The sequence below is a fragment of the Campylobacter concisus genome (assembly GCF_003048405.1).
Lineage (GTDB): Bacteria > Campylobacterota > Campylobacteria > Campylobacterales > Campylobacteraceae > Campylobacter_A > Campylobacter_A concisus_Q.
In genome coordinates, this window is sequence record NZ_PIQS01000002.1 from 230,245 (window position 1) to 287,915 (window position 57,671).

Consider the following 57,671-nt stretch of genomic DNA (forward strand, 5'->3'; position numbering starts at 1 on the left):
TTGTCGGCCGAGTCCATGACGCTAATGGTAAAATACTTCACAAAAATCGTCACGCTAATATCGTAGCCGTAGTGTCTAGCTATGCGGTCTACACACTTTTCTACGCGTGCGGTGTAGGTGCCAGCACTCACCATCGCCGCCGTGTATTCGGCTAGAAAATTTGTTAAAACTTGAATATCAGGCTTTGCATTCATTTTGGCTAATCTTAAATTTCACAAAAAATAAAATGATTTGCAAAACAAGCATGATTTTCATCACATATTCACTCGCACTATGCATTTTGGCAAATTCAGCCGTCTGTGTCGCATCGACCCCCAAATTTTGAGCGTAAACTATAAAAGGCGTAAAGAAAAATACAAAGCTCAAAGCTAAAGCCAAATTTAAAAAAGCAAGCATTAACATGCTAAATTTTAGTGAAAAAATAAGCTTTTTTCTAAGATCAAATAGCTCGCTAATCATTATAACTATGCTTATAAAAAGCAAAATATAATTAAATTTCAAAAATATCTTTGTCATCATTTGACCACTCATAAAATGCGTAAGTACGCCATCTCCTATGATGCTTTGTGGGAAAAATATGACTGGCGCCACCAAGATACCAAGCGTTAGCTCAGCTCCTATAAGTACTGCCAAAAGCAAAAAATAAACTCCTCTCAAACTCTCTCCTTTATATTTTTAACTTCGCGCAAAAGCCTCTATCAAAGCCAGCCAAATCTTTGTAAAAACTATACTCAAAACCATTGGCCTCTAAGAATTTTTGCATACTTGCTTTTTGATCGTACCCCATCTCACAAGCAACGTTTTTGATATTACGATCTTTGGTTATGAGAATAATATCTTTTAAAATTTCATCTCCTACTTCGCCTCCAAAGAGCGCACTTTCTGGCTCATTTAGTACAAATTTACTAAGTTTATAGCTTCTTGCAATATATGGCGGATTTGAAACCAAAATATCAATATCTTCTAAAATTTCATCCACATAAGAGCAGTTTAAAAATTTGATCCTCCCGCCTACATCAAATTTATCTGCATTTTTTTTAGCAAGCATCAAAGCTTTTTCATTGATGTCTGTCGCTACGATATTTGCATTTGTTTTTAGAGCTAGCATGATACTAATAATTCCACTTCCTGTGCCTATTTCTGCGATCTTTGGTTCATTATATTCGCGTGAGATTTCTATTACTTTATCCACTAAAATTTCTGTTTCAGGTCTTGGGATAAGCACTCCGCTTTCCACGTAAAAATCAAGCCCATAAAAGCTAGCTTTACCAGTTATATATTCAAGAGGCTCGTAGTTTTCATACCTTTTAACTAGAGCAAAATAGCCGCTTTCATCAAATTCATTTTTTTGATTTAAAAATATCCATTCAATGCTTACATCAAGATAGTTCATAAGCAAAATTTTAGCTACTCTGCTTGGATTTTGGCAAAGTGAGCTTAGTCTTAAACTAGCCTCTTTAAGAGCCTCTTCAATTTTCATTTTCCAGCTCGTTTATACGCTCAAAGAGGCTTGGGTGCGAGTGATAGACGAACGCGTAGAGCGGATGGGCCTTTGGGAAGGCCTTGTTTTCGGAGCCTAGTTTTTTTAGCGCGCTTATCATGTCGGCTTTGTTTGAGACGTCGCCTGCGAATTTATCGGCGCCGAATTCATTCGCGCGGCTAAAATACGAGCTCACCGGCGAAAATAAAAACCCGAAAATCGGCGAAAAAAGTAGCAAAAACACGATCGTTCCGCCGCCTCCGCTATGAAGCCCAAGCGCTTGATACGCCGCGTCTGGGATATTGCCGAATATCAAAAACATCGCAAAAAGCATAACCGCGCTTAGAGCGATCATTTTTAGGATATCTTTGTGCTTAAAGTGCCCCAGCTCATGCCCTAAAACGGCGATTATCTCATCTAAACTTAGTTTTTTAACGAGCGTGTCGAAAAGCACCACGCGTTTAGTCGCGCCAAGGCCACCGAAATAGGCGTTTAAGCGGTTATCGCGCTTGCTAGCGTCTATCGTAAAAACGCCGCTACTTTTAAACCCGCACTGCGCCAAAAGCCCTTCTATACGGCTTTTTAGCTCGCCATCTTCTAGCGGCTGCATTTTGTTAAAAATTGGTGCGATGAGCGTCGGATAGATGAGATTTATAACAAGCGCGACCGCGAAGCTAAGCAAAAACGCCCAAAACCACCAAAAATCGCCCAAAAATCTAATGCAAAGCAGTACCAGCCACACAAATAGCGTGCCAAAAACTAGCGTTAGCGCGAGCGTTTTAAGCAGGTCAAGCGCAAAAATTTTAGGCGTTACGTTTGAAAAGCCGAGCCTTTTATCTTTGACGAAGGTTTCGTAGATATTTAGCGGTAGTTCTAGTAGCGACGAAACGAGCAAAAATACCATAACCATAAAGACGTTATCGCCTATATCTCCCGTTTTATAAGCATGCCCCGATATCGCGCCAAGCCCCCAGTACGCCCACATCACAAATATCGCGGCGTGATAGAGAAGGCTTACTATCTCAAATTTTTGATTGCTTATCGCTGCAGCGGCGGCGGTTTCGTATTCATTCTGCTCTAACACGACGGCGGGCTTTTTAGCCTCTGCGCGTATAAAATTTATCTGCAAAATCGCCAAAATCGCCTTTGCGGCGACGTAAAAAAAGTAAATACCGAGTAAAAAATAAAACATATTTTTACGCCCTATTTTAAAAAATTATCGTAAAACGAGCTGATAAAAAGTACCAAAATGATAAACGGTACGACAAATTTTATATACCAAAACCAGATATTTATTAGTTTTGCATGTTTTTCACTACCTTGCAAAATTTCTTTTTTTGCATCATCTTTTAGCACCCAACCTACGAATATTGCACAACCAAATGATGTAAATACAAAAAATATCGTTGCGCTTATTGCATCATATGCATCAAAAATATTCTTACCAAAAATGCTTACGTGACTTAGTATGTTTGTAGCCATCAGCGAAGGTAAATTTCCTAAAATAAATATACCTCCAAGGACTAAAAATATTGCTTTCTTGCGTTTTATCTTAAATTTTTCTTGAAGTGTCGTGATTATTACTTCATATATTGGTAGCGATGTCGTAAGTGCAGCGATCATTAATAGTGTAAAAAATGCCACTGCAAAAAATCCGCCAAAAGGCATATGCGAAAAAACAATTGGTAGTGATTTAAACACCAAACTTGGGCCACTATCTGGCGATACGCCATAGCTAAAAAGAGAAGGAAAAATCATAAATCCTGCAAGCACGGCAATTACCGTATTTAAAATGCCTGTAATGATAGAAATTTTAACCAAACCCTCATCCTTTTTCACAAAGCTAGAAAGAGTGATCATCACACCAAATCCAAGCGAAAGAGCAAAAAATACCTGCCCCAAAACATCAACGAAAAGCTTTAAGTTTATCTTTGAAAAGTTAGGTGTCAAGTAAAATTTTACGCCCTCTATTGCACCATCAAGCGTGATATTTTTAGCGATCATAATAAGCATTAAGATAAAAAGTAGAGGCATTAAAAATTTCGCTGATCGCTCGATACCGCCGACCGCACCTTGTACCAAAATAGCGTAATTAACTAGCACAAAAACAAGCGTTGCAAAGCTGATAGCAAGTGGATTGCTTACAATATTTTGCTCATAAAACGCACTTGTCTCCTCAAAGCTAACTACATGTGAGAGATCAAGCAAGCCAAATGAAATTTGGGCGATATAGTTTAGCACCCAGCCGCCAATAACCATATAGTAAGCCATAATACCAAATGCACCAACAAGCCCCATCCAGCCAACGATCTGCCACTTTTTGCTGATCTTTTTGCCATTTATCGATCCACCAAAAGCATCCACAGCGTTGCATTTTAGGCGTCTGCCGATCGCGTTTTCGGCTAAAATCATAGGAATCCCTATAACAATCATTGCTATGCAAAATATCAAAACATAAGCACCACCGCCGTTTTGCCCGACCAAATACGGAAAACGCCACGTCGCACCAAAGCCGACCGTAGCTCCTGCAACAGCTAAAATGTATGTGAGCCTTGAACTCCAAGATTTTCTATCCATCTTTTTGCCTTTGTGAAAAATAGAGATTATATAAAAAAATTGATTAAATTTTGCTAGCAACAAGCGGTGTTAGGATGCAAGCCCGGTTTTTTGTTAATTTTAAGAATTTTTACGAATAATTTTTCTTTCACGTTTTGTTTTTATGGACAATTTTAGACAACTGCTTAAAAATAAATTTATTAGTGTAAAACACCAAATTCCACATATCCCTCCATCGCAATGAATAATATCCAGCCCTCCTTAGAACAGCAAAAATAGTGATGTTCTGGGATATTTTCAACTACAAATTTTAAAAAATCATAAAAATACTCAGGCGCAAATTTAACTTCTATATTTGTTAAGTTGTCGCCGATGTAGCTTATATCACCACTTAAAATTTTACTTTTGATACTTGGATTTGAGCTGAGAAATTTTTTAATGTCGGTAAATTTTTTATATTCAGCCGTTTTGTAATCTTTTAAATTTTGCAAAACTGGTTTTGAGCCGATAAAGGTCAAATTTTGTTCTATAAACTCCGCTCCATCATTACTCACGCACCAATTTTCACCAAATTTTGACAAAAAAGCGAGCATCTCATCGTCAGCTGAGATTAAATTTGAAACTAAATTTTTCTGGCTCATTTGCCTCCTTTTTTATAAAATTTAGCGAAAATGCCCATAATCCTTTAAAAACAAAGATCGCATAGAAATTAATGATTAAATTTAGGATTGTGAATAATTTTTTATTGCTAATTCGCACATAAAACCGGTTCAGGTTTTAGCTTCACACTTGGAGCTGTTTTGCTAAAGCTTATGAGATCCTCTGTCGTTTGGATACTAAAAGGCAGGCGTGTGAGGCAGACTTTAAAAATTTCAGCTGCTGCTATTGCGTCATTTAACGCTCTGTGGTGGGTATTGTTTATGCCAAGAAGCTCTTTTAGCGAGCCAAGTCCGTATTTTTGCGAAGCGATAGTGCGACGACTAAGATCGATGGTACAAAGCTTTCTATTTAGCAACATGCCAAGGCCGATCTCATTTAGGCTATGAGAGATAAATCCGTAGTCAAAATTTACGTTGTGCGCGATAAATACGCTAGTCCCTAGAAAAATTTTAAACCGCTCAAGCACATTTAGTAAATTTGGAGCGCCAACTAGATCGCTCGCCTTTATGCCAGTTAGCTCGGTGATATTTTCAGGCACCACAGGAGCTGCCACAAAGCTTTCAAAGCGCCCTATTTCGGTGCCATTTTTCATTTTTATTGCACCGATTTCAATGATCTGTCCGCTTGTAGTGCCACCAGTTGTTTCGATATCAACCACGCAAAATTCCTGCTCACTAATATCTCTAAATCTTGTGCCAAGCTCGATCTCATTCTCTTCATTTCTGGTGATATCAAGCCCAAGGGTTCGCCACATATCAAGATCGCGCACGTCAATGAGTGATGAAATTTCTTCTATATCGCCAAATCTTAAAATAAACTCATGATAGCTTAAATTTTGCCTAGCTAAAATTTCTATGCTATTTTCTAAACGCTGTTTTTTTGGTTTCAAAACTCAAGCTTTATGGCGCGGATGGCTTGTTCGTAAGAATTTGATGAGAAGATGTAGTTGCCTGCCACCAAGATGTCAGCTCCAGCCTCTTCAAGATCAGGCGCATTTAGTCCGTTTACGCCGCCGTCTACTTCGATGAGGCACTTGGCGTTTTTACGATCTATGAGCTCTCTTAGTGTCCTTGTTTTTTCAAGCACGACTGGCATAAATTTCTGACCGCCAAAGCCAGGATTTACACTCATTAAAAGCACCATATCGACTTCATCAATGATATGCTCGATCGCACTAACTGGCGTATGCGGATTTAGCACGATGCCAGGGCCAACGTCATTTTTCCTGATGTGATCAATGAGTCTCATTGGGTGCTTCTCTTCTTCGATGTGAAAGGTTAGAAATTTTGGCTTTAGCGGCAAGAAAAGGTCGGCAAAAAACGAGTTATTTTCAACCATCAAATGTATATCAAGTGGCTTTGTAGCTGCCTTTGCAACGGCATTTACCACAACTGGTCCGATGGTTAAATTTGGCACAAAATGCCCATCCATAACATCAACATGCACCAGATCGCACCCAGCCTCGCAAATGGCTCTTATCTCAGCTGCCAAATTTCCAAAATCAGCCGATAAAATACTAGGTGCAACGTACATTTTTTCTCCTTATTTAGTTACAAATATAAAGCCAATTTCGTCATCTTTTGCATCTAGCCTATTCATAATACCTATACTATTGTGATCAAAAAAAACATCATCAGATAAAATTTTAGGCAAGCTAACTTTTGCTTTTATGCCTTTTTGCCAAAGATGAGTCAAAAATTTATCTGTAATGATACTAAAAATTTGAGAATATCCACTTAAATAATCATTTGAATCATCGCCTTCAGGCATAAAAATAGAGCAAATTTTGTCTAATTTATCTTTTTTTACTCCAAATAGCACTCTTGCGTAAATATCACCATAATACTGAACACAAATGCGCAAGTAATCGCACTCATCCTCTATGTCAAGCGCACTAACCTTGGTATCAACACACAAAATTTCTTCTTCTGCTAACTGTGAGATAATTTTGCTCGCAATTTGCGTCACATAAGATGAAATTTGAGCAACGCTCTTGTTGATATCTACTGGCTCTGCATCAAAGTCTCTTTTTTTAAGATAAAAAATAGTGTCGTCTTTGTAAAAGTCATTTAAATTTTTATAGATAAATATATTTGCATCTTTAAGGTACGTTACTAATTCAATAGATAAATTTGCTTCGTTTATGCCACAAAGCGAAATAAATGCACCTGATCTTTTGCTAATGCTAGCAAGTTTGATTAGAAATTTTGCGCCTCTTATATTTAAAGCACCAGAAATATTTACCCATAAAAGAAAAAATTTATATCCGATTTTTAGCATAATATCATGAGCTGGCATATCAAAATCTTCAATAAAATCTGAGTCCATAAAACTTTTTATGGCATAAACAACGACACCATCTTTTATAAAAGTATCTATCTGATTTTGTCTTAATCTCACATGATTTAGCTGTGACACTGCATAACTATATAAATTCTTTTTTTTATTAAACTCGATCGCATCTCTAGCCTCAACCACATCAAATGAGCGATTTTTTAGGTAATTAGCTAAATAGTGCTTGTACTGCTCAGTCGAGTTGTAAATAAATACTTTGCCATTTGCATTGTTTAGAAATTTGTTTAAAAACAAGCTTGCGATATTTTCACTTTCAAACATTGAAATATTTAAAATATTCTTAACTGTTCTCATCATCAATTCATAAAAAATTTCATTGTAATCGCAAATCGCAAATACCACGCCAAACTTTTGCGCTTCTTCACTTAAATTTTCAATTACTCTACCAAGCCAAATAGGGCTAAAAAATGTAACATTTTTTAGTGAAAGCAATATAGCACTGATATCACGCGATGAAATTTGGTTTATATATTTTTCACTTAATTTTAATGGAACATTCTCTGCTTCCAAAAAACCAAAAGGCCTTATAATTGCCATAGAACCATTAAAAGTTAATTTCATTTTTGCAGAGCTTTTTTAATAAATATAATGGTTTGCATCTCTGGATAAACATTGATATCTAAAATTTTATCAACTCCAAAATCATAAAATTCAGGCCTGCTGGACTCATAAGAGAGCAAAATCTCAAAAAAGCAAAGCATCTCTTTATCAATCTTGCTTAATGATTGCTTACTCATATTCATTGCTTTTAAAAAAATATCCCAAAGACTAAAGCCATATTTTTTTTGCAAAATTTTATTATAGCTTACGTCAGAATACGAAATAACATCTGACATGCAAGATGGATATTTTGAAAATAAATTCTCACACACTATAATACAGGCCATAGAATACGGAGCAAGTGATAAATAGTTATAGTGCTTTTCTTTAAAAGAATTTAATATCTTTAGCCAATCTGATAAAATTTTAGCATTAAGCTCGATTAAATCAACGATTTTAAAATTAAATACCTTATAAATTTTTGGGGATTTTAAAAATATAAAATAAGAAAGCACTATCGCTCTAAAAGTATCAATGCCAAGCATATTTGCTATTACTACCAAATCGTTGCCATCATAAGGAATATCAAATTTTGCACGTTTAAAAATGGAGTTAAAGTAAGTTTTAAAAGATGCTATATTTTGTAAAGTAGTAACTGCCTCAGTTAGATTACCAGCTAATAAAAAACGCTCGACCTTTTCAAAAAGAGTTGGCATCTGCAAAACAAAATCAACATTTTTTTCGATCAACTCTTTACTAAGCATTTTGTATCACTCAAGATTTCTAAATATTTTTGCTATTTATAATTATAGGCAAAGGTGTTATTTTATCTAGATTATTAATAAAAATCAATTCTTTTAAAAAAGAATCTATTTAAGCATTACTTTTGTTTGTTTTAGATAAAATAAGCAGAAATTTTTGTTTATAAGGAAAAAAAATGTCAAAAAGATGTGCGATAACAGGCAAAGGACCGATGATAGGCAACAATGTGAGCCACGCTAACAATAAAACTAAAAGAAGATTCTTGCCAAATCTTAGAACGATTCGCGTTACGCTAGAAGATGGTACTACAAGAAAGATAAAAGTTGCTGCTTCTACTCTAAGAACGATGAAGAAACAATCAAACTAAGAATATAAAATGAAGAGGAATTTATGTCTTTTCTCTCAAGACTTTTAAAATTCCTCAACTGGTCAAACTCTACAAAACCAGAAATAAGCCTAGATACTGAGCTTTATGAACAATTAAAACCTTTTAGATTTCCACTAATTTCAGTCGTATTACTGTTACTTTTTGGAACATTAGGTTATATCTTAATAGATAATTTCTCGCTAATAGATGCCTTTTACCAAGCTGGCATGACTTTTACAACAGTTGGTTTTACCGAAGTTGCTCCAATAACTCCAAAGGGCAGAATTTTTACTATCACGTTTATACTTATTGGTTTTATTATATTTACACTATCGATCGGTATTGTGGTTGAGGTTTTAAAAAGAGGTACATTAATTAGCATTTTAAAGGAACGACGCATGCTTTATAGGATCGCAAGACTAAAGAATCACTTCGTTATTTGTTATCACAATCTATACACAATCGAACTTAGTGCTCAATTTCGCGAAAATCATATACCTTTTGTAGTGGTCGATGATAGAGAAGATATCGCAGAGCTAGCCCAAATTTACAAATATCCATATTTTATAAAAGCTCAGCCACACACACAAATTGCCTTTTTAAAAACACATCTATCAAGCGCAAAAGGTCTTATAACTCTTAGCTCAAATATTGCTGATAACATCGCCCTTATAGCATCTGTAAGACTTTATGAAAAAGAGATAGGTCGCAGAAAGCCTTATCATATCATCACAAATGCAGAGACAGAAGACGATACACAAAGATTAAAAAAATTAGGCGCTGACAATGTAGTGAGCCCATCTCGTCTGGTTGCACAACGCCTAAGCGCCATGAGCGTAAGGCCGGACATGGAAAATTTATTAGAGCAGTTTTTGTATACAAAAAATTCACCTATCGATATAGAAGAAATTCTTGTGCCTGATTACTCTTGGATAAGATTTAAAAGATTAAAAGAAACTCATCTACGAAACATAACAAATGCAGACATAGTGGGCATTAGAGATATAAATAATAATTTTGTACCAATGCCAAATGGTGACACATTAGTAGGAACAGGATCAAAGCTTTTAGTCATCGGTACCGTTGATGGAATACGTCTAACCAAGCGTGTTGTAAAAAGCAAACACAAACCTGAAGAATTTAAATACGTATAAAATAAATTTTCTACTTGCTCTTTTTAAAAATTTAAGCAATGTCTTGGCACCTTTTTTATATCCAAGCATTTACAAAGCCTTGATAAAATTTCTCAAATTTTTATAGGAGCCGATATGTTACATGAATATACAGACCTTATAAATGAGCTAAAGAAAACCGATGCTCGTTTTGCTGCTCTTTGCAAAAAACATGATGAGCTAAATAAAAAAATAGACGACAATCTGGCGAAACCATCTGAAATTGATAATTTAAAGAAAGAGAAGTTAAAACTAAAAGACGAAATTTATGCTCAAATTTTAAAGCATAAAAAGTAAGAATAAATTTATCTAGTCTTTGAGATTAGATAATAAACTCTGGTTCAAATTTTGTCCCATTTACTCGAACTATTCTCGCTGGTATACCAACGACTGTCGCGTTTGCTGGGACATTTTTTAACACGACCGAGTTTGCGCCGATCTTAGCATTTTCACCGATAGTTATGGCACCTAGTATCTTTGAGCCAGCTGCGATAGTCACGCCATTTTTTACAGTCGGATGCCTTTTGCCACACTCTTTTCCAGTGCCTCCAAGTGTTACTTGATGATACATCATTACATCATCGCCTATCTCAGCTGTCTCACCGATAACCACACCCATGCCGTGATCTATGAAAAATCTCTTGCCGATCTTTGCGCCTGGGTGGATCTCGATGCCTGTTAAAAATCTTGCAATTTGCGAGATGAGCCTAGCTAGAAAAAAATGCTCTTTTTTATATAGAAAATGAGAAATTTTATGAAACAAAACTGCATGAATACCAGGAGTATTTATAAGTATTGCCAAAAAGCAACACTTATGTACCGATGGGTCTTTTTCACGAACAGTTTGAACTAGCTCCTTTAGACTCTCCCACATATTTTTATGCTCCGTAAAGCTCTGTGCTTAAGTATCTTTCGCCATTATCTGGAGCTATGAAAAGTACTTTTTTGCCAGCGCCAAGTCTTTTAGCCACTCTTTTTGCAGCCACGTAAGCAGCACCACCGCTTATACCTATCATGAGTCCATCACTTTTAGCGATTGCTCTAGCTGCGTTTAGTGCGTCATCGTTGCTTACTTTTTCTACCTCGCTAACTAGGCTCATATTCATAGTATTTGGTAAAAATCCTGCTCCAATGCCTTGAATTTTATGCGGCCCTGGGTTGCCACCACTTAAAACCGGCGATGCTTCAGGCTCAACTGCGATGATCTCAGTATCATAGCCCTTTTCTTTTAGAACTTTTGCCACGCCGCTTATCGTGCCACCTGTACCAACGCCAGCTACAAATGCATCAAGCTTACTAAAATCAGCCACAATCTCAGCTGCTGTTGTTAGTTCGTGAGCTTGTGGGTTATACTTGTTTTCAAACTGGCTTAGCATTATGTGATTTGGCTGAGCTGCTAGCTCTGTAGCTCTTGCGATCGCTGCTTTCATACCACCAGATGCTGGAGTAAGCTCAAGTTGTGCGCCATAAGCAGCCACTATTTTACGTCTTTCGATGCTCATGCTCTCTGGCATGCAAAGTATCACTTTAAAACCAAGTGCAGCACCACACATCGCTACGCCAATACCAGTATTTCCGCTCGTTGGCTCAACGATCGTATCGCCATGTTTTAGCGTACCGTCAGCTAGCATTTTGGTTATCATATTAAATGCGATCCTATCTTTTACAGAGCCACCTGGATTAAAAAACTCTAATTTTACGTAAATTTCAGCCTCGTCAGCACTTGTTTTAACCTTTACGATAGGTGTATTACCGATCGTTTTTACGATGTTATCGTAGATCATCACTCCTCCTAAAATAAATAAGATAAATTTTGTGTAAATTTAGCACAGAATTTTAAAATAGATTATAAAAAGCCCCAATCTTTGGCAAATTTATAAAGAGTTGTTACATATTAGTAGTTTAATTTTTAATGCTGCTTAATATTTTTTGACCATTTTGGCTTAAAATTTTACCTTTGAAATTCTCTTTACAAAACTCCAAAATAAGAGCGTGGTAGAGTTTTAAAATTTCAACCTCATCAAATTTCTCGCTATCAAGAAATTTATAAATTTCATCATAATCAAGCGAACTAAACCACTCAGCCGCCTCATCGTAGCTCTCAAAAGTATAGTCAAAATACGCCATTATCCTAAGCGCGTAAGCATCAACGACCATATATGGCTTACCGCAAGCATATGCCAGTATCGCATCGCAAGTCTCGGCTCCAACACCTTTTACGCTTATGAGCCACTCACGGCTGGCATTTTCTTTAAAATTTTCAAAGCTCTCGAATTCATTTTTTATAGCTAGGCAGAGCATTTTTAGCCGTTTTGCCTTTGTGTTGTAAAAGCCACTTGGCTTTATGAGCGTAGCAAGCTCGCTGTTTTCAAGCTCGCAAATGCCTTGTAGGCTATCTTTGTTTGCTTTTTTTAGATTATCTAGCGCTTTTTCTACGTTTTTCCAGTTGGTATTTTGCACTAAAATAGCGCCCAAAACAACCTCAAAAGTACCCTCGCCTGGCCACTTTAGCTCATCAAAATTTTTGCTTTTGTGATTAAATAAGGTTAAAAATAGATCAGTTGAAGTCATTTTAAATTTTCTTTAAAAGTTAGATAAAACTGCTTTGCCGTCCTACCACTTCTGCTGGCTCTTAGCGTGGCGAAATTTTTAGCAAGCGTATGAAGCTCCTCTTTATCACCTGCGTAGTCTTTGAAGTAAAAATCAACCATTTTTAGATACTCGTCGTAGTTGCCCTGATAAAAACTAATCCAAAGACCAAAGCGATCTGAAAGAGAAATTTTCTCCTGAGCTGCGTCACTGTAATGTATCTCGCCGTCCATTAACTGTGAATTTTCATTTTCGCTTTTAAACTCGCTTATTAGATGTCTGCGGTTTGATGTGGCGTATAAAAGCACGTTTTTTGGAGGCTTTTGGATAGAGCCGTCCATTATAGGTTTTAGAAATTTATACTCATTGCTACCATTTTCAAAGCTTAGATCGTCGCAGAAAATGATAAATTTAAACTCACTTTTTCTAATATCGTCGATGATATCGCCAAGGTATTTTAGATCTTCGCATCCAAGCTCGATTATGCGAAGTCCAGCTTTATAAAATTTAGTAAAAACAGCCCTTACGAGACTTGACTTGCCACATCCTCTCTCACCCCAAAGAAGCACGTGGTTCGCATCCTTGCCTTCTATAAAATTTAGAGTATTTTTTAGTAAAATTTCTTTTTGTTTTTCCAGCCCATAAAGTGAGTCGATATCAACAAAATCAATATCATCAACTGGTTTTAGCATGCCTTTTGTGCTTCTGTAAATCGCTGCATACTTCACGCCCCAATCTATCACTTCTTATCCTTTCTTAGATAGACCAAAATTTCAGCCAATACATCGTCATCATCCTTGCTACGTGACTTTAGCCTGATCTTTTCATCATCATTTTTTATTATTAGTATGTTTTGCTCGCTGTTTGAGATCGTTTTTATGCCAGCTTTTAGAGCTAAAATTTTGATGATGATAAGGTCTAAAAACTGCTTTGTAAATGTATCTATCTTGCCAAATCTATCCTCAAGCTCGCTTTGTATCTCATAGACTTCAGCGACCTCTTTACACTTGCTAAGGCGCCTGTAAATTTCAAGCCTTAGCCTATCTTCTCTTATAAATTCTTGATTTAAAAAGGCGCTCACACTAAGCTTTAGATCGATCTTGTCAAGCTTTGCGGAGTCTTGATTTAGCAGTTTATTGATCTCGTCTTCTAGCATCTTTAGATATAGCGAGTAGCCGATAGCCTCGATGTGGCCGCTTTGCGCCTCGCCGATGATGTTGCCACCACCCCTTATCTCAAGGTCGTGATAGGCTAGCACTGAGCCAGCGCCCAAAAATGAGTTGCCCTCAAGTGCGACAAGGCGTTTTAGAGCGTCTTTGCTAATGGCATCTTTATCTTCAACTAAAAAGTAGCAGTAGGCCTGCTTATCGCTTCTGCCCACACGACCGCGCAGCTGGTGCAGGTCAGCCATGCCAAATTTATTAGCATTTTCTACGATTATGGTGTTTGCATTTGGCAAGTGGATGCCGCTTTCAACGATGCTGGTGCAAAGTAGCAAGTCATACTCGCCCCGCTCAAATTTCATCATCTCATCTTCAGCGACTTTTGCATTTATCTTTGAGTGAAGTATCAAAATTCTAAGCTTTGGCAAAATTTTTTTTAGCTCATTTGCCGTCTGCTCGATGTCTGCGATGTGGTTATGGATGTAAAAGGTCTGCCCGCCGCGTCTTAACTCACGCATGATCGCCTCTTTGACAACCTTTTCGTCCCACTCTCTCACGCTTGTTCTCACATCCAGCCTCGAGCTTGGCGGAGTGGCTAAAATGCTATATGTTTTTATCTTGCTAAGCGCCATATTTAGGCTTCTTGGTATCGGCGTGGCACTCATACTTAAGATGTGTGAGTGCTGAGAAATTTCTTTTAGCTGCTCTTTTTGTTTAACGCCAAATTTATGCTCTTCATCAACAACGATAAGCCCTAAATTTTCAGCCTTTACGCCAAGAAGCGCATGCGTACCCACGCAAACTATGGGCTCATTTTCTTTTAACGCTTTTTGCAGGCTTGATTTTTCTTTGGCGCTTGAGAAGCGGTCTAGCCTAAAGACCTTTATGCCAAATTTGCTAAATCTCTGGCTTAGCGTCTTGTAGTGCTGCGAGCTAAGTAGCGTCGTTGGCACGAAAAAAAATGCGCTAAAGCCTGATTTTATGCAGGTAAATATAGCATTCATCGCAACTTCAGTCTTACCAAAGCCAACGTCTCCGCTAAGCAGCCTATCCATGACCTTGCCGCTTTTTAGCTCATCCCTTATATCATTTACCGCTTTTTGCTGATCACTCGTATATGAAAAGCCAGCGTCTTGGACAAAATTTAGATAAGAGATGTCTTCTTTTTGCAAAATTTTACCAGCCACGAGCTCTCTTTTTGCCGCCATTGCTACGATCTTTGAAGCGATTGCGAAGAGTTTTTCTCTAACCTTTTCTTTTATCTTGGCAAAATTTGCCTTGCCCAAACGATCAAGCACCGCCATAGAGCCATTTTGAGCGATGTAGCGGTCTATCAAATTTAGATGTTCAACCGGCAAAAGAAGCTTGTCGTCATTTTGATAAGCGATAACCACAAATTCTTTCGTCGCGCCCAAAACTTTGATCTTTTCAAGCCCTAAAAACCTGCCTATACCATAATCTTCATGCACGACATAGTCATTTACTTTTAACTCGTCCACCACGAGACTTGAGCGCTTAACTCGCCTTTTTTTCTCAAATTTATTAAGTGAGACTACGATCTTGTCGTTTGAAGTTAAATTTACTACAAGAGGCGAAATTTCAAGCTTTACGTTAGCAAAGCCATCAAGCTCATAGCCCTTAAAAAGCCCTTCATTTCTTGAAAGAACGGTTATACTTTTGCTCTTATTTAGCTCAAAAAAGTCAAAATTTAAAGTAACTTCTAAGTCTTTATAGATCTTTGGTTCAGGCAAAATTTCAATGCCCTTGAATTTCTCCTTGGGCACATCATAAATTTCAAAATCTATCTTCTTAACAAGCTTTGAGTCAAATTCTTTCAAATAGTCACTAAAGCTATCGATCGCCCAAAATCCAAGCGAATTTAGGTCGCTCACCAAGGCGTCGCTTTGCATATCCTCGATCTTTTGGCTGACCTTTTCAAACTCGTCTTTGCTCAAATTTGCGATAAATGGCACGATCTCGGCCTCGCTTAGCTCGGCTTTATTGCTAATTTGCGTGGCGGTGTTGTAGTTCCTTATACTCTCAACCTCATCGCCAAAAAGCAAAATCCTAACAGGATCATCCATATTTACGCCGTAAATGTCGATCACTTCGCCGCGTATGCTAAACTCGCCAACGCTCTCAACGATATCGACGCACTCGTAGCCAAAGCGTATGAGTAAGTCGGTAAATTCGCTTAAATTTAGATTATCTTTTAGCTTGATCGTTGAGCTTTCTAGGTTTTTTTGCGTTGGAAGTGGGTTTAAAAGCGTGCTAAATGGGCTTATGATAATCTTTTTGCCATCAAATTTATAGTATTTGCTAAGAACGGATGAAATTTCAAAAAGCTCTTCGTTAAAGCTTCTTAGATCATCGCCCTTTTTAGCTCTAAAATCAGGTAACCTAAATGCACTAAAACCAGCAAAACTGGCCGCATCAGCGCAAAGTTCCGCCTCTTTGTCATCTTCACAGATGAGAATTTGTGGGGCGTGTGTTAAAAGATACTCATAGACCTTTGCTTGCATAGTACTCTTTTAAAAAGGCTTCGGCTAGATGAAATGAGCCAAAGGCTAGATAAATTTTGCCGTTTTTTGCCTCTTTTATATCGTTCATATCGCTTGGCTCAAACTCTCTATGTGAAATTTCAAGCTCGTTTAACGCTTTATTTATGAGCTCTCCGCCAAGCTCCCTGCCCTCGCAGTAGTAGTGATAAAGCAGCACGTCCTCAACGACTGGCTTTAAAGCTGCCAAAACCGCCTTGAAATCTTTATCTAAAAACGAGTTATAAACTAGAGTTAGCTTCTTGTCACTAAACTCTTTAGAGCTAAATTTCTTAGCCACAGCCTTTGCGCCAAGCTCGTTGTGACCAACATCCACATATAAATTTGAAGCGATCTTTTCGCATCTGCCTCGAAGCGTAAGAGTACCAAGCTTTTTGATATCTATGCTATTATCTAAAATTTTAGCTGCGGCGTAGGCTAGAGTTAAATTTGATCGTAAAAACTCTGGTAGATTAAATTTATCTGCATAGTTTGCGATCTCGTTTAAATTTTCTTTGGTTAAAATTTCTCTTGGAAAGCTCAAAATTGCGCCCCTCTCGCTTGCGATCTCTTTTGCGATAGCAACGCTTATCTCGTTCATCTCATCATTTAAAATAGCTCTTTTACCCATAGCTTCAAATTTCGTGCGAGAAATTTCTTCTAAGCTATCTCCAAGAACTGCCGTATGATCGAGTCCAATAGGCGTAAAAATACTTAACTCTTTTTCAAAAACATTTGTCGCATCAAGCACACCACCCATGCCAGCTTCGCAGACAAAATAGTCGCAACCCTCAAAAAGCACGGCAGAAAGCAGCGTCATATACTCAAAATAGCTCGTTTTTATCTTGTATTCATCACTTAAAAGAGCCTGCAAACGCTCATGAGCAGCCTCCAAAATTTCATCACTAGCAACCTCACCATTTAGCCAAAATCGCTCATTAAATTTAAATATATGAGGGCTTGTGTAGTGCCCGACTTTTGCACCGTTTTGGCTTAAAATTTGCGCTAAAAAGCGGCCAGTGCTACCTTTGCCATTTGTGCCGATGATGTGAATAATCTTAAATGGCTTTATATGCTCTTTTATAGTCGCATACGCTCTAATAATCCTGCCATAGTCAATCTCTTTATAGTAAAGTGGTTTGCCATCAAGAAATTTAGCTAGGCTCATTTTTCCTCGATTATCTTTGGCATTACTTGATTTCTACCATTTTCTTTTGAGAGATAAAGCATCTTATCAGCAGCCTCAAGCGTCATTGTCTCACTTAAATTTGCACTTCTTGTCGCTATACCAGAGCTGATAGTAACTTTGATGCGCTCATTTTTATAGATAAATTTGAAATTTTCTATCATACTTCTTAGCTTATCTCCAAATTTAACACTATCTTTTAAGCCAGTGCTTGGAAGCAAGATTACAAATTCTTCGCCACCATATCTACCAACAAAATCAACCTTTCTAGCATTTTTCTTAAGTACTTGAGCTACCGCTGAAAGAATAACATCTCCAGCCTCATGCCCATAAGTATCGTTTATGCTTTTGAAAAAGTCAATATCAACAAAGCAGATAGAATAGTCAGTCCCATAGCGTTTATATGCCTCTTCAATGCGTTGAATCTCGTTCATCAAAGCACGCTTAGTAGATACCTTTGTCAAAAAGTCTTCTTTGCTCTCCAGTTTAGCTTCCTCAAGCTCTTTTTCAAGGCTGTTTACTCTATTTTGAAGCTCTAAGATAGTAGCTTGTCTATTGTGCATCTCGATACCAAGCTCTTTGCTCTCGATCTCCAAAGCACCAGCGATCTCAATAAGCATGCTTCTTACTTGATCAATGCTATTTGTATTTAAATTTACATTTTTTAGATCATTTTTAATGCTTTTAACTTTATCAGAACTACTTTGCGAACTAACCGCAATATCAGAAATTTTCTCGCTTATATTTTGCAAGACATTATTTAGCGAACCAACTTTTTCTATGATCTCCGTTCTATCTTCTTCTATCCTGCGATCAACAAATGCCTTTACCTTTTCTTGAAATTCTTTGCTATTTAAGGTTTTAGGATTTTGCTTCAAAGTACTTCTTATCGTGCTAAGCTCTTCATCAAGATCCTTTGTAATAGAAGGCTCAAGAGTAAGGCTTAAAAGCTGAATCAAAACATCCTCTTCGCCATCTTCATCTTTTTGTGTAAGAAATTTCTCAAGTTCAGAACTCATTGTCTTTAAATCATCAAAATTTCTAACACCATAATATTTCAAAAATTCTAAAAACTCAGTGTCGTAAGAGCTAACAAAGTCAAACCATCTAAGGCACATTTCTTCAAGATTTTTCTCATCATATCTTCTAGCGAGCAGCTGCATACTTTGCTCTGCTAAGCTTTTTGCATCTTTATTGTGAAGCATTGAGATAGCTTGGAGAATTCTTCTAGCAAATGCATTTAGCGACTGTAGTTTTTTATCATCAGCCACAAGGCCTGCTCCTTGTTGAGCACCCCTAGAGAGCCTAGCAGTCATAAAAGCGACAAACTCATCGACCGTCTTTATATGAAGGCTTAGGGCTTGATTTTTATATTCGTCACCAAGCCTTGAGATATATTTTTCTATCTTTTTACTCTCTTCTGTTGTAAAGCCGTATTTTTTAGAAATTTCATTATAGACTTCAGTGTAATTCTCTGGCGTTAGCATCAAATGGCGATCTTTGATCTCATTTAAGGCTTCCTTGACTATTTGACTAACGGTTACTGCTGCCATTTCTATATCCTTTTACCGCTAAACTTGCGATATACTCATCAAAGGCCTCTTTTGATGCCTCTTTGATAGCTTCGTATTTTTGAGTATCACTAAGAACGCTATCAGCAAATCTTACATCTTTTTGACGTCTTGCGACACTAAAGTCATACTCGCCAGTGGCTGGAATATCAACTACGGTGCCATCTTTAAATTTAGTCTTATAATTTAAGCTTAAATGTGCTTTATATGACGTAATGTAGCCAAACTCATCATAAATGATCGCTTCATAGCTTAAATTATTAACTGAAACTATTATCGAAGTATCAGCACTCTCTTTGCTTGATAAATTTTTATTTAGCCTTGCGACCATACCCTCTTTTACAGCATCCTTTATCCAAACGCTATTTTTTGGCTCTTCTTTGCTGATAATCACATCAACGTAAATTTTATCGCCAACTAGATCATGTGTGATCTTTGAAACTGGTTTATAACCACATCCGCAGATAAATATCGCAATAAAAAACGCTAAAAAATATCTCAAAATTTATCCTTTAATGACGAAATTTACTAATTTGCCTTTTATATAAATCTCTTTTAAAATTTCTTTTCCTTCAAGCCATTTAGCTACGTTTTGCTTAGCTAGCTTTAAAATTTCACCCTCACTCTCGCTCGCTGCCACTTCAAACTCAGCCCTTTTTTTGCCATTTACCGTAACTGCAAGAGCGATGCTATCTTTTACAAAAACCTCTTCTTTTACGTCTATTTTTGTGAAATTTTTTCTACCAAAAAGCTCTTCACTAAGCTCATTTGCGATATGCGGCACGATAGGCTCAAGTAAATTTAAGATAATAAAAAAGCCCTCAGCATTTACATCTTCGTTATCCTGCGCATTTATGGCATTTAATGCCTCCATGCAAGCAGCGATTAGTGTATTAAAAGCGAATGTATCGCCAAAAACCTCAGTTGATTTTTTAAGCGCTTCATAAATTTTTAGCCTTGCAAATTTCTCATCTTTGTTTAAGCTTTCGTGATCTATCTCAGGCAGCTTGTCTATCTTTTTGATAGTTTGTGCCTTCTCCCAAAGCCTATTTAAAAACCTAAACGCGCCTTCAACTGCACTGTCGTTCCACTCAAGCTCTTTTTGAGGAGGTGCTGCAAAAAGGATAAATAGCCTTGCCGTATCAGCACCATATTTATTGATGATATCATCAGGATCTACGACGTTGCCCTTACTTTTGCTCATCTTTTTGCCATCTTTTAAGACCATGCCTTGAGTTAGCAAATTTTCAAATGGCTCATCATTTCTTAGATAGCCCAGATCTCTTAAGACTTTTTGGAAAAATCTAGCGTATAAAAGGTGCAATATCGCATGCTCGATACCGCCGATATACTGATCTACATTCATCCAGTAATTCACGCTCTTTTCGTCAAGTGCTTTTTGCTCCCAAGTCTTCTCATCACTTGCAAATCTAGCAAAATACCAGCTACTCTCCACAAACGTATCCATCGTATCAGTCTCTCTGATCGCATCTTGTCCGCATTTTGGACACTTTGTAAATTTCCAAGTTGGATGTTTATCTAAAGGATTGCCCTCGCCTGTGATCTCGACATCTTCTGGTAGCGCGATAGGTAAATTTTCCTCTTTTTCAGGCACTACGCCGCAGCATTTGCAGTGCACTACTGGTATTGGCGCACCCCAGTATCTTTGGCGAGAAATTCCCCAGTCTCTTAGCTTGTAATTTGTGATCCTTTTGCCAAGACCATCTTTTTCAAATTTCTCTATTATAAAGCTTTTAGCATCCTCTGAGCTAAGGCCGTTTATAAGCTCAGAATTTATAGAAATTCCGTACTCAGAGTATGCTTTAGAACCGTCGCTCTCGCCATCAAGCGGCTTTACTACTGGCTTTATAGGAAGATTAAATTTACTTGCAAACTCGTAATCTCTTTGGTCATGCGCAGGGACAGCCATGATAGCGCCGCTACCGTAGTCAGCTAGGATAAAATTTGCAACCCAAACTGGGATTTTTTCATTGGTAAGTGGATGAACGACATAAATTCCTAAAAATTCTCCATCTTTTTCGCTCGCTTGACGCTCTCTTGGGCTTTGATTTAGGATTGTTTTTATCTTTGTCTTTTTGCTTTCATCAATTTTATCACTCTCAAGCAACGCTTTTACAATAGGATGTTCAGGAGCAAGGGCTGTGTAGCTAACGCCGTAAATCGTATCAGCCCTTGTAGTAAACACCTCAAAGCCGTCAAATTTACCACCTAAAGCCTCTTTTGAAGCCTCATCAAGATAAAATTTAAACTCCAAGCCGTAGCTTCTGCCGATCCAGTTTTCTTGCATTGTAATTACTTGATTTGGCCATTTGCCTTCAAGAAGTTTTAGATCATCAAGTAGCTCGCTAGCGTATTTTGTGATGTTAAAGTAATATCCTGGAAGCTCTTTTTGCACCACTTCATTACCACATCTCCAGCATTTACCATCCTCTACCTGCTCATTTGCAAGCACAGTTTGATCGTATTCGCACCAATTTATAATTGCATTTTTTCTATAAACAAGCCCTTTTTCAAACATCTTTATAAAAAAGCTTTGCTCCCACTTAGTATAAAGCGGGTCAGAAGTGGCTAAAATTCTCTTTTTAGAAAATGAAAAGCCAAGGCTTGCAAGCTCTTTTTTCATATAGTCAATGTTTTCATAAGTCCAAATTTTAGGATGAATTTTATGTTTTATGGCTGCATTTTCAGCTGGCATGCCAAAGCTATCAAAGCCAATAGGATGAAGCACGTTATATCCGCTTTTTCTATATGATCTAGCAAGCGCATCACCGATAGAATAGTTTCTTACATGCCCCATATGTATGCGTCCGCTTGGATACGGAAACATACTTAGGATATATTTTTTTGGCAAGCTTAGATCGTCTTTTGGTTCAAATTCTTCATTTTTATCCCAAATTTCTTGCCATTTTTTTTCTATCTTTAAAGGCTCATATTTTCTCTTTTCAGCCATTTTTTCTCCTAAAATTCTTCTTGAGCTTTGCTTGATTCTATTAAAACCAAGGCTAGTGAAAATATATTTGCAATGACTGCGCCAATAGCCAACGAATAGCTAAGTGTTATATTTTCAGAGACTTGCAAAATAACAAAAGCTGGTATAAGGTGTAAATCAGCAACTAGCGAGCTTGCAAAAAGCTCAGCTGAGAGTAAATTTTTAACACCGATCTTAAGTAGCGTTGAAACCAAATTTATACTAGCCGCCACAAAAAGCGCAATCTCGTTTTTATCATATAAAAATTCTGCCGTAGTCGTAAGACTCATCAATGCAAAAAATATGTAGATAACTTTTCCCCAGTTCATTATCCCTCCTTACACAACGCCTTTCTCAAACATAGCACGCTCTTTTTCGCGCTCTTTTTTTATCTTTTGTTTTTCAGTCTCTCTACTTCTAAAATGTTCGATGCTAAATTTAAACCAGATAAGAAACGGCGAAGAGATGTAGATCGAGCTGATCGTTCCTATGACAATACCAACGATAAGAATAAATGAAAATCCATGTATCATATCTCCACCAAATAAAAATAACACAAGAACTGTCATCATCGTAGTGGCTGAAGTTAGGATAGTTCTTGAAAGTGTGGCTGAGACTGACTCATTGATAACGCCCTCGATGTCAGTTCGCTTGCTCTCTTTGATACCTTCTCTTATCCTATCAAAGATAATAATCGTATCATTTAGAGAGTAGCCAAGCACCGTTAAAACAGCAGCTAGCGTATCCAAATTTACATCAATATCAAATAACGAAATAGCACCGACAGTTATAACTATATCGTGAATTTCAGTTGCGATCGCAGCAAGCGCAAAACGCCACTCAAATCTAAATGTGATGTAGATTAATATACCAATTAGTGAAATTCCAAGAGCCATCAAGCCTTTTTCTCTAAGCTCGTCGCCAACCTTTGGTCCAACGATATCAACACGTCTTACTTCAAAATTTCCAGTATCTTTTAAAATTTGCTTTATCTCAGTACCGATGTCGCCAGTTAAATTTGAGCTTGAACCTGAAAATCTAATAACAGCCTCATCTTCGCTTCCAAACTCAGTAACAGAGGCGTTTTTAAGCACTTCATTTGTACTAAAAGCATCACGAATTTTATCAAGTGGTGCTTTGGTGTCGTATTTTAGCTGAATAAGCGTACCGCCAGAGAAATCAATGCCGTAGTTTAACCCCTTTGTAGCAAGTAAAACGATAGAGCCAACAAATAAAAATATAGAAAATGCCAGTGAAGCAAATCTAAAACGCATAAAATCATAAACTTTTGCTTTAGTAAAAATTTGCACCCCTAGCTCCTTTTATAACCAAACCAAAGTCTGGTATTTCCACTTTTTTCTATCTTGTCCATAGCAGCATCAAACATGCCATGAGTACCAAGTATAGCTGTTAGCATCGAAGCCATGATACCTATTGCCATTGTTACTGCAAAGCCTTTAACTGGGCCAGTGCCATAAGCGTAAAGCACCGCAACTGTGATGATAGTAGTTAAATTTGAGTCGATAATCGCACTCATAGCGTGCTCATAACCCTTTTGCACAGCTGTTCTTATCGCTACACCTTCACGCAAAAGCTCACGTATACGTTCATTTATGATGACGTTTGCATCAACAGCCATACCGATCGTTAGCACGATACCAGCCATACCAGGAAGTGTAAGCGTCGCTCCAAAAAGCGCCATCACAGCGACTAATATAACGACGTCTGCAACTAATGCGATATTTGCAAAAATTCCAGAAATTCCATAATAAACTAGCATAAATAACACAACCAAGATAGATCCAGCAGCAAGAGCCACCATGCTTTGATTGATACTCTCTTGTCCCAAAGATGGACCAACGCTTCTTTTTTCCAGCATCTTAACAGGGGCTAAAAGTGCACCACTTCTAAGAGCGATCGCTACGTCGTGAGCCTCATCAAGAGTAAAGCCGCCACTAATCTGACCGCTGCCGCCACCTATTCTTTCATTTATAACAGGAGCTGAATAAACCTTGCCATCAAGCACAATAGCAAGCCTTTTGCCAACATTTGCACCGGTAAAATCTCCAAAAATTCTAGCACCTTCTGAATTTAGTGTGAAATTTATGATCGGTAGGTTATTTTGCTGAGAAAATGCAACCTTTGCGTCAGTTAGCATCGAGCCATCAAGCACTGGGATATTTTTAACGACATATTTCACGCGGTCATTTTTAGCATCTTTAAAGATCACATCGCCGTAGCTTTCAGCTTCAGCCTCGCTCATAGTATTAGCCTGATCTTGTCTTTTATCATCAACTGCCATAAGCTGCAAGTGAGCAGCCTTTGCGATAAGATCTCTTGCTCTTTGCTCATCCTCTTCAGTTTTTATACCAGGAAGCTCAACTAGGATATTGTCTTTGCCTTGTCTGGCAACAGTTGGCTCAGCTAGACCAAACTGATCAAGCCTATTTCTAATAGTCTCAACAGCTTGAGAGATCGCATACTCGATCGTATCCGTTCTTTCTTGCTCGGTTAAAGATATGCTGTAATTTAAACCATCTTTTTTAATATCAAGCCCCTTTATCTCGGCTAGTGCTTTATCTACTTTTGGAGCTTCGTCGCCATCAAGGAGAGTAAAGTCAATGTTCTCTTCTTTAATCTTAAATTTATCAATTAACACATCTTCTTTTTTAGCATAATAATTTATACTTCCAGCTATTGATTTTATTTTTGAGCGAATAGCTTCACTCGTTTCAACACCAAGTAGCATATGAAGGCCACCTTGAAGATCAAGGCCAAGTGAAATTTTAGCCCCATTTTGAGTCTGAAAAAAAGATGGCACCGAAAAGCCAAAACCAAAAATCAAGGCTAATATTAAGATAATTAGCCTATATGTGACTCTTGCGTTACGCATTATTTATCTTCGATCTTTTTAGCTACAAACTCGCGTGCTATACGAACGATTACATCATCGTTAAGTTTAACTTTGATAAAATCATTTTCGGCTTTAATTACTTCGCATATAAGTCCGCCATTAGTTACTATCTTATCGCCTTTGTCAAGAGCTGCAAGCATTGCTGCGTGGGCTTTTTGTTGTTTTTGTTGAGGTCTGATAACCAAAAAGTAAAATATGGCGAAAAGCACAACAAGAGGTAGTAATGATGTTAAAAAATCAGCGTTTTGCATGGATTTCCTTATTTGTAAGATTTTTAAACGGACATTTTAGCACTAAAATTATAATAAAAGCCTTTGTCGGTGCTTTTTTGCTTTCCAACTTTATTTTTTTAAGCCTCTTCGAGAATTTGCTCCTAAATTTCATCTCACCGTTTCTAACTTTGACTGGAATTTACATCATCATAAATTTAAGCAGAGCTGGTTTTTTCGCAGCTGGATTTTTCACAGGAATTTTGTGGTTTTACTGGATCGGCTTTAGTTTTATCTACTATGAGCTTGTCTGGCTTATCCCATTTATCATCCTCTTTGTAGCCCTTGTTTATGGGCTTTTGTTTTGGATAGCCGCTTTTCCAAGCTTTGTAGCACTAAGAGCTGTTTTACTATTTTTAGTAAGCTACGTTCATCCATTTGGTTTTAATTGGTTTAGTCTTGAAGCCACGCTTGTTTTAGGCGCTTTTGAGCCAAGCACAAGAGGGCTGATATTTATATTTTTAGCAGCTATTTTTTTAAGCCTAAAGGGTAAAATTTTGAAATTTGGCCTAGCTTTTATCTGCCTGATCGCCGCTTTGCAGTTTAAAAGCAGCGATGCAAAAACCTTGCCATTTGACGTAGAGCTAGTAAATACCGATATCGCTCAAAGGGTGCGCTGGGATAAAAGCTTGCGTATGAAATTTACAAATGAAAATTTAGACTTAATAAATAGCGCCATAGCCGAGCAAAAACGCCTTATTGTCCTTCCAGAGAGCGCGTTTCCACTATTTATGACAAATGAGCCGCTACTTGTTGATGAGTTAAAAGAGCTTTCTAAAAAGATAACTATCGTAGCTGGTGCGCTTGCCTATGAAAACAAGCAAATTTACAACTCTGCATTTTTGTTTCAAGATGGCGATCTAAGGCGAATGGATAAGAAATTTTTAGTGCCTTTTGGCGAAGAAATTCCTCTGCCAAAATTTATGCAAGATGCGGTAAATAAGCTATTTTTTGGTGGAGCTAGTGACTTTAAAAAGGCTGAAAATTTTAGTGACTATGAGATAGATGGAGTTAAAATCAGAAATGCTATCTGCTACGAGGCGACAAGAGAAGAGCTTTATAATGATGAATTTGACGTAGTTGTAGCTATCACAAACAATGGTTGGTTTGTGCCAAGTAGCGAACCTGTGCTTCAAAGGCTACTTATAAAACACCTTGCGACAAAATATAATAAAGCAGTCTATCACAGCGTAAATGGCTCAAAAAGCGAGATCATAAAGCCTAAAAAAGCGTTTTGGGATGAGTTTTAAAAGGGAGATTTAAAGTGGCTTTTAGATAAAGCCACTTTTTTTGATTATTTTTTTAGTAAAGCCTTGAAAGTATCAACCGCATCAAGCTTTTCCCAAGGATATTTTGCATTTCCCACTTGACCTTTTGCGGCTACTTTTGCGTACAAAAACGTATCTTTACTTGGCTTATCAAGACCAAATTTATTTGTTATCCAGCGAGGCGTTAGAGCGAAATGCTCGCTTACAAAATTTGAAAGCATATCGTCATTTACGCCGTTTGCGTGAGTTCCCATAGTATCAACGCTAACTGAAGTTGGCTTTGCAACGCCGATCGCGTAGCTTATCTGAACGATACATTTTTTAGCAAGGCCAGCTGCGACTATGTTTTTAGCTATCCAGCGCGCTGCGTAAAGTCCGCTTCTATCAACCTTTGTGTAGTCCTTGCTTGACTGAGCGCCACCGCCTATCGGGCTATATCCGCCAAAGCTATCAACGATTAGTTTTCTGCCTGTTAGACCGCTATCGTGAAGTGAGCTGTGATTTACATATCTGCCTGTTGGGTTTATATAGATGATCGTTTTTTCTTTATTATATAGTTCTTTTGGAAGACCAGTTTCATCTATTAAATTTTGTATTAGTGCGCGAAGCTCTTCTATCTTCATGCTCTCCACGCAAGGCGCAGAGACGACGATAGTGTGGATACTTTGAGGTTTGCAGTTTTCAAAGTTATCTTTGCTACCATAATCAATCGTAACTTGCGTTTTTATATCAACGCCAAGTTTATCAGGGTTTGCTTTGGCAAATTTATATACTTTATCGCAAAGCATTCTTGCGTAAGTTATAGCTGCTGGCATAAATTCTTTCGCTTCGCAGCTCGCAAAGCCAAACATGATGCCTTGATCACCTGCTCCGATCTCGCCGTCACTTTGATCAACGCCTTGATTTATATCTGGACTTTGTTGATTTAAACAAACTTTGACCTCGATATCATCTGGATGCAAGCACTGCTCTTTTGTAAAATTACCCTTTCCATCATACCCGATATGCGCAAGAGCGTCTTTTACGATCTTTTCGTAATCTTTAAAAGAGAGTTTTACTTTTGAGTTTATCTCTCCGCCTATCACTATATTTTTTCCAGCCACAAAGACTTCGCTTGCGACACGACCATTTGGGTCTTGCGTTAAAATAGTATCCACTATGCTATCAGCGATTATATCAGCGCATTTATCTGGATGGCCCGGACTTACAACTTCAGAGGTAAATAGATACATTTTTATCCTTTTATTAACTAAAATTTTGTGCAATTGTAACAAATCTATTTAAAAGGCTAATTAATCTTTATCAAATTCTTTATATTTAAAAATTGTTTAGCTAAAATCAACAAAAAACTAATTTATTAAGGTGTCAAATGAATATGCTTAAAAACATAGCAAGAAGATACGCCGATGGAAATTTGATAGTTCAAATTTTAGTTGGTATCATCCTAGGTGCCCTAGTTGGCTTTTACACACACTACGAAGCAGCTCCTTACAACAATATTTCAGCTAAAATTCAAACTATTCAAAACGAAAGTGGTTTGAGCGTAGATGAAGTTATAAAAACTCGCCTTAGTCAGGATGAAGCCAAGCAGCTAAACGAAGCCAAAGAAAAAGCTAGCTCAGCAGATTCTATTGCAGCTTCAGCTTCAGTTTTAGGCGATTTATTCAAAGGCGCTTTAAAAGCTATCGCACCAATTCTTGTCTTTGTTTTAGTAGCAACATCCATCATTTTAAGAGATTTTGGTCATACAAAAGGTATGCAAAAGATCATTACACTCTATCTAATTGGTACATTTTTAGCAGCCGTTGTTGCAGTTGTTGCTAGTTTCTTATTCCCAGTGGAGCTTTCTTTGAAAGGTCTTGCAAGTGCTGATATGTCAGCACCTCAAGGGATTACCAATGTTTTAAAAGATCTCATTTATAAAATGGTCGAAAATCCGATAAACGCTCTTGCAAATGGCAACTATATAGGCATCATCACCTGGGCAGTTGGTAGTGGTATAGCACTTAGAAATTCCACAGCTGAGACTAAAAAAGTATTTAAAGACATAAGCGATGGTGTGACTCATATCGTTAAATTTATCATTAGACTAGCTCCGTTTGGTATTTTTGGCATGGTAGCTATTAGCATTCATGAAACTGGATTTGAAGTACTTGCAGGATATCTAAAACTGATCTTAGTTCTTGTCGGGGCAATGCTTGTTGTCGCATTTATCATCTATCCAGCTATGGTTTTTGTATTAACCAGAAAAAATCCTTATCCACTTGTCATGATCTGCCTAAAAGAGAGTGCTATTTCAGCATTTTTTACAAGAAGCTCAGCCGCAAATATCCCTGTAAATATGGCACTTTGCAAAAAGCTTGGTTTAAAAGAGGAGCTTTACTCGATCTCGATCCCACTAGGTGCCACTATAAACATGGGTGGTGCGGCAGTTACCATTAGTATCTTAGCGCTTACTGCGGTAAATTCTATCCCATCTATCACAGTTACATTTGGCGATGCGCTTCTTCTTTGCTTCATCTCAGCTCTTGGTGCATGCGGCGCATCTGGCGTGGCTGGCGGCTCACTTCTTTTAGTACCATTAGCATGCGGTCTTTTTGGTATCAGCAATGACATCGCTATGCAGTTTGTAACAGTTGGTTTTACTATTGGCGTCATCCAAGATTCAGTCGAAACTGCGCTAAATAGCTCATCAGACGTTCTTTTTACAGCCGTAGCTTCAGAGACTTCAAACTAATCTTCATAAAATTTCAGCTAAATTTTGGCTGAAATTTTACTTTTATCCATTTTTTTGTAAAATGTCCCAAAAATTTAAAGGATAAATATGCAAATTTGGGATCTAAAAGCACTTTTTGCAAACGAAAAAGAGTGCGAGCAAAACGCACTAAATTTACAAAAAGAGTGCGAGAAATTTAAAGATAAATACCTAGAAAATTATGAGAATTTAAAAACAGACGAGTTTTTAAAGGCATTTGGCGAATATGAAAGCTTGATAGCTAAAATTTCAAAAGTAATGACTTACGCTTTTTTAAATTTTGCCAAAGATACAAGCAAGGGCGCATTTTATGCAAAGATCGATGAGATAGCGACAAAAGCAAATGAAAATTTGATATTTTTTGAGATCAAATTTAATGAGTTTAGCCCTAAAAAACAAGAAGAGATCATAAAAAGCTCTAAAAAATATGGCTACTATCTAAGCAATCTCGCTAAAGCAAAACCACACCAACTTAGCGTTGCTGAAGAAAGAGTCTTGCTTCGTACCGCAAGCACTGGAGCTGAGGGCTTTTCAAGGCTTTTTGATGAGAGCATGAGCAAGATGAGGTTTAAATTTAAAGGCGAACTTTTAAACGAAGAGGAAATTTTAGCAAAGCTTCATGACAACAATCAAAGCGTGCGAAAACTAGCCGCCAAAAGCCTCTCAAACGAGCTTAGCAAGCACCAGCACCTTCTTGGCTACATATATAATATGATAAAAACTGATCTAAAAACGAGCTGCGAGCTTAGAAATTTCAATCTTCCTGAAGAGCCAAGACACCTTGAAAATCAAATAACTAAAAAAAGCGTTGATTCGCTCATTGCCGTAACTGAGAAAAATTTTGACCTAGTTGCTAAATTTTACGAGCGAAAAAGAGAAATTTTAGGCCTTAAAAAGCTTTATGACTACGATAGATACGCGCCTCTTAGCAGCGAGGGCGAGTATAAATTTGATGAGTGCAAAAAGATAGTTTTAAAGGCGTTTGGGACATTTTCACCTAAATTTGGCGATATAGCCAAAAGCGCCTTTAGTGACGGCTGGATCGACGTTTATCCAGCGCCAAACAAGCGAGGTGGCGCATTTTCTCACTCAGGATCAAGCGACACGCACCCTTACGTTTTGCTAAATCACACAAACCAGCGAAGAGACCTTTTCACGCTTGCTCACGAGCTTGGTCACGCTGTGCATCAAAAGCTATCATATAGCGTAAGCTACCTAAACTCAGACACTCCGCTAACTACGGCTGAGACGGCTTCGGTCTTTTGTGAGATGCTAGTTTTTGACCACGTAAAAGAAAACCTTAGCAAAAAAGAGAAAATTTCACTGCTCGCTGGCAAGATCGAGGATATATTTGCCACGCTTTACCGCCAGATAAATTTCACCACCTTTGAAAGGGCCGTGCACGCGCACGAGGGTGAGATCAGCCTAGATGAACTAAATAAAATTTGGCTAAGAGAGAGCAAAAAGATGTTTGGCAAAAGCGTCACGCTAAACGACTACTACAAAATTTGGTGGAGCTATATCCCGCACTTCATCCACACGCCGTTTTACTGCTACGCCTACTCTTATGCGCAGCTTCTAGTGCTTGCACTTTTTGGGCTTTATAAAAGCGGCAAATGCAAAAATTTTGTTGAAATTTACACCGAGTTTTTGAGCCTTGGCGGCAGCCTTAGTCCAAAGGAGCTTGTAGGTAAATTTGGCTTTGATATCGATGATAAAAATTTCTGGCAGATCGGCATAAACGAGGTTAAAAAACTAGTAGATGAGTTTTTAGAAATTTCAAAGGATTAAGATGTTAGACGAAATTTTAGATGATGAGAAATTTTCACTTTTGATGAAAATGCACGTCTATGAGTGCATTGATTTTTTGCTTGAAAAAGGGGTAAATTTCTCAGTTATGGCAAATTTACCGCTAGTTAGCTTTGAGCCAAGCTTACCAGATGAGATAAGCAGGAGCTTTAGCATGCCAGTCATTATGTTTTCACTTGGTGGTTATACGCTTGAGAGTGCGAAACTAACGCAAGATGAGCTTAGCTTTGAGGCCGGCTTTGGTAGTGAAAATTTTGCTTCTGTGGTCTCCTTTCCACTCGGTGCGGTGGTTCAAATTTTGGTTGAAAATAGCCCGATCCTTGTAAATTTTTCTATTCATAAGCCAAAAGAGAAGCAAGCGGACCACACAAAAAAATCGGTTTCAGTCTTTTTACAAAATCCTAAAAATAAAGATATATTTAAGAAAAAATAGTAATTTTAAGCATTTTTAGCTAAAATCAAAAGAAAAATTAAAAAGCAAAAAATGGAAAAATTACTATCAAATTTAAACGAATCTCAGCGTGAGGCAGCTACTCATATAGATGGTCCGATGCTCATACTTGCAGGAGCTGGCAGTGGCAAGACAAAGACCATCACAACTAGGCTTGCCTACCTCATCGGCGAGGTCGGCATAGACGCGGCAAATACACTAACTCTTACTTTTACAAACAAAGCCGCCAACGAGATGCGTAGTAGAGCCATGGCGATGCTAAGCCAAAGCGGCAAAAACTATTCGCCACTACTTTGCACTTTTCATAAATTTGGGCTTTTGTTTTTAAAACTCTATATAGAAAAGCTTGGCAGAAAAAATAACTTCGTCATAATCGACACAGACGATAAAAAACGCATCATCAAAAGCTTTGAAAGTCCAGTTGCCACGGCGATTTTGTCAAGTGAAATTTCAAATTATAAAAACTCACTTTTAAGCGTCGAAGAGATCTATAAAAATGCAAATTTCTCGTCTTTCGATAAGAGCAAGGATAACTTTTACAAGCAAGCTGCTCAAATTTATGAAAAATATGAAGACTATCTCAAAACAAATAATCTTGTTGATTTTGACGATTTGCTAGGGCTTACATATAAAATTTTAGACAAAAACGAAGATCTTGCTAGAGAAATTTCAAACCGCTACAAATACATAATGGTCGATGAGTATCAAGACACAAACGACCTTCAGTATAAACTGCTAAAAAAGCTCTGTCTATGCCACGAAAACATTTGCGTGGTGGGCGATGATGATCAAAGTATCTACGGCTGGCGCGGTGCGAAAATAGATAATATCTTAAATTTTAAAGATCAGTTTAAAGATGTAAAGATCATTAGACTTGAGAAAAACTACCGCTCGAGCGAGGCGATACTAAAGGCTGCAAACGAGTTAATAGATCATAACCGCAACCGCCTTGGCAAGAAGCTTGTGGGCACAAAAGGCGAAGGCGAAGCCGTAAATTTGATAGAGAGCTTTGATGAGAGCGTCGAGGCTGGCAAGATCGCAAAATGTATAAAAGAGCTTTTAAGCAAAGGCGTGCAAGCAAAAGATATCGCGATCTTATACCGCATAAATGCGCTCTCTCGCTCGCTTGAAGATGGGCTAAATAAAGAGCAGATCGCTTATAAAATGGTCGGCGGCGTAAAATTTTACGAACGAGCTGAGATCAAAGATATCATAAGCTACTTAAGGCTTATAAATAATCCAAACGATGATTTTTCAATAAGGCGCATAATCAATCGCCCAAAACGAGGACTAGGCAAAGTGAGTCTTGATAAGCTTGAAAAAATGGCATTTGAGGGCAAAATTTCCATTTACGAGGCGATCTCAAATATCTCTGATAACGATGAAGCCTTTAGTAAAAAGGTGAAATCGGCACTTGTTGAGTTTGCGAACAGCCTAAAAGAGCTTCAAGAAAGCAGCTCAGTTTTTGACCTCATAGATAAATTTGAAGCTAAATTTGGCGTGAAAAAATACTACGAGAGCTTGCCAGATGGTGCTGAAAGAGCGGCGAACATCGACGAGTTTTACGCTGTTTTAAAAGATCAGATCAAGCAAAATCCAAGCTTTGATCTAGAAGAGTTTTTAAACGAGATCACGCTAACAAGCGAGCAAGACGGCATTAGCAACGAGGCTATAAGCATCATGAGCGTGCATGCGAGCAAGGGACTTGAGTTTGAGCACCTTTTTGTGATCGGCCTTGAAGAGGGATTTTTCCCGCTCATTGGCGACGGTAGCGACATCGAAGAGGAGCGCAGGCTTGCGTACGTGGCGATAACAAGAGCCAAAAAGACACTTAGCCTAAGCTTTGCAAATTCGCGCTTTTACAAGGGTCAGCGCACGAGGCTAAATAAGAGTAGATTTTTAAGTGAGAGCGGTATCACGCATGGCTCGCTAGTCATCGAACAGAGTAATGAATTTAAAAAAGGCGACTTGGTTAAGCATAAAATTTTTGGTATTGGCAGGGTGAGCGCGGTTAGCAAGATCAAAAAAGAGTTTAAGCTAACTATAAATTTTGGTGGCAATGTAAGAGAGATAATGTCAAGCTTCGTGGAAAAGGCCGTATGAACGCCATCTTCGTGGCAAACAAGCCAGCTGGCATGAGTTCAAACCACTTTTTAGGGCGACTAAAGAGAAAATACGGCGTTAAAAAGGCTGGATTTTCAGGCACACTTGATCCATTTGCGAGTGGCTGCCTAATAGTCGCTTTTGGCTCATATACGAAATTTTTTAGATTTTTAGATAAAAGTCCAAAAGTCTATGAAGCTACGATCTGGCTTGGGGCGAGTAGTCCGAGCATGGACAATGAAAATATCACTGAAATTTCAAATGTAAAAGAGATAAATTTAGAAAAACTTGAAGCCATAAGAGGTGAGCTGACTGGCAGAATAAGTTACATCCCGCCAAAATTTAGCGCCAAGCACGTAAATGGCACAAGAGCCTATAAGCTAGCTAGAAACGGCGAAGAATTTGAGCTAAAGACAGAAACAATGGAAATTTTTGATAGCCAAATTTTAAACTATTCGCACCCATTTTTAACTATTCGTCTAAGCGTAAGCGAAGGAAGTTATATCCGTTCGTATGCAGAAATTTTTGGAAAAAAGCTTGGTTATAATGTAACTTTAAGCTCATTAAAAAGGATAAGTGAAGGTAAATTTTGCTACGAAAATGAAAAATTTTTGAATATTTGTGATTTTTTAAATATTCAGGGAAATACATACTTTGGGGATATAAACGATATTCTTGATGGTAAGAAATTAAAAATTAACGATTTTGAAACACAAAAGCAAGGAATTTATTTGCTAAATTATGATAAATTTATGAGCGTAATCCAAATCACGGATGATACTATAAATTACACTCTAAATAAGGTTGAAAAATGTTAATCCTAGCAAGAAAAGAAAATGAAGAAATTTTAATAGGAAATGACATAAAAGTTGTCATAGTAAATATTTCAAAAAATACTGTTAAACTCGGTATAGAAGCGCCACGAAATACAATGATACTAAGAAGCGAACTAGCAAACGATATCAAAAACGAAAATATCCATGCCACAAAAACTGCAAGCGAAGCCGATATCCACGAGCTAGCCAAAAAAATCGAGAAATGAAAAGCTTTGCAAAGATCAATGTCTTTTTGAAGGTAGTTGGCACTAGAGGCAACTACCACGAAATTTTATCGCGTTTTATCCTCTGTGAGCAACTTTTTGATGAAATTTATTTTAAAAAGTCAAATTCATTTGCCATAGAATGCAATAACCACGATATAAAAGATAACATCATCCAAAAAGCGGTAGATGAGCTAAAAAGAGCCGGCTTTTCAAACGAGCTCGACGAGTTTTTTAGCTCTCATAAAATCATCATCAACAAAAATATCCCAATTGGTGCGGGCCTTGGTGGAGGTAGTTCAAATGCCGCCACCTTTTTGCTAATGGTAAATGACGAACTAAATTTAAATATAAAACATGAAAATTTGATGCAAATAGCCTCCAAAATCGGTGCAGATGTAGCTTTTTTCGTAAGTGGCTACAAGGCAGCAAATGTAAGCGGCATAGGCGAGATCATAGAAGATTTTAACGATGAAGTGCCAAATTTAAATATCTTCACGCCAAATGTTTTTTGCTCCACACCGATGGTTTATCAAGAATTTAGAAGCAATTTCTTACAATACATAGACGTTAATGCTGCAAAAAAGATGCAAAATTTAAAAAGCAAAGAGCTACTTGAAATTTATAAAAACGAGGAGCTAAACGATCTTTTTGCCCCATGCTTTAAGCTCTATCCACAAATGAATGAGTTTAAAGATAAATTTCTAAGTGGTAGCGGCAGTAGCGTATTTAGCGTAAAGTAAAAGGTAAAATTTTGATAAAAGATCTAGCAAAAAACAAGAAAGCTTTGCACGACTTTAGCATACTTGAAACCTTCGAGGCTGGCATTGTATTAAAAGGCAGCGAAGTCAAGGCTCTAAGGGCTGGTAGAGCAAATTTAAAAGATAGCTTTGTGCGCGTCATAAAGGGTGAACTTTTCTTACTAAACGCCCACATTAGCTATCTTGAGACTACACATAGCGCATTTCGTCCAAATGAGCGAGCAGCCAGAAAACTTTTGATGCATAGAAAGCAGATCGATAAAATTTTTGGTCAAGTCTCACAAGATGGGCTTACTTTGGTTGTTTTGGCACTTTATCTAAGCGATAAAAACATCGTAAAAGCAAGACTAGCCATTGCAAAAGGTAAAAATTTACACGATAAACGCGAGACTCTAAAAAGACGCGAGGCAGACAAAGAGGCAAGAGCTGCCATAAAAAGATATATTTAAGGGATAAGATGAAAAATTTACTCGTTTTAATAATCGCTTTATTTACTTTTTTTGGTTGTGGTGAAGATGAGAGTAGTAGTTTAAATTTTAAAGAATTCAGTCCAAATGAAGAGGTCAAACTTATAGATGTAAGTGGCAAGGAGCTTACTTTAGTTCGAAAAGATCACGGCTTTGCTATCAAAAATGATGAAAATAAAGTTTTAATGATAGACATTTTTGGTACATTTTGCCCGCCTTGTCAAAAGGAGGCAGCTGAACTTACAAAATATCAGCTTGAAAACAAAGATAAATTTACACTAATTGGACTAACTCACTTTGAAAATGTCACAAATGAGTATGTTTTGCATGAATTTATGCAAAAATTTAATGCCTACTATTTCATAACAAACGATCAAAAGATAAATGACAGACTTGCCGAACAGATCGTAAGAGACATCGAATATAAACACGAGATCGCACTACCTTTTAAAGTAGTGATAAAAAATGGCGAATATCAAATTTTAACAGACGTAGATAGCGGACAATACGGGGTAAAATACTATCTTGGCGGCATAAAAGTCACAAAAATGGAAGAAGATCTGGCAAAAATTTATGAGACAAAATAAATTTGCCCTATATTTGGAACATCGTTTGCTTATAAAAATGTGAAATTTCATAAGGATTTTAAATGTTTGTTTTAGATAAATCAAAATCTAGCCCACTTGTTGAATCAGCCCTTGCAGGTAGAGAGTTACGTCAAAAACTAATCTCTGGCAATCTTGCAAACGTTGATACACCATTTTATAAAGCTAGAGATATAAGATTTGAAGATGTTTTAAAAGAAAAAGCAAATGAAATTTATAACACTTCAAGCCAAAAAAAGCTACAACTTGCTAAGACAAACGAAGCACATATGGCTGCAGTTGATTTTCCAAAAAGCGACACAGCTCAAATTTTCTTGCGTGACGGTCACATGGCTAGAAACGACGCAAATACAGTTGACCTTGACGTAGAAACAACAGAAATGGGTAAAAACACAGTTATGATAAACGCCCTTGATAACGCATACAAGGCTCAAAGCAATATCTTTAAAAGCGTAATAGACGCAAGCGCTAAGAACTAGGAGAGATGATGTCATACTTAAATGATTTTGATATTAGTGGATACGGACTAAGCGCACAACGCTTCAGGATGAACGTCATCAGCTCAAATATAGCAAATGCTCAAACTACAAGAACAGCTGAAGGTGGGCCATATAGAAGGCAAGAGGTCATCTTTAAAGAGATGAACTTTGATAAAATTTTAAACGATCAGCTTAAAAGCTCACAAAGTCTGCTTGATTATGAAAATCCGCTTGACGATCCAAGCTCACCAAAAAACGCTTACCCTGCCCTAACTAGCGTGATCGTAGATAAAGTGATGCGTGATGATAAGGACTTTCAGCTAAAATATGACCCGAGCCATCCGGACGCAAATGCAAATGGCTACGTCGCATTTCCAAATATAAATCCAGTCATCGAGATGTCTGACCTGCTTGAAGCAACGAGGGCATATCAAGCAAACGTGGCAGCCTTTCAAAACGCAAAAACAATAGCACAAAGTGCGATATCACTTATTTCAGGACAAGCATAATGATAAATAGTATAAATTTAGACAAAATAAATAAAAACGAAAATTCAAATAAAATAGCAAAAGCAGGCGAAGAAGGCGGCTTTGAAAATGCTCTAAACGACTCTTTAAAAGAGCTAAATAAAGTCCAAATCAACGCAGATAAAGCCATAGCTGACCTTGCAACTGGCGAGGTAAAAGATCTTCACCAAGCTGCTATTGCGATAGGCAAAGCAGAGACTAGCATGAAGCTTATGCTAGAAATTCGCAACAAAGCACTAAGTGCTTATAAAGAAATTTCTAGAACACAAATTTAAGTCATTAATGAATTCCAGAAAATCAAAAATAACCATACTTTTTTTATTAATTACTTTTGGAATTTCAATATTCGTACTTGTCATATTTTATAGGGCAAGTATCGAGCGAAAGCTTCCTAGACTTCAAACAAGCGATATAAACACAGCAATTCGTGGCAATATAATCACAAAAGATGGCTTTAGCATCTCTTCAAGCCAAAAACTCTACAAAGTGATGCTTGATACTAGAAACATCGATCCTAATAAAAAAGAGATGTTTATCAAACTATATTCGCTTTACAGCGGCGACGATCCAAACAAAGTAAGAAAGATCATAAATGGTACAAAAGGTATTGTTACGCTCTCATATAGCATTGATGCAAAGGGCGCTACCTACCTTCAAGAGCTCTCAAGAAAGCTAAATCGCAAGAGCATTTTGGTTTCATACCTTGATCCAAAAACAGGACTTGCTTCATTTCAGGGCATGAGAGTAATGGAGAGCGGCCAAAATCGTAAATTTATGTCAAAAGATGCCCTCACACCAGCTATTGGCTACGTGAGCAAAACTGAAAGTGACGCGCTTACAAAAAGCAAAGGCGTAAAAGGTCTTGAGAGATATTATGAAGATTATTTAGCTCCTATACAAAATGCAAAAATTTTAGGGCCTCGTGATATTGGAAATAATATTATTTTAACAAGTGACTCAAATTTAGCAACAAGAGTAGATGGCTACAATGCGGTACTTTCTATACCATTAAAATTTCAAACTAAACTAGAGCAAATTTTAGATGAAAAGCGTGAATTTCTAGATGCAAAAGAGTTAGTTATATGCATAATGAATAGCAAAAATGGAGAAATTTTAGCCCTAGCTTCTAGCTCAAGGTATGATCCTTCAAATATAAGAAAGCAAGATTATAGCGCTCTAAATTCGACTGTTAGTGAATATGCTTATGAAGTTGGCTCAGTTTTTAAACCATTTATATTTTCTATCTTACTTCAAGAGAAGAAAGTAAATCCATTCGAGCTTGTAAATACCTATAATGGCCGATATCAACTTGGCAAAAGGATAATCAAAGATACCCATCCAGAGCCTTTTATGAGCGCTGAAGATATAATCGTGCACAGTTCAAACATCGGCATGATTCAGCTTGTTGAGCGTTTAAATGGGCCACAAATTTATCAAGGACTTTTAAATTTTGGCTTTTCAAGAAAGACTGGCATAGATCTACCTTACGAGCAAGTAGGTATGATGCCAACAGTTACAAAGCTAAACTCATCGACATATAAGGCGACTGTGAGCTATGGATACGGCTTGCAAGCTACATTTATACAGCTTTTAAAAGCCTATAATACATTTAATAATAAAGGCATTGAAGTTACTCCTCACATGGTTGCCTACTTAGAGAGAAATGGAAAAAGATACGATTTGCCAAAGTCCGAGCCAGCTCAAGTTATATCACAAGAGACCGCAAAGATAATGAAGAGAATTTTAATAAAAACGGTTGAGAAAGGTACTGGACTAAAAGCCTTTACGCCAGGACTTGAGATAGGTGGCAAGACTGGAACTGCACACATTGCTTCAGGTAGTGGTGGATACAGCAACACCTACAATGGCTCATTTTTTGGCTTTGTGAACGACACAAGAGGTAATAGCTACACAATAGGCGTTTTAGCAAGGGATCCTAAAAGACCTTACTACTACTTCGGCGCTCAAAGTGCCTTGCCTATATTTAAAAAGGCAGTTGATCTGATGGTTGAGGATGGATATTTATTTCCTGATGCAAATATAATAGCTGAGTTTGAAGCCAAAAAAGATAAGCTTAAAAACGATAAGACAAAACAAAAGCCTGCTTTGGACTAAAATTTTAAAGATAAGAAAGATATAAAAACTAAGCAAAGCTAAATATAAAAATTTCTCTTGCTTTTTGGCATTTTCTCTAATTGCAAAACCTTTAATGCTCTTAAAATACTTTTAGTTTCTAATAGCAATTAAATTATAAATAGAAAATCTAAACTGATCGAAAAGATTTAAGTCTTTAATATTTTTAGAAGTTATCTCTTTGTCATCTTTGCAGTTTTTTCCGCATAAAAAGAGTAGATAAACAAGCGGCGTAACATAATTAAATCTTAAGAAAAGCGCTACAATGCAATGAAAAAAGCCGTAGTTATATTTGATGCAAACATAAAAACCATAAATTATATAAGCTATCATTAAAATCAAAAAGGCATAGAATACAAAGCTTAAACCAGCATAGTCTGAAATATTTAAAAAGCTACAAACTAAAATAAAAGTACCTACCAAAGTAGGCAATATAATGATTGGAAAAATTAGATGAAGTCCGACTAGATCAAATTTACTCGCATAAACCTTTATGTTATATCTACCTGCAGGAATTATCAAAAATATAGGCAATACGATTGAAAAGAGAATAAGAAATACCACATACATAGAATCAAAATCATAAGAATTCATTTTTAAACCAAACTTAATTTTAAGATATTTTAACTATACTTTTTTTGAATAAATTTATCTACGATTTTTGCGATTTTCTATGCCAATTTTCTCACTCTTTTCTATCTCGACAATATAGCTTGGATTTTTCTTTTTAGCTTCTTTGTCTAAAAAACTGATGAGCTTTGCATCAGAATTTTTATGAGAGCAGATTAAAATTATGAAATTTATATAGTTATTTGCCTCTTTTGGCATGATTTGGTTATTTTTGGCTGGTATACTAAAATTTCCTACAAAGATTTGAATAAGTTCGAAAAGCTCGTTTTTACTTAAACTATTATCACCCGCAAGCTTTTCAAGCTTTTCGATCGTTATCTCTTCTTTTTCTAATGCAAGTTCCTTTGTTTCGGTGCTATAATCCCTATTTCTTAAAAGTATATAGATTAACACACAAATTGCAATTAATAGCAATACAATAAAGAAAACTATTAGACCTTTTATTAGCATCTAAAGCCTTGAGCAAAGTGATCGCTTTGTAAATGCCAAAACACTCATAAGCACCATTATCACGATACTAATCCAGACAAAATCAGGCACTGGTAATGGATCTCCTGCTGCATACGAGTGCATGCCAGCTAAATAAAAATTTACACCAAAATAAGTCATAATAATCGACCAATAAGCAAAAAATGAAGCCACTGCAAACGCATACTGGTTGTTTAGTTTTGGGATAAATCTTATATGAAGAACTGCGGCATAAACAAGTATCGAAACTAGCGCCCAAGTCTCCTTGCTGTCCCAGCCCCAATATCTACCCCAACTCTCGTTCGCCCAAACACCGCCTAGGAAATTTCCAAGAGTAAGCAAGCTAAGTCCTAGTATCATAGCCATCTCATTTATACGGGTAGCTTCGAGGATATTGCGAGAAATTTCTGGATTTGGCTTTTTCTTATTTTGTAAAATGATAAGCAATAGTGTAAAGCCACCAAGTAACGCGCAAAGCCCTAAAAATCCATAACTTGCAGTAATGACAGAAACATGTATTGTTAGCCAGTAGCTTTGAAGCACTGGTACAAGTGTAGTGATCTGTGGATCCATCCAGCTAAGGTGCGCAACAAACAATGTAACACCAGCCAATATTGACGTAAGAGCAAGAGCGATAGGGCTACGTTTTGCAAAGACGATACCAGAAAGTCCTAGAGCCCAAGCGATATAGACCATCGATTCATAAGCATTACTCCAAGGCGCATGCTCAGCAATGTACCAACGAAGTCCAAGTCCGACAGTATGAGCAAGAAAAGCTAGTAAATTTATAATGTATACAACTCTTACAATGCCATTTATCTGAACCTTTGGAGCTAGCATTTTGACAAAAACAAAAAATAAAAGCGCTAGGCCAGCCAAAAGATAAATCGGCGTCAATCGCTCAAAAATTTGAATTTTATTAAACAAAATTTCTATATTTATCTTTTCTTCACTTGGCATTACAGCAGAACCGTACTTTTGCTGATAGGCTGAAATTTTATCAAGTGCAGCATCAGCCTTACTCCAATCACTATCTTTTGTTGCTGCATCAACTGCTGCAAAATACTCTCTCATCATATTAATGACTAGATCGGCCTCCTTAGGCGGAAAGTACATCATTGCACTAGCAGGCGAATACCAAGAGTTTGATGGGTCATCTTGTTTTGGAAAAATTTTAAAAATTTCACCAATAAATATCATATAAAAAACATTCAATCTCTCGTCGATCTTTATCACATCTTTATCAAATGTATTGCGTGATCCAGGATGCTTACGATTAGCAATTTCAGCAAATTTTGTGAGTTTATATTCACTTCCACCATCTTTTGTGGCTCTAAAAAAATCATTAAAACTTGCATATTTTGCATTTTCATCTATGCCAAGCTCTTTTTTTAGCTCCTTGCTTTGTCCAAGTGAGATAATTTTTTCACTTCGCCAAAAATCAGGCGTTACCATTATTGAAAGCATCGCTTGATTCGAGTTTAGACTATTTATGTTCTCGCTTCTATGTATTTTATTTAAAATTTCTTTGCTAAGAGTGTCAAACGGCTTCATTCTACCATCTGAGCTTTGTACAATAAGCCTAGAAAGCTTTTGTGTGTGCTCTTTGCTGATATTAGGCAAAAAGTCTTCAGCCTTTAATGAGCTAAAATTTAAACTTAAAAGCATAATGGCAATGATAGCAACAACCTTTTTACCGTCTTTTGTTGATTCATTATCGATTAACTTAGCTAGCTTTCTAAAACGACTACCAGGATTTACAACATTTAACACAAAGCCAAGTCCAAGCAAAAAGTAGCCGATATAAGTTGGTATCTTGCCTGGATCTTTATTTACAGAGAGAATGGTTCCTTTTTCATCTGTATCGTATGAACTTTGGAAGAATCTATAACCATCATAGTCAAGCACATGATTCATATAAATTTTATAGTCAAGCCCCGACATGTTTGTATCGTCTTTTACAATAACTTCACTTGAGTAGCTCATAGGCGAATTTGAACCAGGATATCTTTTAAGCTCAAAGTCTTTTAAGTATAGGCTAAACGGAAGTTTAACTTGCTGCGCGCCCCATGAAGCGTTAAATTTTTGTCCAGCCACAGCCAAGCGTGAAGGCTCTGTTAGGTTATAAAAAATATGCATCTCTTTACTCTCGCCTTTATAATTTAATTCAGCTATCAAGGCGTTAAATTCGCTATCTTTTGTACTAACTAGCTTTCTTGAAGCATGAGCTGAAACTAATCTTGGAGCAAAATTTATATTTGAAATAGTATAAAGACTACCCATGCCAAATTCATTTACGCTACCAGCTTTTAACTCAGTTTTTGAGCTATCACTCATTGTAAATTTTGAAAGATCGGTATTTGAAGTAACTGTGAAATTTCCGTCCACTAATTTAAAAAGTACATATTTTTTACTCTCGTCTGGCTTAGCATTAAAGATAAAACTAATATCTGCAACTCTTGCTTCCTCTTCTTCTAACAAGAAGATTTCTTCACTTTCACTCTCGTTTGAAACCACAAATTCCACTACTGGTTGCCCATTTTTATCATCCACAAACTTATAACTTGCATTTGGCACAAATTCTTTAAATTTTAAATTAGCTTCATTATCTACTATTTTTAGCTTTAGATCAAAACCTTTTTTTGCATCAGAAAGTCCTAGTGGCAAAGCAGCGTTTAACTCTTCTCCATTATCGTTTAACGCGGTTAAATTTAAATAGGATATTTTTGTCGTAACGATATTTGACTGAGTTTTTTCTCTTATATGCATATCAGCCTCAAAGCCAAGGTATCTTGTTATACCAGCACCGATTAAGATAACGATAAAACCAAGATGAAAGATAAGCGAAGGTAGTTTTTTTGGATCTATTAAATTATATCTAAAGATATTATAGGTCAAATTTATACCAAGAAGTAGTTGAATGAGCGCAAACCAGCTGGCACCATAAACATAGTACCATGCAGCTTCTGTACTAGTTTTACTTTCTATTATCGTAGCGGCTCCGCTAGCTATGGCAAAGATTATCATCAAAATGATAGCTGAGCCCATACTTAAAAATAATGATTTTGGATTTAACATCTGCTTCCTTTTATTTATATTATGACAAAGCTATCAAAGTGAAACTTATCTTAAATAACTACCTTGCTTTGTTTGAGTAGAGACCGGTTTGTTTTCATTTGCATCTTGTTCAGCAAATGCATCTTTACCTTTTAGATAGGCGAGAATCGCGCCAAGATCATTATTTGAAAGAATTTTAGCTTGGTTTTGCATTACATTTTTACCGCTTCCGCCAAAACTTGAGTCACTTCTATAAGAGATGATGCTATCTTCAATATCCTTAGCATCCATATTTTTTAGAGGTATTGAACCAAATGGCCTTTTATCAGCATTCTCGCCATGACAGCTAGCACATTGCTTTTCATAAAGCTCCTTACCTAAAGAAACACTATATCTACCCTTTCTATCAACGCCTAATTTTAAAATTCTATTATCTTTATAGCGTCTTGGATCTTCATCAACATAAACATTTACTTTTTCGTTTCTATCATTAGCCTGCTTTTTTGCCATTTCAGCAAGTTCTTTACCAAACTCACCACGAGCTTCTATATAGTAGACTTGTGAAGCTGCAAAGGCATTTGCCACCAAAAAACACGCCAAAAAAGAAATTTTAATACTTTTCATAACTTTCCTTAAAATTTTGCTCTAAATTTAAAAATCCCGGATCAGATTGCTCCGACCCGGGATTATATCATAAGTTGATTAATGAGCTACGATTAGAATGAGTATTTAGCTTCAAATCTGAATTGATCTTCTTTGTTTTTAGCCTCATCAGCAAATTTTGAAGTTTTGAATGCATAGTATGAGCTAAATGTTAACTTTTTGCTATATGCGTATGCAAATCTTGGAGTAATCTCTTCAACTTTTTCTTTGCCATTTTTGCCAGGAGCTGCAGCATGTTTAATATGACCTTTTATGTAGTCAGCACCAACTGTGAATTTATCAAATGTATATCCAGCTGTTGCATATATTAAGTTAGCTTTACCATCAGCCCAAGTTGGATCAAGTGTAAGCTCACCAACATCTATTAGACTACCTTTATCCTCAAAAGCAAATGATGTTACGCCTTTATTATCAACTTTCCAACCCATATAACCAGCTCTCAAATCAAAGCCAAATAGTGAAGCTGTAAGTTCGCCAGTATAGAAGTTACCATCATTATAGTTTGCAACGCCATTAGATTCACTTATAGCTTTAGAAAGATGTGCTTTTGCACTTTTATCTACAGTAGTATTTATATAGTTAACTCTACCTCCTAAGCTAACATCATCATTTATAGCAAAATTTGCTGAAACATCAGCTGCAAGTAGGTCAGCTAGATTTGTTAAGCTAGCATACCATAGTTGGAAATTGATAGGATCATATGAACCAGCGATGCCAGCTGCATATAGATTACCTGCATCATAATCATTTAAATTATTTGTAATTTCATACAACTCGCCATCACTTTCAACACTATCACCCTCAATTGCGTCAAAAGCTAGAGCTGTTAGAGTAAGTCCTTCAATATCTTCATTTACTACTCTTACACCAGTACCAATAGCATCATCTGTAAAGAATGAGCCGATCTCTTGTTTGCCAGCTGTTATAGTAGTGTTTCCAGCTTTATAACCAAGATAGAACTGATGAACTCTAAATGGCTCAGTTGTATTAGTTTTATCTGTGCCAATTCCTTGACTACCTTGATCGTTCTGAGTATTATCACCAGAATTATCAGTAGCGTTATATCTTAAACCAATAACGCCAAAGAAGTTATCATCAATGGCAGCTTTAAAATTTGCTACAGCTTTAAATTGATGACCAGCTAATGAGCCAGACTCTGATTTTGTATTAGAAAACTCACCGTGTTTTTTATCATTTGTATATCTATATCTTGCAAATCCTGAAAGATCTACATTTTTTATAGCTTCTTCAAGTGGAGTAGCACTTGCTACGCTTGAAAATGCACCTAAAGCAACCAAAGTGGCTAAACTAATTTTTGTTAGTTTCATTTTTTCTCCTTTTAAGGTTTTGTGCTGACGATTATAATCAATAAAATTTAACATGAAGCTTAAAATTTTTAATTTCAGTTACCGATTGTTTACCGTAATTAATCAAAAATAGGCAAAAGTTGATAATTTTAAATAAAACAAGGACAAAATTTTAAAGAAGTAAAAAGAAAAAGGGGCTGTTGCTTTGCCCCTTAAAAGGAGTTCTAGTTTTGATTGCTGTTGAAATTATATAAGCAAGCAGTAAATCAACGGTAATTAAAAAGAAATTTTTTCCTCTTTTGGCACTTCGATATTTGTTTTTACATTTTTTCTTTTAATAATCACTTCATTTTGCGGCTTTTTTATACCATTATATAAGCCACTAGAGCCACCCTCTTTTATAAGAAGCATATCTATAAGTTTATCTGCATAAAATGTCGCATAGACTAAGTCGCCTTTATCATAATAGTATCTATTTGCACAAAAATTTGCTTTATTGAGTTTGTGATTTTTTGTATCGCTCGCCACTATTTCATAGCAGTATTTTGAATCTTTATATGTAACCTCTTTTATAAAACCTTTGATCGAGCTTTTTGCTGGTGTATTTTGCATGACCTGTCTTGGCTGTTTTCGCACTGGTGGGTTATCCTCAAAAAATGAGCAACCCAAAAACATGATAGCAGTTGTCAGTGGAAGTAAAATTTTAGCTTTCATCTCTTCTCCTTAGTGTAAAACGGAGAAGTATAACTTTTAAGATTAAATAAATTTTGCGGGAAATTAAAGGCTCGTATCTAAATTTATATACACGATCATATAAATTTATCTTAGGCGAGACTGCCTAAGATAGTTAAGCTGAAACATTTAAAACGTTACCGCCAAGCTCGGCGATCTTTTTATCAAGTGTCTCAAGGGTCTTTTCAATAGTCTTTTGAGAAATTTCAGGAAGCTCACCTCCCCAAATTTTCTTCGCATCCTCAAAACCCTTTGCCACACCCTCTCTACCAGCTTTTAGCTTTTCCACGTCATCACCTGCACCATTTAGCACAAAGCTAGCTATCCTATCAGCCGTATTTGCGATACCAAAAAATCCATTCTCACTAATAAGATCATTTGCCTCGTCACTACTTAGCTCGTTTAAAGATTTACCGTTATAGCCGATACTTGCAAGATCAAGTCCTGATAAAATTTCTGATAAATTTTTAGGCGTATTAAAGCTTAAGCCACCTTGAGCTAATAAATTTGAACTACTACTTTTAACGATCTCTTTTTGATACTGCAAAAAGTAGCTATTTGAAATATCTTTGGCTGTTAAATTTGTAATTTCAGACTCTTTTTTAGAGATATCCTTTTCATCTTTATGAAGTGAAATTTCTGATTTTACATTTCCTTTTAGGCTTGAACTATTATATGAGTTTGCGATTTGAGAAATTTTCATTTTGGCTCCTTAGAATTTATAAAATCAATATCGCCAAAAAGTAGAATTTATTTAGATAGAGCGGGAAAACTCCCGCTAGTAGTTATTTGCTAAGTGTTGCGTTTAGCATCCAGATGGCTTTTTCAAATTTTGCGATTTGATCTTGTGCATACATTTGAGTTGTTGTATCGCCTTCTGCAAGCTCGTCAAGCTTTTTAAACTCGCCCAAAAGGTGTTTATAATCAGCCAAGACAATCTCTAAAACCTCAGTTGGAGTGTAAATTTCTTTTGGCTCGTGTTTGATATGAGTAACTTTTGCTAGCTCCTCAGCCTTGACGATAGGTCTACCACCAAGCATAAGAGCCCTCTCTGCTGCATCGTCAAATATTTCACTCATATCTTCATAAGCTTTTTCTGTGTATTCATGAACACTAAAAAATTGAATACCTTTTACATTCCAGTGAAGATCGTGAAATTTAATATAAAGTGCATTTGCATCAGCCTGAATAACATTTAATTGTAAAATAACTTTTGACATTTTGTCTCCTTCTTTATTATAAATATGATGAAATTATATATAACTAGAGTTAATCAGCGGTTAATCAAATAATAAATTTTATTATTTGATATAAAATTTGACTACAAAATAAAATTATCTTGTAGTCAAACGTAGAATCATAAATTTTTCTATTTTTTATATGGTGTAGTTTTGTAGCCTTGCTCGATTAAACTACTCATGCCACCATCCAAATTTATAATCTTAAGATCTGAATTATCTATCGCTTCTGCTGCTGCTGTGCTTCTTCTGCCACTTCTGCAAACAAGAGCGATAGGCTTTTTGATATCAACTGCCTTTGAAAGCTCATCTAAAAATGCACTCTTGTCACTTGGATCAAAAGTTATGGTCTTCGCACCAGCTATGATGCCAGTCTCTTGCCACTCAGATGGAGTTCTAATATCGACAATCTGATCATATTTTTTGATCTCATCTGGGCTTATATTAACAGTTTTGACGTCAGCTGACAACATACAACAAACAGCTCCTAAAAGTAAAATTTTTTTCATCTACTCTCCTTAAACAAATTTTTGAAATGTTAGCACGGATTATTAAATATATAAAAATTTTTGTTGATAAAATTTATTAGTTTAGATAAAAATTAATAATATAACGTATTGATAAAAAAGCTAAACCTACTACGAATGCATATATAGATAAACTGACTAGATTGATAAAAATATATTCACTTGCCATTACATTTTTAAAAATTTTTCTTTGATTTTAGTGATCTTATTTTTTTAAAAGTTTATTCTTTTTATTTTTTCTTTTACTCTATTTGCTGATCAGCATAAGAATATTTTTTATAAATTGCTATATCTTAATTGTACGTTTTAGTATATACTTGTTTGAGTATTTTGTATTTTATAAAGATGATTATATAATGGTGTCCCCAACAGGGTTCGAACCTGTGGCCTTAGAATTAGGAATTCTACGCTCTATCCAGCTGAGCTATGAGGACAGTTCATATATTTTATAGATAGGTTTTATCAGAATAAATAATTTTTGAAGGACAGATTACTCTGCCCTTCTTTGGTTAATTAGCCATTTCTTTTTTTAATGATCTCATCACTTACGTTTTTAGGAACTTCTTCGTAGTGATCAAATTCCATTGAATAAGTTGCACGGCCTTGAGTCATTGAGCGAAGATCTGTTGAATAGCCAAACATTTGAGCTAATGGACAATAAGCTGCAATGATCTTTACGCCATTTCTATCATCCATTGAATTTACTTGGCCACGGCGTTTATTAAGGTCGCCTATAACATCACCCATATACTCTTCTGGAGTTTCTACTTCAACCTTCATCATAGGCTCAAGAATAACAGCACCTGCTTTTCTAGCACCTTCCTTAAAGCCCATTGAAGCAGCAAGCTTAAATGCCATTTCAGACGAGTCAACTTCGTGGTAACTACCATCAAAAAGTGTAACTTTAACATCTTCAACTGGATATCCAGCAAGAACACCGCTTTGAAGCGCTTCTTTACAACCTTTTTCAACAGCTGGGATATATTCTTTTGGAACAACACCACCTTTGATGTCGTTAACAAATTCAAATCCGCTAGCAGCTGGAAGTGGCTCGATGCGTAAGAATACGTGACCGTATTGACCACGACCACCTGATTGTTTAGCATACTTATACTCTTGCTCAACTGCCTTACGGATAGTTTCGCGGTAAGCAACTTGTGGCTGACCAACTTCAGCATCAACTTTAAATTCACGAAGCATACGATCAACAATGATCTCTAGGTGAAGCTCACCCATACCACTAATGATAGTTTGTCCACTCTCTTCATCAGTGCTAACTCTAAAGCTTGGATCTTCTTGAGCTAGTTTTTGAAGTGCTATTGCCATTTTTTCCTGGTCTGCTTTTGTTTTTGGCTCAACTGCAACGCTAATAACTGGCTCTGGGAAGTCCATTCTCTCGAGGATAACTTTATCTTTTTCGCTTGCAAGAGTATCACCAGTTAGAGTGTTTTTTAGACCAACAACAGCACCGATTTCACCAGCGAAAAGTTCTGTAATCTCTTCACGTTTATTTGAGTGCATTTTTAGTAAGCGGCCGATTCTCTCTTTGCAGTCTTGAACTGTGTTGTAAGCATAGCTACCACTTTCAAGGCTACCTCTATAAACACGGATAAATGTTAGCTGTCCAACAAATGGGTCAGTCATAATTTTAAACGCAAGAGCGGCAAATTCGCCATCATCTGTACTTTCAACAGTCACTTCAGTACCATCTTCATAAACACCATTTATCGCTGCAATCTCATCTGGAGCTGGTAAATAATCAACAACAGCATCAAGTAGAGGCTGGATGCCTTTGTTCTTAAACGCAGTTCCGCAAAGCATAGGCGTGATAGTCATTCTTAAGCAGCCTGCTTTTATACCTTTTTTGATCTCTTCTTCAGTTAGCTCTTCACCTGCAAAGAATTTCTCCATCAAACTATCATCTGTCTCAGAAACAGCTTCTATTAGTTTTGCGCGGTATTCTTCGGCCTTATCTTTAACTTCAGCTGGAATTTCTTCTTCAACATAATCAGTTGGCTTTTTCTCGTCATTCCAAACGTATGCTTTCATTCTCACAAGATCAACCACACCTTTAAAGTTATCCTCTGCACCGATTGGAATTTGAATAGGCACTGGATTTGCTTTTAATCTTTCTCTGATCTGCTCTTCAACTCTAAAGAAATTTGCACCAATTCTGTCCATTTTATTTACAAAAACGATTCTTGGTACGTGATATTTATTTGCTTGTCTCCAAACAGTTTCTGATTGTGGTTGAACACCACCAACAGAACAAAATACTGAAACAGCACCGTCAAGAACACGCATAGAACGCTCAACTTCGATAGTAAAGTCAACGTGTCCCGGAGTGTCGATTAGGTTTATTTGATAACCTTTCCAAAAAGCTGTAGTTGCAGCTGAAGTAATAGTAATACCACGCTCTTTTTCTTGTTCCATCCAGTCCATAGTGGCAGCGCCATCATGAACCTCACCTATTTTATGGCTCATACCAGTAAAGAATAAAATTCTCTCACTAGTAGTTGTCTTTCCAGCATCAATGTGAGCCGCAATACCGATATTTCTTACCTTATGTAAAGGCGTTTTTCTCTCTGCCATATTAATTCTTTCTTACCAGCGGTAGTGAGCAAATGCTTTATTAGCTTCTGCCATCTTATAAGTATCTTCCTTCTTCTTGAAAGATGCACCTTTTGAGTTTGCCGCATCTAAGAGCTCATTCGCTAGTTTATCTATCATAGTTCTTTCGCTTCTCTTTCTAGCGTAAGTTATAAGCCAGCGAATAGCAAGAGCTTGTTGGCGAGCTGGGCGAACCTCAACTGGTACTTGATAAGTAGCACCACCAACACGGCGTGATTTAACTTCTAAAATAGGTTTTACATTTTCAATAGCATCGTTAAAAACGTCGATGCCTTTAACCTCAGCATTTTTCTTTTCTATGGCTTTAATAGCACCATACATTATCTCAGTAGCGACGCTTTTTTTTCCATCATACATAAGAGAATTAATAAATTTAGTGATTATTTTATTTCCGTAAATCGGATCAGGTAAGACTTCCCTTACAGGGGCTTTTCTTCTTCTCATTTTGATCTTTCCTTCAAATTTTTATGAAATTTTACTCAAACGTTTGCAAATTTTAGCAACGTCTGCGAACCTAAATTTTTACTTTTTTGTTGCAGCTGTAGCGCCAGCTTTAGGGCGTTTTGCACCATATTTAGAACGAGAAACTGTTCTTTTTGCAACACCAGCAGTATCAAGCGCACCACGAACGATGTGATATTTAACACCTGGTAAGTCTTTAACCCTACCGCCGCGAACTAAAACGATACTGTGTTCTTGTAGGTTATGACCTTCGCCACCGATATAGCTGATGACTTCAAAACCGCTTGTTAGCCTAACTTTGGCAACTTTCCTCAAAGCTGAGTTTGGTTTTTTAGGAGTTGTAGTATAAACCCTAGTGCAAACTCCTCTTCTTTGAGGGCACTCTTTTAACGCTGGAGATTTTGACTTAACAGTCACTTTCTTGCGTTCTTTTCTGACCAATTGATTTATGGTTGGCACAATAATTCCTTTCAACTAAATTTATTAAAAAGACCTAATTTTATTTAAAATAAACTTAAATAACGGTTAATAAGTTAGACTTACTCATCTAATTCTTGATTTTATAAAAACTCTGCTGTCTTTATTTTGTATTAGTCTTGTTTGACAGCATATTTGCCACTACCTATCAAAAGAATACAAAGCGAAATAGCAATATAAAGGTAAATAAGCTCTGATTCAAATCCATTAACCTCGTTTAATGCAAATAAATTTGCAAATCCATAGTACGAGTATAAAATAGTAATACTAGTACCTAAAACTAGGATAGCGCCCACCCTTGAATAAAAACCAATAATTAACATAATTGGCGCTAAGACCTCTCCAAGGTAAGAAAAATATGCCAAAAATCCAGGTAAACCAGCATTTACTAATATACCTTTTACCCCACTAAGTCCATGTAAAATTTTACCAAAACCATGCATAAAAAGGCAGATACCAAGTCCTAAACGTATAAATAAAAGTCCAAGATCAACGTTTTTCATAAATTCTCCATGATGTGATTTAAAGATAAGGATTTTATTAGGTGATAGTTAATAGCTTGTAAATTTTTAATTGATTTAATTTTATAAAGAGGTTAAGCCCCAAAATAGGGGCTTGAAGTATTAGTTTTCTTTGATTTTTACTTTTTTATCCTTATAAAAACCAGTTCCAACCGGAATCATACGTCCTAGGATAACGTTCTCTTTTAGATCTTCAAGATAGTCAAATTTAGCAGCAATCGATGCTTCTGTTAAGACTTTAGTTGTCTCTTGGAACGATGCAGCAGAGATCACACTATCACTTCCGATAGCTGCTCTTGTAACGCCTAACAAGATCGGCTCAGCAATAGCTGGCTCACCACCCATGTTCATGATGCGCTCGTTCTCTTCTTTAAATTTATTTCTTGAGACCATATCGCCAACTATGAAATTTGTATTTCCGCTATCGACGATTTTGACTTGGCGAAGCATTTGAGAGACGATGATCTCGATATGTTTATCTGCGATCGCAACACCTTGGCGACGATAAACTTGTTGAATCTCGCTAATCAAATAGTAGTGAAGCGCTTTTTCGCCAAGAATTCTTAAAATATCGTGGCTTGAGATTAGCCCATCAGTTAGTTTTTCACCAGCATGGACAAATTCCCCATCTCTTACTTGGATCTGACGACTTTTCTCGATCAAATACTCAGCAGTTGTGCCATCTTCAGCTTGGATGATTATGCGCTCTTTTGAGCGAAGTGGCTTGTCAAATCTAACCACACCATCAATCTCTGCAACAATAGCTGTATTTTTAGGACGTCTTGCTTCAAATAGCTCACTAACTCTTGGAAGACCGCCGGTAATATCTTTTGACTTAGCGACAGCTTTTGGGGTCTTAGCCAAAATATCAGCCTGAGCTACTTCATCACCACTTGAGACAAAGATCGCAGTTTTTGGATCAAGCGGATACTTAATTAAATTCCCTTTTTTAGTAGCGATAATAATCGCAGGTTTTACACCGCTTGGTAAGTATTCATTGATAACAAGACGTCTTTGTCCAGTCGCCTCATCTGCTTGCTCAGTCGCACTATATCCTGGCTCAATATCTTCAAAGCTAACCACACCAGCTTCTTCAGCAATAGTTGGAGTTGAGTATGGGTCCCACTCAGCAATAATCAACTTATCATCTTTTTCAGGTAACGAAACCACTGTCGCTCTATCAACTGCATCATTATCAGAAACTTGAATGATAGAATTCCTTGGAATATAATGGCGAACTGCTTCACGTCCATCTTTATCAGAAACAACTACAAAGAAACCTTTTTCAGTTACTTTGTGACCTTTTTTGATATCTTTAACCCTATCAAGATAATCACCTTTTAATATGAAAAATTTAACCACACCATTTGCATCGGCTAAAATTTTACGAGTTACAGGATCTCCGTCTGAAATTTTAAGTTCACTAGCGTATGGGATACGATTTGGGATATTCCAACCCTCTTTTATGATCTCAACGATACTTTCATTCTCTTTTACTTTATCGCCACTTACATAAGGTATATACATCTTTCCTTCGATCTTTCCGCTAACACCAGCTAATTCATTTGGCTTAGCAAGATCATTTCTTCTAATTGTATATTTAACCTCTTCTTTTTTACCTTTTATCACGATATTTACATCTTCGTGGGCATATTCGATCTCTATTTTGCCGTCAATCGTTGATTTAATCTTTGGTTCAACAAGTAGCACAGCTGCGCTTCTTCTATTTGCAACGATCTTCTTATCGCCGTTATCATAAGTATTAAGGTTGTAATATCTAATAAAACCTTCTTTTTGAGCGATTACTTGGCGATCTTGTTGTTCAGTAGAAGCTGTACCACCGATGTGGAATGTTCTTAGTGTTAGCTGCGTACCTGGCTCACCGATAGATTGAGCTGAAATGATACCAACTGCCTCGCCTGGTTTTACAAGTTTGCCTTCACCCAAATTTAAGCCGTAGCATTTTGCACAAACGCCTTTAGGTGCTTTGCACGTGATAGGTGTTCTAATGTTTACTGATTTTATGCCAGCTTCTGTTATAGCTCTAGCTTTTTCTTCATCAAGTAATGTGCCTTCGCTAAATAAAATTTCATTAGTTATAGGATCGATCACATCATCTGCTAAAACACGACCCAAGACTCTTTCTTCAAGGCTCTCTATTAGCTCGCCACTCTCTGTGATGTCTGTGATCTCAACGCCCTCGTGCGTACCGCAGTCATGCATTGTGACTTTAACATTTTGAGCAACGTCGATTAGTTTTCTTGTCAAATAACCAGCGTTGGCTGTTTTTAGCGCTGTATCTGCAAGACCTTTTCTAGCTCCGTGGGTAGAGTTGAAGTACTCCATTATATTTAGACCTTCACGGAAGTTTGAAATGATAGGCGTTTCGATGATCGAACCATCAGGTTTTGCCATAAGACCACGCATACCAGCTAGCTGGCGAATTTGTGCTGCACTACCTCTCGCACCTGAGTCTGCCATCATGTAAATTGAGTTAAATCCACCTTTATCGTTTTGGATAAGTTTCATCATCTCGCTTGCAACGCTGTTGTTTGTATCTGTCCAGATATCAATGATCTTGTTGTATCTCTCACTATCTGTTAAAAGACCAGCGCCGTATTGTTTTTGAATTTCGCGAACTTTTTTCTTAGCTTCGTCAATATATTTTTGCTTGCTATCTGGCACGATTATATCAGCAATAGAGATAGAAATTCCCGCTTTTGTCGCATATCTAAAGCCTAAATTTTTAAGCTTATCAAGGAAGTCAGCCGTTACTTCAAGACCACCATTTCTATAAACATAATCAACCAAATTTGCGATATCTTTTTTCTTCATGATCTTATTCCACATATTTTCAGGAACAAAATCAGGAAGTATGGCTCTTAAAATCAAGCGACCGGCTGTTGTGAAGATGATCTTATTATCAACCATTGTCTTAATTTTAGCGTGAAGACCAAGAGTATTAGCCTCTTCAGCGATCATTACTTCATCAACGCTTGAGAAAATTTTATTTGCGCCTTTTTCGTCATTTCTCTCTAGGCTTAAATAATAAATTCCTAAAACCATATCTTGCGAAGGAACTGTGATAGCCTTACCACTTGCAGGAAGCAAGATGTTCATTGAGCTAAGCATTAAAATTTTGCACTCAGCGATAGCCTCTTGTGATAGTGGCACGTGAACAGCCATTTGGTCGCCGTCAAAGTCCGCGTTGAATGCAGCACAAACTAATGGATGAAGCTGAATCGCCTTGCCCTCAACAAGCACTGGGTGAAACGCTTGGATGGAAAGCTTGTGAAGTGTCGGAGCACGGTTTAGCATAACTGGATAGTCTTTAACTACCTCTTCTAAGCACTCCCAAACCTCATTTGTCTTATCTTCTATCATCTTTTTAGCTTGCTTAACAGTTGTCGCATAGCCTTTTTCTTCAAGGCGAGCAAGCAAATGTGGTTTAAATAGCTCTAGAGCCATTTTCTTTGGAAGACCGCACTGATCCATTTTTAGTTTTGGGCCAACGACGATAACAGAACGTCCAGAGAAGTCAACACGCTTACCTAGCAAATTCTGGCGGAAACGGCCTTGCTTACCTTTGATGATCTCGCTTAGTGATTTTAGTGGGCGTTTATTTGCGCCTTTTACGGCGTTTGCTCTGCGGCCATTATCAAATAACGCATCAACAGCCTCTTGAAGCATTCTCTTTTCGTTTCTAATAATGATCTCAGGCGCATCAAGCTCAAGTAGACGTTTTAGACGGCTGTTTCTGTTTATTACACGGCGATATAAATCATTTACGTCAGAAACAGCAAACTTACCACCATCAAGGCTAACTAGCGGTCTAAGATCAGGTGGAAGAACTGGTAAATTTGTTATCATCATCCACTCTGGGCGGTTACCTGAATTTAAAAAGCTCTCGATAACTTTTAGACGTTTTACGATAGTTTTTTTCTTAGCCTCAGAATTTGTAGACTCCATCTCTTCTTTTAGTTGATTTAAAATTTCCATCAAATCAAGCTCAGCTAGCATATCATAGATGACCTCGCCACCCATTCTAGCCGTAAAACCAGTCTCTTCATATCTTGAAGCTAGGCTTTGATATTGCTCTTCATTTAAAACGTCGTATTTTTCAACTTTTTTAGAATTTTCATTGTCGTAATAAGCCTCGCCAGCATTATCAACAATATATGCCTCATAGTAAAGTACTCGCTCAAGGTCTTTCATTTTAATACCGAGAAGTGCACCAATACGGCTTGGCAAGAAATTTACATACCAAATGTGAGCCACTGGAGTTACAAGCTCAATGTGACCCATGCGAGAGCGGCGAACCTTAGATGTTGTTACTTCAACGCCGCACTTTTCGCACTTGATGCCTTTATAACGCATCTTTTTATATTTACCGCAAAGGCACTCATAGTCACGGATCGGTCCAAAAATTTTCGCACAAAATAAGCCGTCACGCTCAGGTTTTAGCGTGCGATAGTTGATAGTTTCTGGTTTTTTAACTTCACCATAACTCCAAGATTTTATCTTCTCAGGACTTGCTAAACGAAGTTGAAAAGCTTCAAAATCACGAGGTCTATGCTCTTCTTTTATCTCAACTGGTTTTAAATTAGTTAGTTTCATTTGTCTCATCCTCATCATATACTTCCACATCAAGAGCTAGTGATTTTAGCTCGTTTGTTAGAACAAAGAACGTCTCAGGGATACCAGTCTCAGGAACGTTTTCACCTCTTGTTAAAGCTTTGTAAGCAGAAAGTCTTCCCTCAACATCATCTGATTTTACAGTTAGCATCTCTCTTAGTGTATGAGCAGCACCATAAGCCTCAAGTGCCCAAACCTCCATCTCACCAAACCTTTGACCACCAAATAGTGCCTTACCACCGACAGGTTGCTGTGTAACAAGGCTATATGGTCCAGTACTTCTTGCGTGAACTTTCTCATCAACCAAGTGGTGAAGTTTTAGCATATACATACAACCAACATTAACACGTTCTCTTATCTTTGAGCCTGTGCGTCCATCGTATAGCTCAGTTTTACCATCGCTATCTATCTTTGCCATCTCAAATAGTTTTGCAAATTCGTCAGCCTTAACGCCTTCAAAAATCGGAGTTGCAAATCTTACGCCATTACTCCAATCTTTTGCATATTCAAGAAGCTTCTCATCACTCATCTTACCAAGAGCTTTTTTAGCATCCATTAGCTTAGCAACACCTGCTATCTCTATCATCTTAGCTCTTAGCTCTTTTATCCACTCGCCTTTTTTGGTTTCAAAAATTTCATTTATCTGCTCGCCTAAGCGGTAGCCAACAAGACCAAGGTGGCTCTCTAAAATTTGACCAATGTTCATACGGCTTGGAACGCCAAGTGGGTTTAGCACGATGTCTACGATCTGACCACTTGGAAGATAAGGCATATCTACTTCTCTAACTATATTTGAAACGATACCTTTGTTACCGT

The 57,671-nt window shown here is 37.0% G+C and carries 56 protein-coding genes and 1 tRNA gene (2 of these 57 only partly in view); 17 read left to right on the forward strand and 40 right to left on the reverse strand.

Annotated elements, in window-relative coordinates:
• From CVT18_RS06590 to CVT18_RS06635, 10 genes are all read right to left on the reverse strand, one after another.
• Nucleotides 1-194, reverse strand: the 5' end (the start) of a protein-coding gene (locus CVT18_RS06590; RefSeq protein ID WP_103628939.1) for a threonine/serine ThrE exporter family protein. It extends 589 nt beyond the left edge of the window; 194 of the gene's 783 nt are visible here — the first part of the coding sequence; the start codon lies at nt 192-194; the stop codon falls past the left edge of the window.
• Nucleotides 178-657: a DUF4149 domain-containing protein gene (locus CVT18_RS06595; protein ID WP_103628938.1), complete on the reverse strand. Its 480-nt coding sequence runs from the start codon at nt 655-657 to the stop codon at nt 178-180. Before CVT18_RS06595 ends, CVT18_RS06590 begins: the two co-directional genes overlap by 17 nt.
• Nucleotides 658-667: 10 nt before the next feature.
• Nucleotides 668-1,480, reverse strand: coding sequence for a peptide chain release factor N(5)-glutamine methyltransferase (gene prmC / locus CVT18_RS06600; protein ID WP_103628937.1), 813 nt, complete (start codon nt 1,478-1,480; stop codon nt 668-670).
• Nucleotides 1,470-2,672, reverse strand: coding sequence for a M48 family metallopeptidase (locus tag CVT18_RS06605; protein ID WP_103628936.1), 1,203 nt, complete (start codon nt 2,670-2,672; stop codon nt 1,470-1,472). The genes prmC and CVT18_RS06605 overlap by 11 nt, the downstream gene beginning before the upstream one ends.
• Before the next feature lie 11 nt (nt 2,673-2,683).
• Entirely contained in the window at nt 2,684-4,057 is a 1,374-nt protein-coding gene (locus CVT18_RS06610; RefSeq protein ID WP_103628935.1) for a sodium-dependent transporter, read from the reverse strand.
• Between the two features lie 179 nt (nt 4,058-4,236).
• The gene (locus CVT18_RS06615) at nt 4,237-4,677 is read right to left on the reverse strand and encodes a hypothetical protein (protein ID WP_103628934.1); all 441 of its coding nucleotides are present in this window, start codon (nt 4,675-4,677) and stop codon (nt 4,237-4,239) included.
• A gap of 107 nt (nt 4,678-4,784) precedes the next feature.
• Nucleotides 4,785-5,585, reverse strand: coding sequence for a 3'-5' exonuclease (locus CVT18_RS06620; protein WP_103628933.1), 801 nt, complete (start codon nt 5,583-5,585; stop codon nt 4,785-4,787).
• Nucleotides 5,582-6,229 carry a ribulose-phosphate 3-epimerase gene (rpe, locus tag CVT18_RS06625; RefSeq protein WP_103628932.1) on the reverse strand — a complete coding sequence of 216 codons (648 nt, stop codon included), beginning with the start codon at nt 6,227-6,229 and terminating at the stop codon, nt 5,582-5,584. Before rpe ends, CVT18_RS06620 begins: the two co-directional genes overlap by 4 nt.
• A 9-nt stretch (nt 6,230-6,238) precedes the next feature.
• Nucleotides 6,239-7,561, reverse strand: coding sequence for a hypothetical protein (locus tag CVT18_RS06630; protein ID WP_199907363.1), 1,323 nt, complete (start codon nt 7,559-7,561; stop codon nt 6,239-6,241).
• Between the two features lie 47 nt (nt 7,562-7,608).
• On the reverse strand, nt 7,609-8,355 hold the full coding sequence (locus tag CVT18_RS06635; RefSeq protein WP_103628930.1) for a hypothetical protein: 747 nt from the start codon (nt 8,353-8,355) through the stop codon (nt 7,609-7,611).
• A 173-nt stretch (nt 8,356-8,528) separates the two neighbouring features.
• Between CVT18_RS06635 and rpmB the strand changes: the two genes are divergently transcribed.
• The 3 genes from rpmB to CVT18_RS06650 all read left to right on the forward strand — a co-directional run bounded on the left by rpmB (nt 8,529) and on the right by CVT18_RS06650 (nt 10,189).
• A complete protein-coding gene (gene rpmB / locus CVT18_RS06640) occupies nt 8,529-8,720 on the forward strand; it encodes a 50S ribosomal protein L28 (RefSeq protein ID WP_021090707.1) in 192 nt (63 codons plus the stop codon).
• 23 nt (nt 8,721-8,743) lie between these two features.
• Nucleotides 8,744-9,874 (forward strand): potassium channel family protein, encoded by a 1,131-nt coding sequence (locus CVT18_RS06645; protein WP_085657532.1) that lies wholly within the window; start codon nt 8,744-8,746, stop codon nt 9,872-9,874.
• Between the two features lie 114 nt (nt 9,875-9,988).
• Entirely contained in the window at nt 9,989-10,189 is a 201-nt protein-coding gene (locus CVT18_RS06650) for a YdcH family protein (protein ID WP_021091004.1), read from the forward strand.
• A gap of 25 nt (nt 10,190-10,214) precedes the next feature.
• Here CVT18_RS06650 and epsC read toward each other — a convergent pair whose 3' ends face one another.
• From epsC to yajC, 13 genes are all read right to left on the reverse strand, one after another.
• Nucleotides 10,215-10,766 (reverse strand): serine O-acetyltransferase EpsC, encoded by a 552-nt coding sequence (epsC, locus tag CVT18_RS06655; protein WP_103628929.1) that lies wholly within the window; start codon nt 10,764-10,766, stop codon nt 10,215-10,217.
• Between the two features lie 4 nt (nt 10,767-10,770).
• Nucleotides 10,771-11,676 (reverse strand): cysteine synthase A, encoded by a 906-nt coding sequence (cysK, locus tag CVT18_RS06660; RefSeq protein ID WP_103628928.1) that lies wholly within the window; start codon nt 11,674-11,676, stop codon nt 10,771-10,773.
• A 118-nt stretch (nt 11,677-11,794) separates the two neighbouring features.
• Nucleotides 11,795-12,463: an endonuclease III domain-containing protein gene (locus tag CVT18_RS06665; RefSeq protein ID WP_103628927.1), complete on the reverse strand. Its 669-nt coding sequence runs from the start codon at nt 12,461-12,463 to the stop codon at nt 11,795-11,797.
• A complete protein-coding gene (locus tag CVT18_RS06670) occupies nt 12,460-13,224 on the reverse strand; it encodes an ATP-binding protein (RefSeq protein WP_103628926.1) in 765 nt (254 codons plus the stop codon). Before CVT18_RS06670 ends, CVT18_RS06665 begins: the two co-directional genes overlap by 4 nt.
• Nucleotides 13,221-16,166, reverse strand: a complete 2,946-nt coding sequence (gene mfd, locus CVT18_RS06675; protein ID WP_107824354.1) for a transcription-repair coupling factor — start codon at nt 16,164-16,166, stop codon at nt 13,221-13,223. Before mfd ends, CVT18_RS06670 begins: the two co-directional genes overlap by 4 nt.
• Nucleotides 16,147-17,349 (reverse strand): Mur ligase family protein, encoded by a 1,203-nt coding sequence (locus tag CVT18_RS06680; RefSeq protein WP_103628924.1) that lies wholly within the window; start codon nt 17,347-17,349, stop codon nt 16,147-16,149. Before CVT18_RS06680 ends, mfd begins: the two co-directional genes overlap by 20 nt.
• A complete protein-coding gene (locus tag CVT18_RS06685; protein ID WP_107788345.1) occupies nt 17,346-18,920 on the reverse strand; it encodes a GGDEF domain-containing protein in 1,575 nt (524 codons plus the stop codon). Before CVT18_RS06685 ends, CVT18_RS06680 begins: the two co-directional genes overlap by 4 nt.
• On the reverse strand, nt 18,901-19,440 hold the full coding sequence (lptE, locus tag CVT18_RS06690) for an LPS assembly lipoprotein LptE (protein ID WP_103604904.1): 540 nt from the start codon (nt 19,438-19,440) through the stop codon (nt 18,901-18,903). Before lptE ends, CVT18_RS06685 begins: the two co-directional genes overlap by 20 nt.
• Before the next feature lie 3 nt (nt 19,441-19,443).
• The gene (gene leuS / locus CVT18_RS06695; RefSeq protein ID WP_107824355.1) at nt 19,444-21,909 is read right to left on the reverse strand and encodes a leucine--tRNA ligase; all 2,466 of its coding nucleotides are present in this window, start codon (nt 21,907-21,909) and stop codon (nt 19,444-19,446) included.
• 8 nt (nt 21,910-21,917) lie between these two features.
• On the reverse strand, nt 21,918-22,256 hold the full coding sequence (locus CVT18_RS06700; RefSeq protein WP_021090699.1) for a DUF6394 family protein: 339 nt from the start codon (nt 22,254-22,256) through the stop codon (nt 21,918-21,920).
• Between the two features lie 9 nt (nt 22,257-22,265).
• A complete protein-coding gene (gene secF / locus CVT18_RS06705; RefSeq protein ID WP_103628921.1) occupies nt 22,266-23,237 on the reverse strand; it encodes a protein translocase subunit SecF in 972 nt (323 codons plus the stop codon).
• A gap of 2 nt (nt 23,238-23,239) precedes the next feature.
• Nucleotides 23,240-24,820, reverse strand: a complete 1,581-nt coding sequence (gene secD / locus CVT18_RS06710; protein ID WP_103628920.1) for a protein translocase subunit SecD — start codon at nt 24,818-24,820, stop codon at nt 23,240-23,242.
• On the reverse strand, nt 24,820-25,092 hold the full coding sequence (yajC, locus tag CVT18_RS06715) for a preprotein translocase subunit YajC (RefSeq protein WP_002941849.1): 273 nt from the start codon (nt 25,090-25,092) through the stop codon (nt 24,820-24,822). Before yajC ends, secD begins: the two co-directional genes overlap by 1 nt.
• Here yajC and CVT18_RS06720 point away from each other — a divergent pair.
• Nucleotides 25,068-26,360, forward strand: coding sequence for an apolipoprotein N-acyltransferase (locus CVT18_RS06720; protein ID WP_180999682.1), 1,293 nt, complete (start codon nt 25,068-25,070; stop codon nt 26,358-26,360). The two genes, yajC and CVT18_RS06720, sit on opposite strands and share 25 nt — an antisense overlap.
• A 44-nt stretch (nt 26,361-26,404) precedes the next feature.
• Here the strand turns inward: CVT18_RS06720 and metK are convergent, their stop codons facing one another.
• On the reverse strand, nt 26,405-27,610 hold the full coding sequence (metK, locus tag CVT18_RS06725; protein ID WP_103628918.1) for a methionine adenosyltransferase: 1,206 nt from the start codon (nt 27,608-27,610) through the stop codon (nt 26,405-26,407).
• A gap of 137 nt (nt 27,611-27,747) precedes the next feature.
• Between metK and sstT the strand changes: the two genes are divergently transcribed.
• The 13 genes from sstT (at nt 27,748) to CVT18_RS06790 (ending at nt 39,489) form a co-directional block, all read left to right on the forward strand.
• The gene (sstT, locus tag CVT18_RS06730; protein WP_413784329.1) at nt 27,748-29,115 is read left to right on the forward strand and encodes a serine/threonine transporter SstT; all 1,368 of its coding nucleotides are present in this window, start codon (nt 27,748-27,750) and stop codon (nt 29,113-29,115) included.
• Nucleotides 29,116-29,202: 87 nt separating this feature from the next.
• Nucleotides 29,203-30,924, forward strand: coding sequence for a M3 family oligoendopeptidase (locus CVT18_RS06735; protein ID WP_103628917.1), 1,722 nt, complete (start codon nt 29,203-29,205; stop codon nt 30,922-30,924).
• A 1-nt stretch (nt 30,925) separates the two neighbouring features.
• Nucleotides 30,926-31,375, forward strand: coding sequence for a hypothetical protein (locus CVT18_RS06740; protein ID WP_103580571.1), 450 nt, complete (start codon nt 30,926-30,928; stop codon nt 31,373-31,375).
• Between the two features lie 51 nt (nt 31,376-31,426).
• The gene (locus CVT18_RS06745) at nt 31,427-33,496 is read left to right on the forward strand and encodes an ATP-dependent helicase (protein WP_103628916.1); all 2,070 of its coding nucleotides are present in this window, start codon (nt 31,427-31,429) and stop codon (nt 33,494-33,496) included.
• Complete coding sequence (gene truB, locus CVT18_RS06750; RefSeq protein WP_103582607.1) at nt 33,493-34,314, forward strand: tRNA pseudouridine(55) synthase TruB; 822 nt, start codon at nt 33,493-33,495, stop codon at nt 34,312-34,314. The genes CVT18_RS06745 and truB overlap by 4 nt, the downstream gene beginning before the upstream one ends.
• Nucleotides 34,308-34,538, forward strand: a complete 231-nt coding sequence (gene csrA / locus CVT18_RS06755; RefSeq protein ID WP_021090864.1) for a carbon storage regulator CsrA — start codon at nt 34,308-34,310, stop codon at nt 34,536-34,538. Before truB ends, csrA begins: the two co-directional genes overlap by 7 nt.
• Nucleotides 34,535-35,278 (forward strand): 4-(cytidine 5'-diphospho)-2-C-methyl-D-erythritol kinase, encoded by a 744-nt coding sequence (locus CVT18_RS06760; protein ID WP_103628915.1) that lies wholly within the window; start codon nt 34,535-34,537, stop codon nt 35,276-35,278. Before csrA ends, CVT18_RS06760 begins: the two co-directional genes overlap by 4 nt.
• A 14-nt stretch (nt 35,279-35,292) precedes the next feature.
• On the forward strand, nt 35,293-35,745 hold the full coding sequence (gene smpB, locus CVT18_RS06765) for an SsrA-binding protein SmpB (RefSeq protein WP_103624501.1): 453 nt from the start codon (nt 35,293-35,295) through the stop codon (nt 35,743-35,745).
• An 8-nt stretch (nt 35,746-35,753) separates the two neighbouring features.
• Complete coding sequence (locus CVT18_RS06770; RefSeq protein ID WP_103628914.1) at nt 35,754-36,350, forward strand: thioredoxin; 597 nt, start codon at nt 35,754-35,756, stop codon at nt 36,348-36,350.
• Between the two features lie 62 nt (nt 36,351-36,412).
• Nucleotides 36,413-36,847: a flagellar basal body rod protein FlgB gene (flgB, locus tag CVT18_RS06775; protein WP_054196421.1), complete on the forward strand. Its 435-nt coding sequence runs from the start codon at nt 36,413-36,415 to the stop codon at nt 36,845-36,847.
• Nucleotides 36,848-36,855: 8 nt separating this feature from the next.
• Entirely contained in the window at nt 36,856-37,356 is a 501-nt protein-coding gene (gene flgC / locus CVT18_RS06780; protein WP_107824356.1) for a flagellar basal body rod protein FlgC, read from the forward strand.
• Nucleotides 37,356-37,649, forward strand: coding sequence for a flagellar hook-basal body complex protein FliE (gene fliE, locus CVT18_RS06785; RefSeq protein ID WP_021090507.1), 294 nt, complete (start codon nt 37,356-37,358; stop codon nt 37,647-37,649). Before flgC ends, fliE begins: the two co-directional genes overlap by 1 nt.
• A 7-nt stretch (nt 37,650-37,656) precedes the next feature.
• On the forward strand, nt 37,657-39,489 hold the full coding sequence (locus CVT18_RS06790; protein ID WP_103628960.1) for a peptidoglycan D,D-transpeptidase FtsI family protein: 1,833 nt from the start codon (nt 37,657-37,659) through the stop codon (nt 39,487-39,489).
• A gap of 111 nt (nt 39,490-39,600) precedes the next feature.
• Here CVT18_RS06790 and CVT18_RS06795 read toward each other — a convergent pair whose 3' ends face one another.
• The 16 genes from CVT18_RS06795 to rpoB form a co-directional block, all read right to left on the reverse strand.
• Nucleotides 39,601-40,101, reverse strand: coding sequence for a hypothetical protein (locus tag CVT18_RS06795; RefSeq protein WP_234410298.1), 501 nt, complete (start codon nt 40,099-40,101; stop codon nt 39,601-39,603).
• A 54-nt stretch (nt 40,102-40,155) separates the two neighbouring features.
• Nucleotides 40,156-40,530 carry a fatty-acid--CoA ligase gene (locus CVT18_RS06800; RefSeq protein WP_234410299.1) on the reverse strand — a complete coding sequence of 125 codons (375 nt, stop codon included), beginning with the start codon at nt 40,528-40,530 and terminating at the stop codon, nt 40,156-40,158.
• Between the two features lie 57 nt (nt 40,531-40,587).
• Entirely contained in the window at nt 40,588-43,683 is a 3,096-nt protein-coding gene (gene ccsA / locus CVT18_RS06805) for a cytochrome c biogenesis protein CcsA (RefSeq protein ID WP_107824358.1), read from the reverse strand.
• Between the two features lie 45 nt (nt 43,684-43,728).
• Nucleotides 43,729-44,286, reverse strand: coding sequence for a c-type cytochrome (locus tag CVT18_RS06810; RefSeq protein ID WP_103628911.1), 558 nt, complete (start codon nt 44,284-44,286; stop codon nt 43,729-43,731).
• 92 nt (nt 44,287-44,378) lie between these two features.
• A complete protein-coding gene (locus CVT18_RS06815) occupies nt 44,379-45,653 on the reverse strand; it encodes an OprD family outer membrane porin (RefSeq protein WP_103628910.1) in 1,275 nt (424 codons plus the stop codon).
• Between the two features lie 255 nt (nt 45,654-45,908).
• Nucleotides 45,909-46,346 carry a hypothetical protein gene (locus tag CVT18_RS06820; protein WP_103628909.1) on the reverse strand — a complete coding sequence of 146 codons (438 nt, stop codon included), beginning with the start codon at nt 46,344-46,346 and terminating at the stop codon, nt 45,909-45,911.
• A 133-nt stretch (nt 46,347-46,479) separates the two neighbouring features.
• The gene (locus CVT18_RS06825; RefSeq protein ID WP_103628908.1) at nt 46,480-47,067 is read right to left on the reverse strand and encodes a hydrogenase-4 component G; all 588 of its coding nucleotides are present in this window, start codon (nt 47,065-47,067) and stop codon (nt 46,480-46,482) included.
• 82 nt (nt 47,068-47,149) lie between these two features.
• Nucleotides 47,150-47,584, reverse strand: coding sequence for a Dps family protein (locus CVT18_RS06830; protein WP_021090517.1), 435 nt, complete (start codon nt 47,582-47,584; stop codon nt 47,150-47,152).
• 149 nt (nt 47,585-47,733) lie between these two features.
• Nucleotides 47,734-48,111: a rhodanese-like domain-containing protein gene (locus CVT18_RS06835; RefSeq protein ID WP_103628907.1), complete on the reverse strand. Its 378-nt coding sequence runs from the start codon at nt 48,109-48,111 to the stop codon at nt 47,734-47,736.
• A 375-nt stretch (nt 48,112-48,486) separates the two neighbouring features.
• Nucleotides 48,487-48,563 (reverse strand) — tRNA-Arg (locus tag CVT18_RS06840).
• Nucleotides 48,564-48,642: 79 nt separating this feature from the next.
• Nucleotides 48,643-50,721, reverse strand: a complete 2,079-nt coding sequence (gene fusA / locus CVT18_RS06845; protein ID WP_103628906.1) for an elongation factor G — start codon at nt 50,719-50,721, stop codon at nt 48,643-48,645.
• Nucleotides 50,722-50,733: 12 nt separating this feature from the next.
• A complete protein-coding gene (rpsG, locus tag CVT18_RS06850) occupies nt 50,734-51,204 on the reverse strand; it encodes a 30S ribosomal protein S7 (protein WP_021090980.1) in 471 nt (156 codons plus the stop codon).
• Between the two features lie 78 nt (nt 51,205-51,282).
• A complete protein-coding gene (gene rpsL, locus CVT18_RS06855; RefSeq protein WP_103604833.1) occupies nt 51,283-51,681 on the reverse strand; it encodes a 30S ribosomal protein S12 in 399 nt (132 codons plus the stop codon).
• 131 nt (nt 51,682-51,812) lie between these two features.
• Nucleotides 51,813-52,202 carry a DoxX family protein gene (locus CVT18_RS06860; RefSeq protein WP_103628905.1) on the reverse strand — a complete coding sequence of 130 codons (390 nt, stop codon included), beginning with the start codon at nt 52,200-52,202 and terminating at the stop codon, nt 51,813-51,815.
• A 120-nt stretch (nt 52,203-52,322) separates the two neighbouring features.
• Entirely contained in the window at nt 52,323-56,837 is a 4,515-nt protein-coding gene (rpoC, locus tag CVT18_RS06865; protein WP_103628904.1) for a DNA-directed RNA polymerase subunit beta', read from the reverse strand.
• Nucleotides 56,824-57,671: the 3' portion of a DNA-directed RNA polymerase subunit beta gene (gene rpoB / locus CVT18_RS06870; RefSeq protein ID WP_103628903.1), read on the reverse strand. 3,298 nt of this gene lie beyond the right edge of the window; 848 of the gene's 4,146 nt are visible here — the last part of the coding sequence; its start codon lies beyond the right edge, outside the window; it ends in the stop codon at nt 56,824-56,826. The genes rpoC and rpoB overlap by 14 nt, the downstream gene beginning before the upstream one ends.

What these genes read in the sequence shown, in the direction of transcription:
- prmC (WP_103628937.1), bottom strand. Translation starts at nt 1,480, where the DNA reads ATGAAAATTGAAGAGGCTCTTAAAGAGGCTAGTTTAAGACTAAGCTCA.
- CVT18_RS06605 (WP_103628936.1), bottom strand. Translation starts at nt 2,672, where the DNA reads ATGTTTTATTTTTTACTCGGTATTTACTTTTTTTACGTCGCCGCAAAG.
- CVT18_RS06610 (WP_103628935.1), bottom strand. Translation starts at nt 4,057, where the DNA reads ATGGATAGAAAATCTTGGAGTTCAAGGCTCACATACATTTTAGCTGTT.
- CVT18_RS06615 (WP_103628934.1), bottom strand. Translation starts at nt 4,677, where the DNA reads ATGAGCCAGAAAAATTTAGTTTCAAATTTAATCTCAGCTGACGATGAG.
- rpe (WP_103628932.1), bottom strand. Translation starts at nt 6,229, where the DNA reads ATGTACGTTGCACCTAGTATTTTATCGGCTGATTTTGGAAATTTGGCA.
- CVT18_RS06635 (WP_103628930.1), bottom strand. Translation starts at nt 8,355, where the DNA reads ATGCTTAGTAAAGAGTTGATCGAAAAAAATGTTGATTTTGTTTTGCAG.
- rpmB (WP_021090707.1), top strand. Translation starts at nt 8,529, where the DNA reads ATGTCAAAAAGATGTGCGATAACAGGCAAAGGACCGATGATAGGCAAC.
- CVT18_RS06645 (WP_085657532.1), top strand. Translation starts at nt 8,744, where the DNA reads ATGTCTTTTCTCTCAAGACTTTTAAAATTCCTCAACTGGTCAAACTCT.
- CVT18_RS06650 (WP_021091004.1), top strand. Translation starts at nt 9,989, where the DNA reads ATGTTACATGAATATACAGACCTTATAAATGAGCTAAAGAAAACCGAT.
- epsC (WP_103628929.1), bottom strand. Translation starts at nt 10,766, where the DNA reads ATGTGGGAGAGTCTAAAGGAGCTAGTTCAAACTGTTCGTGAAAAAGAC.
- cysK (WP_103628928.1), bottom strand. Translation starts at nt 11,676, where the DNA reads ATGATCTACGATAACATCGTAAAAACGATCGGTAATACACCTATCGTA.
- CVT18_RS06665 (WP_103628927.1), bottom strand. Translation starts at nt 12,463, where the DNA reads ATGACTTCAACTGATCTATTTTTAACCTTATTTAATCACAAAAGCAAA.
- mfd (WP_107824354.1), bottom strand. Translation starts at nt 16,166, where the DNA reads ATGCAAGCAAAGGTCTATGAGTATCTTTTAACACACGCCCCACAAATT.
- CVT18_RS06680 (WP_103628924.1), bottom strand. Translation starts at nt 17,349, where the DNA reads ATGAGCCTAGCTAAATTTCTTGATGGCAAACCACTTTACTATAAAGAG.
- CVT18_RS06685 (WP_107788345.1), bottom strand. Translation starts at nt 18,920, where the DNA reads ATGGCAGCAGTAACCGTTAGTCAAATAGTCAAGGAAGCCTTAAATGAG.
- leuS (WP_107824355.1), bottom strand. Translation starts at nt 21,909, where the DNA reads ATGGCTGAAAAGAGAAAATATGAGCCTTTAAAGATAGAAAAAAAATGG.
- CVT18_RS06700 (WP_021090699.1), bottom strand. Translation starts at nt 22,256, where the DNA reads ATGAACTGGGGAAAAGTTATCTACATATTTTTTGCATTGATGAGTCTT.
- secD (WP_103628920.1), bottom strand. Translation starts at nt 24,820, where the DNA reads ATGCGTAACGCAAGAGTCACATATAGGCTAATTATCTTAATATTAGCC.
- CVT18_RS06720 (WP_180999682.1), top strand. Translation starts at nt 25,068, where the DNA reads ATGTTAAAAAATCAGCGTTTTGCATGGATTTCCTTATTTGTAAGATTT.
- yajC (WP_002941849.1), bottom strand. Translation starts at nt 25,092, where the DNA reads ATGCAAAACGCTGATTTTTTAACATCATTACTACCTCTTGTTGTGCTT.
- metK (WP_103628918.1), bottom strand. Translation starts at nt 27,610, where the DNA reads ATGTATCTATTTACCTCTGAAGTTGTAAGTCCGGGCCATCCAGATAAA.
- sstT (WP_413784329.1), top strand. Translation starts at nt 27,748, where the DNA reads ATGAATATGCTTAAAAACATAGCAAGAAGATACGCCGATGGAAATTTG.
- CVT18_RS06735 (WP_103628917.1), top strand. Translation starts at nt 29,203, where the DNA reads ATGCAAATTTGGGATCTAAAAGCACTTTTTGCAAACGAAAAAGAGTGC.
- CVT18_RS06740 (WP_103580571.1), top strand. Translation starts at nt 30,926, where the DNA reads ATGTTAGACGAAATTTTAGATGATGAGAAATTTTCACTTTTGATGAAA.
- CVT18_RS06745 (WP_103628916.1), top strand. Translation starts at nt 31,427, where the DNA reads ATGGAAAAATTACTATCAAATTTAAACGAATCTCAGCGTGAGGCAGCT.
- truB (WP_103582607.1), top strand. Translation starts at nt 33,493, where the DNA reads ATGAACGCCATCTTCGTGGCAAACAAGCCAGCTGGCATGAGTTCAAAC.
- csrA (WP_021090864.1), top strand. Translation starts at nt 34,308, where the DNA reads ATGTTAATCCTAGCAAGAAAAGAAAATGAAGAAATTTTAATAGGAAAT.
- CVT18_RS06760 (WP_103628915.1), top strand. Translation starts at nt 34,535, where the DNA reads ATGAAAAGCTTTGCAAAGATCAATGTCTTTTTGAAGGTAGTTGGCACT.
- CVT18_RS06770 (WP_103628914.1), top strand. Translation starts at nt 35,754, where the DNA reads ATGAAAAATTTACTCGTTTTAATAATCGCTTTATTTACTTTTTTTGGT.
- flgB (WP_054196421.1), top strand. Translation starts at nt 36,413, where the DNA reads ATGTTTGTTTTAGATAAATCAAAATCTAGCCCACTTGTTGAATCAGCC.
- flgC (WP_107824356.1), top strand. Translation starts at nt 36,856, where the DNA reads ATGTCATACTTAAATGATTTTGATATTAGTGGATACGGACTAAGCGCA.
- fliE (WP_021090507.1), top strand. Translation starts at nt 37,356, where the DNA reads ATGATAAATAGTATAAATTTAGACAAAATAAATAAAAACGAAAATTCA.
- CVT18_RS06790 (WP_103628960.1), top strand. Translation starts at nt 37,657, where the DNA reads ATGAATTCCAGAAAATCAAAAATAACCATACTTTTTTTATTAATTACT.
- CVT18_RS06795 (WP_234410298.1), bottom strand. Translation starts at nt 40,101, where the DNA reads ATGAATTCTTATGATTTTGATTCTATGTATGTGGTATTTCTTATTCTC.
- ccsA (WP_107824358.1), bottom strand. Translation starts at nt 43,683, where the DNA reads ATGTTAAATCCAAAATCATTATTTTTAAGTATGGGCTCAGCTATCATT.
- CVT18_RS06810 (WP_103628911.1), bottom strand. Translation starts at nt 44,286, where the DNA reads ATGAAAAGTATTAAAATTTCTTTTTTGGCGTGTTTTTTGGTGGCAAAT.
- CVT18_RS06815 (WP_103628910.1), bottom strand. Translation starts at nt 45,653, where the DNA reads ATGAAACTAACAAAAATTAGTTTAGCCACTTTGGTTGCTTTAGGTGCA.
- CVT18_RS06820 (WP_103628909.1), bottom strand. Translation starts at nt 46,346, where the DNA reads ATGAAAGCTAAAATTTTACTTCCACTGACAACTGCTATCATGTTTTTG.
- CVT18_RS06825 (WP_103628908.1), bottom strand. Translation starts at nt 47,067, where the DNA reads ATGAAAATTTCTCAAATCGCAAACTCATATAATAGTTCAAGCCTAAAA.
- CVT18_RS06830 (WP_021090517.1), bottom strand. Translation starts at nt 47,584, where the DNA reads ATGTCAAAAGTTATTTTACAATTAAATGTTATTCAGGCTGATGCAAAT.
- CVT18_RS06835 (WP_103628907.1), bottom strand. Translation starts at nt 48,111, where the DNA reads ATGAAAAAAATTTTACTTTTAGGAGCTGTTTGTTGTATGTTGTCAGCT.
- fusA (WP_103628906.1), bottom strand. Translation starts at nt 50,721, where the DNA reads ATGGCAGAGAGAAAAACGCCTTTACATAAGGTAAGAAATATCGGTATT.
- rpsG (WP_021090980.1), bottom strand. Translation starts at nt 51,204, where the DNA reads ATGAGAAGAAGAAAAGCCCCTGTAAGGGAAGTCTTACCTGATCCGATT.
- CVT18_RS06860 (WP_103628905.1), bottom strand. Translation starts at nt 52,202, where the DNA reads ATGAAAAACGTTGATCTTGGACTTTTATTTATACGTTTAGGACTTGGT.
- rpoC (WP_103628904.1), bottom strand. Translation starts at nt 56,837, where the DNA reads ATGAAACTAACTAATTTAAAACCAGTTGAGATAAAAGAAGAGCATAGA.